This is a genomic window from Agarivorans albus (genome assembly GCF_019670105.1).
GTDB classification, from domain to species: Bacteria; Pseudomonadota; Gammaproteobacteria; order Enterobacterales; family Celerinatantimonadaceae; genus Agarivorans; species Agarivorans albus.
The window spans coordinates 1,244,902-1,302,572 of the sequence record NZ_AP023032.1 but is presented as its reverse complement, the minus strand read 5'-3'; the positions used below and the strand labels follow the sequence as shown (position 1 = coordinate 1,302,572).

At 42.2% G+C, this 57,671-nt stretch carries 48 protein-coding genes (2 of these 48 only partly in view); 21 read left to right on the top strand and 27 right to left on the bottom strand.

What is annotated here, in order from left to right; all coding sequences use genetic code 11:
- The 8 genes from K5620_RS05995 to dnaK all read right to left on the bottom strand — a co-directional run.
- Window positions 1–450 carry the start of an ABC transporter permease gene (locus K5620_RS05995; RefSeq protein WP_016402392.1) on the bottom strand. 573 nt of this gene lie to the left of the window's left edge, so the window shows 450 of its 1,023 coding nt (coding positions 1–450); the start codon lies at window positions 448–450; its stop codon lies beyond the left edge, outside the window.
- A gap of 69 nt (window positions 451–519) precedes the next feature.
- Window positions 520–1,905 carry a CmpA/NrtA family ABC transporter substrate-binding protein gene (locus tag K5620_RS05990; RefSeq protein ID WP_016402393.1) on the bottom strand — a complete coding sequence of 462 codons (1,386 nt, stop codon included), beginning with the start codon at window positions 1,903–1,905 and terminating at the stop codon, window positions 520–522.
- A 243-nt stretch (window positions 1,906–2,148) separates the two neighbouring features.
- Entirely contained in the window at window positions 2,149–2,769 is a 621-nt protein-coding gene (gene bamJ / locus K5620_RS05985) for a BamJ family beta-barrel-assembly machinery protein (protein ID WP_016402394.1), read from the bottom strand.
- A 53-nt stretch (window positions 2,770–2,822) separates the two neighbouring features.
- Entirely contained in the window at window positions 2,823–3,311 is a 489-nt protein-coding gene (locus K5620_RS05980) for a GNAT family N-acetyltransferase (RefSeq protein WP_016402395.1), read from the bottom strand.
- Complete coding sequence (locus K5620_RS05975) at window positions 3,292–4,158, bottom strand: M48 family metallopeptidase (RefSeq protein WP_016402396.1); 867 nt, start codon at window positions 4,156–4,158, stop codon at window positions 3,292–3,294. The genes K5620_RS05980 and K5620_RS05975 overlap by 20 nt, the downstream gene beginning before the upstream one ends.
- A gap of 36 nt (window positions 4,159–4,194) precedes the next feature.
- Window positions 4,195–4,737 carry a bifunctional adenosylcobinamide kinase/adenosylcobinamide-phosphate guanylyltransferase gene (cobU, locus tag K5620_RS05970; RefSeq protein ID WP_040307320.1) on the bottom strand — a complete coding sequence of 181 codons (543 nt, stop codon included), beginning with the start codon at window positions 4,735–4,737 and terminating at the stop codon, window positions 4,195–4,197.
- Window positions 4,738–4,867: 130 nt separating this feature from the next.
- Window positions 4,868–6,010 carry a molecular chaperone DnaJ gene (gene dnaJ, locus K5620_RS05965; protein WP_016402398.1) on the bottom strand — a complete coding sequence of 381 codons (1,143 nt, stop codon included), beginning with the start codon at window positions 6,008–6,010 and terminating at the stop codon, window positions 4,868–4,870.
- Window positions 6,011–6,125: 115 nt separating this feature from the next.
- Window positions 6,126–8,042 (bottom strand): molecular chaperone DnaK, encoded by a 1,917-nt coding sequence (gene dnaK, locus K5620_RS05960; protein ID WP_016402399.1) that lies wholly within the window; start codon window positions 8,040–8,042, stop codon window positions 6,126–6,128.
- Between the two features lie 294 nt (window positions 8,043–8,336).
- On the opposite strand from dnaK, the gene K5620_RS05955 reads away from it, so the two are divergent.
- A complete protein-coding gene (locus tag K5620_RS05955; RefSeq protein WP_040307321.1) occupies window positions 8,337–9,671 on the top strand; it encodes a dicarboxylate/amino acid:cation symporter in 1,335 nt (444 codons plus the stop codon).
- A 64-nt stretch (window positions 9,672–9,735) separates the two neighbouring features.
- On the opposite strand, the gene can is transcribed toward K5620_RS05955, so the two are convergent.
- The 3 genes from can to grpE all read right to left on the bottom strand — a co-directional run bounded on the left by can (window position 9,736) and on the right by grpE (window position 11,483).
- Window positions 9,736–10,338 (bottom strand): carbonate dehydratase, encoded by a 603-nt coding sequence (gene can / locus K5620_RS05950; protein WP_016402401.1) that lies wholly within the window; start codon window positions 10,336–10,338, stop codon window positions 9,736–9,738.
- An 86-nt stretch (window positions 10,339–10,424) separates the two neighbouring features.
- A complete protein-coding gene (locus tag K5620_RS05945) occupies window positions 10,425–10,682 on the bottom strand; it encodes a DUF1289 domain-containing protein (protein ID WP_016402402.1) in 258 nt (85 codons plus the stop codon).
- Window positions 10,683–10,853: 171 nt separating this feature from the next.
- Window positions 10,854–11,483 (bottom strand): nucleotide exchange factor GrpE, encoded by a 630-nt coding sequence (gene grpE / locus K5620_RS05940; RefSeq protein ID WP_016402403.1) that lies wholly within the window; start codon window positions 11,481–11,483, stop codon window positions 10,854–10,856.
- A 153-nt stretch (window positions 11,484–11,636) separates the two neighbouring features.
- Between grpE and nadK the strand changes: the two genes are divergently transcribed.
- Window positions 11,637–12,518 carry an NAD(+) kinase gene (nadK, locus tag K5620_RS05935; RefSeq protein WP_040307335.1) on the top strand — a complete coding sequence of 294 codons (882 nt, stop codon included), beginning with the start codon at window positions 11,637–11,639 and terminating at the stop codon, window positions 12,516–12,518.
- 27 nt (window positions 12,519–12,545) lie between these two features.
- Entirely contained in the window at window positions 12,546–13,250 is a 705-nt protein-coding gene (locus tag K5620_RS05930) for a flagellar brake domain-containing protein (protein WP_016402405.1), read from the top strand.
- Window positions 13,251–13,258: 8 nt separating this feature from the next.
- Here the strand turns inward: K5620_RS05930 and K5620_RS05925 are convergent, their stop codons facing one another.
- The 7 genes from K5620_RS05925 to K5620_RS05895 all read right to left on the bottom strand — a co-directional run bounded on the left by K5620_RS05925 (window position 13,259) and on the right by K5620_RS05895 (window position 20,688).
- On the bottom strand, window positions 13,259–14,491 hold the full coding sequence (locus tag K5620_RS05925; RefSeq protein ID WP_016402406.1) for a cysteine desulfurase-like protein: 1,233 nt from the start codon (window positions 14,489–14,491) through the stop codon (window positions 13,259–13,261).
- Window positions 14,488–15,129, bottom strand: coding sequence for a 2OG-Fe dioxygenase family protein (locus tag K5620_RS05920; RefSeq protein ID WP_016402407.1), 642 nt, complete (start codon window positions 15,127–15,129; stop codon window positions 14,488–14,490). The genes K5620_RS05925 and K5620_RS05920 overlap by 4 nt, the downstream gene beginning before the upstream one ends.
- Window positions 15,130–15,370: 241 nt before the next feature.
- Window positions 15,371–16,591, bottom strand: a complete 1,221-nt coding sequence (locus K5620_RS05915; protein ID WP_016402408.1) for a multidrug effflux MFS transporter — start codon at window positions 16,589–16,591, stop codon at window positions 15,371–15,373.
- Window positions 16,592–16,746: 155 nt separating this feature from the next.
- A complete protein-coding gene (locus K5620_RS05910; RefSeq protein WP_016402409.1) occupies window positions 16,747–17,601 on the bottom strand; it encodes an ABC transporter permease in 855 nt (284 codons plus the stop codon).
- A gap of 9 nt (window positions 17,602–17,610) precedes the next feature.
- Window positions 17,611–18,468, bottom strand: coding sequence for an ABC transporter permease (locus K5620_RS05905; RefSeq protein ID WP_016402410.1), 858 nt, complete (start codon window positions 18,466–18,468; stop codon window positions 17,611–17,613).
- The gene (locus tag K5620_RS05900; protein ID WP_016402411.1) at window positions 18,458–19,573 is read right to left on the bottom strand and encodes an ABC transporter ATP-binding protein; all 1,116 of its coding nucleotides are present in this window, start codon (window positions 19,571–19,573) and stop codon (window positions 18,458–18,460) included. The genes K5620_RS05905 and K5620_RS05900 overlap by 11 nt, the downstream gene beginning before the upstream one ends.
- 44 nt (window positions 19,574–19,617) lie before the next feature.
- Complete coding sequence (locus K5620_RS05895) at window positions 19,618–20,688, bottom strand: extracellular solute-binding protein (protein ID WP_016402412.1); 1,071 nt, start codon at window positions 20,686–20,688, stop codon at window positions 19,618–19,620.
- Between the two features lie 392 nt (window positions 20,689–21,080).
- Here K5620_RS05895 and K5620_RS05890 point away from each other — a divergent pair, with 392 nt between their 5' ends.
- Window positions 21,081–22,295 carry a glycoside hydrolase family 53 protein gene (locus K5620_RS05890; RefSeq protein WP_221077457.1) on the top strand — a complete coding sequence of 405 codons (1,215 nt, stop codon included), beginning with the start codon at window positions 21,081–21,083 and terminating at the stop codon, window positions 22,293–22,295.
- A gap of 417 nt (window positions 22,296–22,712) precedes the next feature.
- Here the strand turns inward: K5620_RS05890 and K5620_RS05885 are convergent, their stop codons facing one another.
- Genes K5620_RS05885 through K5620_RS05870 form a run of 4 tightly spaced genes read right to left on the bottom strand, consistent with a single transcriptional unit; the run spans window position 22,713 to window position 28,161 of the window.
- Window positions 22,713–24,374 (bottom strand): TniQ family protein, encoded by a 1,662-nt coding sequence (locus tag K5620_RS05885; protein ID WP_084681894.1) that lies wholly within the window; start codon window positions 24,372–24,374, stop codon window positions 22,713–22,715.
- Window positions 24,355–25,335, bottom strand: coding sequence for a TniB family NTP-binding protein (locus K5620_RS05880; protein WP_016402417.1), 981 nt, complete (start codon window positions 25,333–25,335; stop codon window positions 24,355–24,357). The genes K5620_RS05885 and K5620_RS05880 overlap by 20 nt, the downstream gene beginning before the upstream one ends.
- A gap of 1 nt (window position 25,336) precedes the next feature.
- Window positions 25,337–27,346 carry a DDE-type integrase/transposase/recombinase gene (locus K5620_RS05875; RefSeq protein WP_016402418.1) on the bottom strand — a complete coding sequence of 670 codons (2,010 nt, stop codon included), beginning with the start codon at window positions 27,344–27,346 and terminating at the stop codon, window positions 25,337–25,339.
- A complete protein-coding gene (locus tag K5620_RS05870; protein ID WP_051147626.1) occupies window positions 27,343–28,161 on the bottom strand; it encodes a TnsA endonuclease N-terminal domain-containing protein in 819 nt (272 codons plus the stop codon). Before K5620_RS05870 ends, K5620_RS05875 begins: the two co-directional genes overlap by 4 nt.
- A gap of 375 nt (window positions 28,162–28,536) precedes the next feature.
- Between K5620_RS05870 and K5620_RS05865 the strand changes: the two genes are divergently transcribed.
- The 3 genes from K5620_RS05865 (at window position 28,537) to K5620_RS05855 (ending at window position 30,043) form a co-directional block, all read left to right on the top strand.
- Window positions 28,537–28,746 (top strand): hypothetical protein, encoded by a 210-nt coding sequence (locus K5620_RS05865; protein ID WP_016402421.1) that lies wholly within the window; start codon window positions 28,537–28,539, stop codon window positions 28,744–28,746.
- Between the two features lie 553 nt (window positions 28,747–29,299).
- Window positions 29,300–29,455, top strand: a complete 156-nt coding sequence (locus K5620_RS05860; RefSeq protein ID WP_194164055.1) for a hypothetical protein — start codon at window positions 29,300–29,302, stop codon at window positions 29,453–29,455.
- A 69-nt stretch (window positions 29,456–29,524) separates the two neighbouring features.
- Complete coding sequence (locus K5620_RS05855) at window positions 29,525–30,043, top strand: AAA family ATPase (protein ID WP_040307322.1); 519 nt, start codon at window positions 29,525–29,527, stop codon at window positions 30,041–30,043.
- A gap of 358 nt (window positions 30,044–30,401) precedes the next feature.
- Here the strand turns inward: K5620_RS05855 and K5620_RS05850 are convergent, their stop codons facing one another.
- The 3 genes from K5620_RS05850 to K5620_RS05840 form a co-directional block, all read right to left on the bottom strand.
- Window positions 30,402–30,839 carry a hypothetical protein gene (locus tag K5620_RS05850; RefSeq protein WP_215426427.1) on the bottom strand — a complete coding sequence of 146 codons (438 nt, stop codon included), beginning with the start codon at window positions 30,837–30,839 and terminating at the stop codon, window positions 30,402–30,404.
- Between the two features lie 393 nt (window positions 30,840–31,232).
- Window positions 31,233–32,720: a hypothetical protein gene (locus K5620_RS05845; RefSeq protein WP_016402425.1), complete on the bottom strand. Its 1,488-nt coding sequence runs from the start codon at window positions 32,718–32,720 to the stop codon at window positions 31,233–31,235.
- Window positions 32,704–33,183 carry a hypothetical protein gene (locus K5620_RS05840; RefSeq protein WP_040307324.1) on the bottom strand — a complete coding sequence of 160 codons (480 nt, stop codon included), beginning with the start codon at window positions 33,181–33,183 and terminating at the stop codon, window positions 32,704–32,706. Before K5620_RS05840 ends, K5620_RS05845 begins: the two co-directional genes overlap by 17 nt.
- A 560-nt stretch (window positions 33,184–33,743) precedes the next feature.
- Between K5620_RS05840 and K5620_RS05835 the strand changes: the two genes are divergently transcribed.
- The 4 genes from K5620_RS05835 (at window position 33,744) to K5620_RS05820 (ending at window position 39,036) form a co-directional block, all read left to right on the top strand.
- Window positions 33,744–34,856, top strand: coding sequence for a DNA/RNA non-specific endonuclease (locus K5620_RS05835; protein WP_016402426.1), 1,113 nt, complete (start codon window positions 33,744–33,746; stop codon window positions 34,854–34,856).
- A gap of 129 nt (window positions 34,857–34,985) precedes the next feature.
- Window positions 34,986–36,002 (top strand): endonuclease/exonuclease/phosphatase family protein, encoded by a 1,017-nt coding sequence (locus K5620_RS05830; RefSeq protein ID WP_016402427.1) that lies wholly within the window; start codon window positions 34,986–34,988, stop codon window positions 36,000–36,002.
- Window positions 36,003–36,221: 219 nt separating this feature from the next.
- Window positions 36,222–37,817, top strand: coding sequence for a GapS1 family protein (gene gapS1, locus K5620_RS05825; protein WP_016402428.1), 1,596 nt, complete (start codon window positions 36,222–36,224; stop codon window positions 37,815–37,817).
- A gap of 346 nt (window positions 37,818–38,163) precedes the next feature.
- The gene (locus tag K5620_RS05820; RefSeq protein WP_016402429.1) at window positions 38,164–39,036 is read left to right on the top strand and encodes an endonuclease I family protein; all 873 of its coding nucleotides are present in this window, start codon (window positions 38,164–38,166) and stop codon (window positions 39,034–39,036) included.
- An 87-nt stretch (window positions 39,037–39,123) separates the two neighbouring features.
- On the opposite strand, the gene K5620_RS05815 is transcribed toward K5620_RS05820, so the two are convergent.
- On the bottom strand, window positions 39,124–39,612 hold the full coding sequence (locus K5620_RS05815; RefSeq protein ID WP_215426429.1) for a hypothetical protein: 489 nt from the start codon (window positions 39,610–39,612) through the stop codon (window positions 39,124–39,126).
- Window positions 39,613–40,445: 833 nt separating this feature from the next.
- On the opposite strand from K5620_RS05815, the gene K5620_RS05810 reads away from it, so the two are divergent.
- From K5620_RS05810 to K5620_RS05765, 10 genes are all read left to right on the top strand, one after another.
- Complete coding sequence (locus tag K5620_RS05810) at window positions 40,446–43,013, top strand: P-loop NTPase fold protein (protein ID WP_016402431.1); 2,568 nt, start codon at window positions 40,446–40,448, stop codon at window positions 43,011–43,013.
- Between the two features lie 8 nt (window positions 43,014–43,021).
- The gene (locus K5620_RS05805; RefSeq protein WP_221077456.1) at window positions 43,022–45,469 is read left to right on the top strand and encodes an amidohydrolase family protein; all 2,448 of its coding nucleotides are present in this window, start codon (window positions 43,022–43,024) and stop codon (window positions 45,467–45,469) included.
- Window positions 45,470–45,516: 47 nt separating this feature from the next.
- A complete protein-coding gene (locus K5620_RS21795; RefSeq protein ID WP_016402433.1) occupies window positions 45,517–45,642 on the top strand; it encodes a hypothetical protein in 126 nt (41 codons plus the stop codon).
- Between the two features lie 9 nt (window positions 45,643–45,651).
- Window positions 45,652–49,107, top strand: a complete 3,456-nt coding sequence (gene hsdR, locus K5620_RS05795; RefSeq protein ID WP_016402434.1) for a type I restriction-modification system endonuclease — start codon at window positions 45,652–45,654, stop codon at window positions 49,105–49,107.
- Window positions 49,108–49,241: 134 nt separating this feature from the next.
- Window positions 49,242–50,750 (top strand): class I SAM-dependent DNA methyltransferase, encoded by a 1,509-nt coding sequence (locus tag K5620_RS05790; protein ID WP_016402435.1) that lies wholly within the window; start codon window positions 49,242–49,244, stop codon window positions 50,748–50,750.
- Window positions 50,747–52,351, top strand: coding sequence for a restriction endonuclease subunit S (locus tag K5620_RS05785; protein ID WP_016402436.1), 1,605 nt, complete (start codon window positions 50,747–50,749; stop codon window positions 52,349–52,351). The genes K5620_RS05790 and K5620_RS05785 overlap by 4 nt, the downstream gene beginning before the upstream one ends.
- On the top strand, window positions 52,348–53,943 hold the full coding sequence (locus K5620_RS05780; protein ID WP_016402437.1) for an AAA family ATPase: 1,596 nt from the start codon (window positions 52,348–52,350) through the stop codon (window positions 53,941–53,943). Before K5620_RS05785 ends, K5620_RS05780 begins: the two co-directional genes overlap by 4 nt.
- Window positions 53,944–54,822 carry an HNH endonuclease family protein gene (locus tag K5620_RS05775; protein ID WP_016402438.1) on the top strand — a complete coding sequence of 293 codons (879 nt, stop codon included), beginning with the start codon at window positions 53,944–53,946 and terminating at the stop codon, window positions 54,820–54,822.
- Window positions 54,823–55,244: 422 nt separating this feature from the next.
- Window positions 55,245–56,909 carry a DNA repair protein RecN gene (recN, locus tag K5620_RS05770; protein ID WP_016402439.1) on the top strand — a complete coding sequence of 555 codons (1,665 nt, stop codon included), beginning with the start codon at window positions 55,245–55,247 and terminating at the stop codon, window positions 56,907–56,909.
- A 76-nt stretch (window positions 56,910–56,985) separates the two neighbouring features.
- Window positions 56,986–57,345, top strand: coding sequence for an outer membrane protein assembly factor BamE (locus K5620_RS05765; RefSeq protein WP_016402440.1), 360 nt, complete (start codon window positions 56,986–56,988; stop codon window positions 57,343–57,345).
- A gap of 50 nt (window positions 57,346–57,395) precedes the next feature.
- On the opposite strand, the gene K5620_RS05760 is transcribed toward K5620_RS05765, so the two are convergent.
- On the bottom strand, window positions 57,396–57,671 hold the 3' portion of the coding sequence (locus K5620_RS05760; protein WP_221077455.1) for an RnfH family protein. 69 nt of this gene lie beyond the right edge of the window; the window shows 276 of its 345 coding nt (coding positions 70–345); its start codon lies off the right edge, out of view; its stop codon occupies window positions 57,396–57,398.

The following is a 57,671-nucleotide window of genomic DNA, read 5'->3' as shown; positions in this document are numbered from 1 at the left end:
TGGGATAGCAATTAAACTGGCAAGTATAAAGCCGGTAAACACCGTATATAAACTGGTTAGTATCTGGTCAAAGAAGGTTTCTTTACCGGTGTAAGGTCGTATTTTTACTTTTGCATCAGGATTTTTAGCCAGTTTCTTTGCATTGCGAGCCTCTTGGCGTTCATAGAAGGCCTCTTCTTTCGCGCGCTCCTCTTTATGCTCAACCACTAAGCCTTGATATTGCTCCCAAACTTGAGCTGGGCCAGGCAAGGTACCTAGGCTAGTTTGTACTTTTGCCGCCGATACACTCCACAACAATAAGAACAAAGCAATGGCCAAAATCGGCAGCCCTATTCGTTCAAATATTTCGGTGCATTGCTGCTTTGGGTTTTCACCGCTGGCCAAGCGAACCACTGGTACCATAGGGCTTAATCCTACAGTTTCTAAAGAGTGAATTAACTTGTCTTTCATCTCTACAACTCCTTTTGCAAATCTCGATGCCGGGCCCTTAAGCCCGGCCGCTCTCAATAACGATTCGGCTTAGATCTTGTCGTCTTTTTTCAGGCCAATCGAAAACTTATCAAGATACGCATTGGGTTTTGAACCATCGTAAACAATGTTATCAATGAAGTGTTTTTGTGGCGGTTTAAAGCCACTCTCGGTAGCAAAATCAGGAAACTCGCTAGCATCAATCACACCATCAGCAATTAACTCTTTAGCGGCAATTGCGTAAATGTCTGGGCGATATACTTTCTTAGCGATATCCATGTACCAAGAGTCTGGTTTGTTGTCAGAAATCTGTCCCCAACGACGCATCTGCGTTAGGTACCAAATTGCATCGCTGTAGTAAGGGTAAGTCGCGTTGTAACGGAAGAATACGTTAAAGTCTGGCACTTCGCGCTTATCGCCTTTTTCGTATTCAAAGGTACCCGTCATACTGTTGGCAATTACGTCGTAATCGGCACCAACATATTGGCTTTTAGAAAGAATCTTAACGGCTTCTGGACGGTTTTTGTTGTTCTCTTCATCCAACCACTTGGCTGCACGAATCATCGCTTTCACTACGCGAATGTGAGTATTTGGGTATTCATCAGCCCAACCTTTACTTACACCAAATACTTTCTCTGGGTTGTTTTTCCAAATCTCATAGTCGGTAACAACTGGAACACCAATGCCCTTAAATACGGCTTGTTGGTTCCAAGGTTCACCCACACAGTAACCGTAGATAGTGCCTGCTTCCATGGTTGATGGCATTTGCGGAGGTGGCGTTACAGACAACAGCGCATCAGCATCAATTTTGCCTGAGGTATCGCCTTTGTGCGGCGCGTAGTAACCAGGGTGAATACCGCCAGCAGCTAACCAGTAACGTAACTCGTAGTTATGCGTAGACACCGGGAACACCATGCCCATGTTAAATGGCTTACCTTGGTCGATGTAACTATCAACTACCGGCTTAAGCGCATCGGCTTTAATTGGGTGAACAGGTTTGCCATCTTTATGTGGCACGTGCGGTTTCATCTGTGCCCAAATATCGTTTGATACGGTAATAGCGTTACCGTTTAAGTCCATGCTAAACGCCGTGATAATGTCGGCCTTAGTACCAAAGCCAATGGTTGCCCCTAGAGGTTGGCCAGCCAACATGTGAGCGCCATCTAGCTCACCAGTAATAACGCGGTCCAATAATACTTTCCAGTTAGCTTGTGCTTCTAACTGAACATACAATCCTTCGTCTTCGAAGTAGCCTTTTTCATACGCCACTGCAAGTGGAGCCATGTCGGTAAGTTTAATAAAACCAAACTTAAGATCTTCCTTCTCTGGCTCTCCCACTTCTGCGTGACTAAAGCCAATAAAACTGGCTGATACCACTGCAGCGGCGATGGTCGTCTTAATGATTTTTTGTAAGCTTAATGGTGCTGATTTCTGCATTCCCTGCTCCTAATACCCATTTGGAAGTAACTAATTTGTGATAACACTTAGGGAGTAGCTAAGGATGTGCCAAGATCTAGATCACATTTTTTTAACACCAAAAATCATTAACTTACAAACACTATTACCCCTAAAGGAGTATTCGTGTTTTTTCATAAAATTCACTAACTTAGAACAGGCACGCACAATATTGGCGCATAAAAAAACCGGCTTAAAGCCGGCTTCTTTTAATTGAGTTTTCTATTAACCAAGAATAGCTAGTAACTCAACTTCAAATACTAGGGCAGCAAAAGGTGGAATTGCTGCACCCGCACCTTGAGAGCCATAAGCAAGCTCTTGAGGAATGTATAGCTTCCATTTGTCGCCCACTTTCATGCGTTGTAGCGCTTCAGTCCAACCTTTAATTACACCATTTACTGGGAATTCTGCAGGTTGACCGCGCTGTACAGAGCTGTCGAATACTTCACCAGAAATTAAAGTACCTTCATAGTGAACTTGTACTTTGCTGCTAGCACTTGGTGATTCGCCTTCACCTTCAACTAATACTTCGTATTGAAGACCAGATTCAGTTTTATTGATTTCTGGGCGTTTGCCGTTATCAGCTAAGAAGTTTTCGCCTTCAGCCATAGCTTCTTTATGTTGCTCAGCTTTTTTTGCTTCAATTTCTTTAGTAATTTCTTGGAAAGCCGCACTAATAACTGCTTCATCAAGCTGTGGTTGCGCGCCTTGCATTACGTCACGAATACCGTCAAGCATTGCATTCACTTCTAAGCCGTCGAATGCTGCACGCTCAATTTGCTCACCAATTTGAAGGCCGTAGCCGTAACTTGCTTGCGCTGCTGCGCCTTGATATTTATCGCTCATTTGAACTCTTAATTCTGATCGTTAAAAAGAGCCAAAAGATTACCACAAAGTGACTAGAAAAACCGTTGGTCTGCGGCTAAATGCGCCTTTTTTTGAACAAAGTAACTGCTGGCAAATTCTACTTGGCGTTGCTCACCAGTAAATTTAAAGCCCATATGGCGATAAAAGCCCTCTGCACGCGGGTTATCTTGCATCACCCAGCAGTACACATCCTTCTGCGCAGTGCTCTGACAAGCTTGTTCCAATAGAGCTCTGCCCCAGCCTTGGCCAATGACATCTGGTTGTAAATACAGTGCTGCCAATTCAACCTCTGGCGTTTGCTCTTCAAGCATTAAAAAACCCTGTATGCCAGTCGTGTTTAATACCCAAATTTGGTTTTCTTCACTGCTAAGACGTTGCAACCACAGTTGCTGATGCAGTTCAAATGGTAGGGCTTGGAACATATCGGAAATGAGTTGCTGAGAGTAGACATGCTGCCAGCTTCGTCGCTGAACCCGGCAGATGTCTTCGGCATCACTTAGGCTAGCTAGTTTTATCGACATCGGACTGTTTAGAGGTCTCTTTAGCATCAAAACTTGCGGGTCGAATACACTGCGGTGATTTACCCTGGGCAATGGCTTGCTTTTCTAGTTGAATGGCACGTGGCATCCGCTCTTCTAAATCAGAGATACGCGTTTGATTTGAAGGGTGAGTTGACAAAAACTCAGGTACTGAACCACCACCCGCTTTAGCCATATTTTGCCAAAGAGCAACACTTGCACGAGGATTAAAGCCGGCACTGGCCATTAAGTCTAAGCCCATTAAATCTGCTTCGCTTTCTTGGGTACGACCATAAGGTAATAGCACGCCGTATTGCACTCCTAAACCAAGTGCAGCCATAGCGGCTCCCTTATGTTTTACATCGTCACTTACGCCAATCGCCACTGCCGCTACTGCGGTGCCTATTCCAGCAATTTGATTTTGTGATAAGCGCTCGTTGCTATGCTCCGCTAATACGTGTGCTATCTCATGGCCTATAACCGTTGCCAACTGGTCTGGGGTTTCGGCCACCTTGATTAGACCGGTATATACGCCCACATGTGCACCGGGCAAGGCAAACGCGTTTACTTGGTCAGAATCAAATACTACTACTTCCCAGTCTTCATCACCGTAGTGACCAGGGATTTCTGCAGTAACCGCGTTTGAAACACAAGCAACATAATCATTAGTGGCTTTGTCGGTATAAATCTTTTCTTGTTTTTTGATCTCCTCAAAAGACTGAGCGCCTAAGGCACTCATTTTTGAGTCATCATAAAGTAACACCCGTTTGCGCCCAGTAGGAGAAGCAGAGCAGCTAAGCAAAGCTGCAATTGAGCTAACAATAATGGCGTTTTTTAAGATCTTATTCATTCATGCATTCCATTTCATTACTGCCTATATCGGCAATCACTCCTTTAATACTAGCGGTAAGCCAGCACTAACAAATACAACTTTATCGGCTTTTGCTGCTAAGGCTTGGTTTAGTCGCCCAAGTTCATCTGCAAACCTACGCCCCATGGCATTGTCTGATACCAAACCCAAACCCACTTCGTTACTCACGATAACTACATCACTATCCAGTTCATCCAAGCTTGCCAGTAGTGCGGCAGACTGCTGTTGAATATCGAGTAACTGCTGGTCTACAGATTTATTGGTGCATAGCCACCACCCTAACCAAGTAGACATGCATTCTACCAATATTGGCTGCTTTTTAGCGGCGTATCTGAGCACTACTAGGCTTAACACTTCTTTAGAATAATCCAATTCATGGGTCTCAAAAGAAGCTTTACGCAATGACCGATGATGAGCAATCCGTTGGCTCATTTCTTCATCACTCGCCTTCGCAGTAGCAATATATACGGGCTTAAGCTCACTGTTGCTTTTAAACTGCTGTTCAGCCCAAGCGCTTTTACCGCTTCTAATGCCACCTAAAACAAGACTTATCATCATGCTACCTAATGATTTTTAACAAAGAATAACATAGTCAAAGGGCTGCTTGGAACGTTGGTAATGAGACAATATGAGTGAGCGATAAGCATAAAAAAAGCGGCTAATAGCCGCTTTTCTTTAAGTTTTTTAATTAACTGGTTAAGTCATCAAAGAACTTTTTAACACCGTCGAAAAAGCCTTCAGCCTTAGGCTTGTGCTTGCTGCTCGCAGAACCACCACAACTTTCTTCAAAATCTTTAAGTAGCTGTTTTTGCGTTTCGTTTAGCTTAACCGGCGTTTCTACAATTACTTTGCAGATTAAATCGCCAATTGGGCCACCACGTACCGATTTAACCCCTTTTCCACGCATTCTGAACATACGACCAGTTTGCGTTTCGTTAGGTACTTTTAGATTAACTCGACCATCTAAGGTTGGTACTTCAATCTCGCCACCTAAAGCAGCTAAGGTAAAGCTAATTGGCACTTCGCAGTAAAGGTTGTTTTCTTCACGTTGGAAGATTGGGTGCTCTTTAACATGTACTTGTACATATAAATCACCGGCTGGAGCACCGCTCTCGCCCGCTTCACCTTCACCCGATAAACGAACGCGGTCACCAGTATCAACGCCAGCTGGGATGCTGACTGATAGTGTTTTTGAGCGTTCGTAACGACCTTCGCCATGACACTTATGGCAAGGATCTGAAATAATTGAGCCTTTACCTTTACAGGTAGGACAGGCTTGCTGAACAGCAAAGAAGCCTTGACGCATCTGTACTTGGCCTTGGCCATGACAGGTACCACAAGTTTTTGGTGTTGAGCCTTTTTTAGCGCCGCTACCATTACACTGCTCACAGTGTACTAAAGTAGGTACGCGGATTTCTTTCTTAACGCCTTTAACCGCTTGCTCTAAGCTCAACTCTAAGTTGTAGCGAAGATCCGAGCCACGTTGAGGCTGACGACGGCCACCGCCGCCACCGCGTCCACCACCAAAAATATCACCAAAGATGTCGCCAAACGCATCGCCAAAGTCGCCATGTCCGCCACCAAAACCACCAGCGCCACGGTTTGGATCAACCCCAGCGTGACCATAGTGATCGTAAGCTTCTTTCTTTTGAGCATCACTCAGTACTTCGTAGGCTTCTTTAACTTCCTTGAATTTCTCTTCAGAAGCTTTATCGCCTTTAGTACGGTCAGGGTGAAACTTCATCGCCAGACGTTTGTAGGCTTTTTTAATTTCTCGCTCGCCGGCATCTTTGCCTAGACCAAGAACTTCGTAATAATCGCGTTTTGACATAATGGGTGTTCTACTTTCTCGCAACTAAACCAGTTGAAAGTAATGGCTTTTGATAGACACACGGGCGTTGTTCACACAACGCCCGTTATTTACTTACTAAAAGTGTTTAGACAAATTATTTTTTGTCGTCTTTCACTTCTTCAAACTCAGCATCAACAACGTCGTCTTGGGCAGGAGCCGCTTGCTCTGCGTCTGCTTCACCGGCATTGGCTTGAGCTTGTTGCTGTGCTACTTCCATTAGTTTTTGAGACGCTTCGATTAAAGCTTGAGTTTTCGCTTCAATTTCTGCTTTATCTTCGCCTTTGCTAGCGGTTTCTAACTCGCTAACTGCAGCTTCGATTTTCTCTTTATCTTCAGCAGGAAGTGCTTCACCAGCTTCTTCAATTTGCTTACGGGTACCGTGTACAAGTGCATCAGCTTGGTTACGAGCCTGAACTAATTCTTCAAACTTCTTATCTTCTTCAGCGTTTGCTTCAGCTTCGTTTACCATCTTGTTGATTTCGTCATCCGACAAACCAGATGATGCTTGAATGGTAATTTTCTGCTCTTTACCGGTATCTTTGTCTTTAGCAGACACGTGTAAAATACCGTCGGCATCCAAATCGAAGGTTACTTCAATTTGTGGTACGCCACGCTGTGCAGGACGAATACCTTCTAGGTTGAATTGACCTAAAGATTTGTTGTCTGCAGCACGCTTACGCTCACCTTGAATTACGTGAACGGTTACCGCACTTTGGTTATCGTCGGCCGTTGAGAATACCTGTGAACCCTTAGTTGGGATGGTGGTGTTCTTTTCTACAACGCGAGTCATTACGCCGCCCATTGTCTCAATACCTAGAGATAGTGGGGTAACGTCTAGTAGTAGTACGTCAGTTTTGTCGCCAGACAATACCGCACCTTGAATAGCAGCACCCATAGCAACTGCTTCATCAGGGTTAACGTCTTTACGTGGTTCTTTACCAAAGAACTCGGTTACAGCGCTTTGTACTAGTGGCATACGAGTTTGACCACCAACAAGAATTACATCGTTGATGTCGCTAACTGAAAGGTCAGCGTCTTGCAGTGCAATACGTAATGGCTCTAGTGAACGTTGAACTAATTCTTCAACCAAAGACTCAAGCTTAGCGCGAGTTACTTTGATGTTTAAGTGCTTAGGACCTGAAGCATCAGCTGTGATGTAAGGTAGATTTACATCAGTTTGTTGCGCTGAAGATAGCTCACACTTAGCTTTTTCTGCCGCTTCTTTTAAGCGCTGCATAGCCAGTGGATCTTGCTTAAGGTCGAAACCTTGGTCTTTCTTAAATTCTTCTACTAAGTAGTTGATTAAGCGGTTATCAAAGTCTTCACCACCTAAGTGAGTATCACCATTGGTTGCTAATACTTCGAAGGTTTTCTCGCCATCAACTTCGTCAATCTCAATGATTGATATATCGAAAGTACCACCACCTAAGTCGTAAACAGCAACTACGTTGTCGCCTTTAGCGTTGTTTACGCCGTAAGCAAATGCTGCAGCAGTAGGCTCGTTGATAATACGTTTAACATCTAGACCAGCAATACGGCCAGCATCTTTAGTTGCTTGACGTTGTGAATCGTTGAAGTAAGCAGGAACAGTAATAACTGCTTCAGTTACCGCTTCACCTAGGTAGTCTTCTGCAGTTTTCTTCATTTTTTTCAAAACTTCTGCAGAGATTTGTGGTGGCGCTTTTTTGTCGCCTTTGGCTTCTACCCAAGCATCACCGTTGTCAGCATTAACAATGTTGAAAGGCATGATTTCGATATCGCGTTGAACTTCGTCATCGGTAAAACGACGGCCGATTAAACGCTTAATAGCGAATACAGTGTTCTTTGGGTTAGTAACCGCTTGGCGCTTAGCAGGTTGGCCTACTAAAGTTTCGCCGTCGTCGGTAAACGCAATAATTGAAGGCGTTGTGCGATCGCCTTCTGCGTTTTCAATTACTTTAGGGGTGTCGCCGTCTAGTACTGCAACACAAGAGTTAGTGGTTCCTAAATCGATACCAATAATTCTACCCATGATGGTGTTCTCCAAATTCTGGTTGTAACTAATATTTCGTTGTTGAGAACTAAGTGGGGGCGGCAAATTGCTTTTCAAGGGAAAAAATAAAAAAAACTCACTAAAAACCTATTCTCGCAAATTATCCAAGACTGCTTAGGTATTGAGCAAGCGATCACACATTTAGCTCATAAAACCAACGAAACAGCCCACTTCAGTGCTAAAAATGGCTATTTTTATAACCTGTGATACTATGCGCGCAACTTTAGGTTATATGCAGAGTTAAATCCTGCATAAAATACAGAGAGAAGGGAAATGAAAAACGATTCAAAACTGAGTCTTACTCATAAAATACTAATAGGTATGATTACCGGTATTGGCTTAGGGGTGTTCTTACAAACCTTTTTTGCTGAGTCTATCTTAGTCAAAGATTACATCGTTGACGGCATCCTCAATATCACTGGCTCGATTTTCGTATCAAGCTTGAAGATGTTAGTGGTTCCATTGGTATTTGTTTCTTTAGTGTGTGGTGTTTCTTCAATGAAAGACACTGCTCGCTTAGGCCGCCTTGGCGGTAAAACAGTACTACTCTATTTGGCCACTACTGCGATAGCCATTTCACTGGCCATGGCAGTTGCACTGCTTATTCGCCCAGGTACTGGCATTGAGTTAACTACCGAAGCAGCCTTTGTAGCGAAAGAAGCGCCAAGCATTAGCCAAGTTATCATTGATATGTTCCCCGATAACCCTATTGCCTCAATGGCTCAAGGCAACATGTTGCAAATCATCGTGTTTGCATTGTTATTTGGTATCGCAATTGCCATTTCTGGTGAGCCAGGCAAGCGCATTGGTAAACACTTTGAAGACTTCAATGTAGTAATCATGAAGTTAGTAACCATTTTAATGAACCTAGCCCCTTACGGCGTATTTGCGTTACTAGCGAAGTTGTTCTTTGAAATTGGTTTTGACGCGATTGCTAGCTTACTCAGTTACTTCATGGTGGTATTGGTTGTATTACTACTGCATGCCTTGTTGGTTTACCCTTCATTGTTAAAGGTACTTACTGGCTTAAACCCGCTTATTTTCATTAAGAAGATGCGTGAAGCTATCGTATTTGCTTTTAGTACTGCCTCTTCAAATGCGACTATTCCAGTCACTATGGAAACAGCTACTCATAAGCTAGGTGTACGTAACTCAACAGCTTCGTTCACTGTACCTTTAGGCGCTACCATCAACATGGACGGCACCTCAATTATGCAGGGTGTAGCCACTATCTTTATTGCAACGGTGTACGGCATTGACCTAACCGCAGGCAATTTCTTAATGGTTATTGTTACTGCAACGCTTGCGTCAGTAGGTACTGCTGGTGTTCCTGGTGTTGGTTTAATTACCTTAGCAATGGTATTGCAACAGGTAGGTTTGCCGGTAGAAGGTATTGCGCTAATTATTGGTGTAGACCGCTTGTTAGATATGGTGCGCACAGCAGTAAACATTACTGGTGATAGCATGGTGACGGTTGCTGTAGCTAAATCGGAAGGCGATTTAAACGTAGAGACTTACAACAATCCTCAAGCAGGTTTATCTGAAGAAGAAGTACATCTTCCTCACGGTGAATCAGATACCAGCTTGGCTTCGGCCGAAAAAGCCTAGGCTTACAAACACACCAACAAAAAACGCGGCCTTGGCCGCGTTTTTTTATCGTTAACAATACAGTCTAACTATTGCCAGATATCGAGATATCCAGATTGTTTAAAATGCCATTCTGAATAGAGTAGATACAACCATGTACCGATAAGTCTTGGCCTTTACTCCAAGCATTTTGCACGATAGAAGTTTGCGATACGTTTTTAACCTGCTCCACCACATTTAACTCACATAAACGGTCGGCACGCTGCTTCTTGTCTTCAATAGCATCAAGCTCAGCTTCATGGTAACGGTAAACATCTTTAAGATGGCGTAGCCAGTTATCAATCAAACCAAACTGTTCGTTTTCCATCGACGCTAACACGCCGCCACAACCATAATGGCCGGTAACGATAATGTGCTTAACTTTAAGTACATCTACTGCATATTGAATAACCGACAAACAATTTAGATCGGTATGCACCACCACATTAGCAATATTGCGGTGAACAAATACTTCGCCAGGGGGTAATCCAGCAATCTGGTTGGCAGGTACTCGGCTGTCACTGCAACCAATCCACAAGAATTCAGGGTTTTGCTGTTCAGACAAATCACAGAAGAAGGTTGGATTCTGTTCTTTTATATTTTTAGCCCAGCTACGATTATTACTTATCAGCTGATTTAAATCACTCATACGACCTCTAGTTAACAACACTTCCCTACTACTAGAGGCATATATTGCCCGATGTGATAGATAACTACCACTATTTAGCGCAGCATTTACTCACCAAATGGCAGTTCATCTTGCACCGAGTTTTGCTGCTGTTGTTCGGCTAACTTCTTACGCTGCATACGAATAAAACGCATCCTGCGCTGCTTGGTTAGCCGTAATATGTTCTGCTGCTGCGCAGGCTCTAAGGTTTGCCAAGCAAAACGTTCATCGCGATTTCGGAAACAGCCCATACACAAACCGCGGCTATTTGTTTGACAAATGCCACGACAAGGATTGGGGATGTCGAAAATCTCTAACTGTTCCATTTGCTGAAATGCTTACCTTTTGAGCAATACGAATAATTTTTATTCATACCTCTACAATGGCATAGCCAAGCAACTTAGGTCAAAGAATTCGCCAAATCGCGATCCAAAAACACGCTGAAATTCAGCCATAAAAAAAGGGCCAAAAGGCCCTTTTTCTCTAAACAAAAATGACTATGCGCTAGTGTCTACCGAGGCAGCTTTAGAAATCATAACCATTGCTGGACGCAATAAGCGGCCATTTAATTCGTAGCCTTTCTGCAGTACTGCAACTACAGTGTTTGGCGCTACACCTTCAACTTCTTGCATGCCCATGGCTTGGTGCTTCTCAGGATCAAAGGTTTCATCCTGCGGTGAAACAACTTCGATACCAAATTTCTTCACGGCATCAATCAAGGTTTTAAGGGTTAACTCAACACCTTCAATCATCGAAGTTAAGGCTTCGTCTTCACGGTTAGCGTGTTGCAAAGCCATTTCCATGTTGTCGATAACCGGTAGCAGTTCATTAGCAAACTTTTCTAAGGCAAACTTACGTGCCTTTTCTACTTCTTGAGCAGAGCGGCGGCGAATGTTGTCTACTTCTGCTCTCGCGCGAATAACACCGTCTTTTTGGTCAGCTACGGTTTGTTCCGCAGTTGCTAAACGCTCAAGTAACTCGGCTACGCTAATTTCTTCACCAGCAGACTCTGCAGCTTCTTCTTCCACTTCACTTTCAAGCTCAGCGTCTATCGCTTCAACCTGTTGCTCTACTTCGTTTTCCGCTACCACTTCTTCGGCTTGTGGTTTGTTTTGCTCACTGCTCATGCAGGGTCTCCGTAATTCTTCACAAATAACTTAAATCTGTTGCATATTATGGGGATCAAACCGCCGCTTTCAAGTGATAGTCACGATAAAACTGGCTGAGTAGTAAAACCACACGTTATAATCACTAGCAACACAATGTTAAATCAACAAGTTATGACTCAAACCTTCAACACTATTGGTTTAATTGGCAAACCCCACCACGAGGGAGCCAATAATACCTTAACAGCGCTCTACCATTGGTTGATTGAACAATCATACAGCGTATTGGTAGAAGAGCAGACTGGCCAGCAACTCAGCATTGATGGGCTTAATCTGGTTAGCATCAACCAAGTAGGCGAACAAGCTGATTTAGCGATTGTGGTTGGTGGTGACGGCAATATGTTGGGAGCCGCACGAGTATTGTCGCGCTACGACATAGCAGTGCTTGGTGTTAACCGCGGCAACCTGGGTTTTTTAACCGATCTAGACCCTTTCAACTTTGAACATCCTTTAAAGGAAGTGTTGCAAGGTGAGTTTATTACCGAGAAACGCTGCTTATTAGAAGCCAAAGTGCTGCGCCATAACGCAGTAAAAAGCCGCAATAGTGCTGTGAACGAAGTGGTGCTTCACCTCGACAAAGTGGCCACAATGTTAGAGTTTGAAGTATATATTGATGACCATTTCATGCTTAGCCAGCGCGCCGACGGCCTAATTGTTACCACGCCAACAGGTTCTACCGCTTACTCTTTATCTGCTGGCGGGCCGATCCTTACTCCTAATTTGGATGCCATCGCACTGGTACCGATGTTTCCACACACTCTTAGTTCACGGCCAATAGTTGTAGACAGCGACAGCGAAATTAAGCTCAAGCTGTCTCACGACAATAGCGACCATATGAACATTAGCTGTGATAGTCACGTATCACTACCGGTAATGCCTGGGGACGAGGTTATTATTCGTAAGCAAAATCACCCGTTGCGCCTGGTTCATCCTAAAAGCTATGATTACTTTAAAATATTACGGACTAAGCTTGGCTGGGGAAGCCGCCTTTTTTAAGCAAATATGTAATAAGGAAGTTTTATTTTGCCAGCTACACCAAGCCCTCGCGTTAACCAACGCCAAGAAGTTGTAGAAATAATGCGACAACTGCGTTTTGGCGACGTTCTAGATGTGCAGTTTGTAAAAGTAGGTAATGTACGAATTAAATGTAAGCTTATTGGCTTAGATGACGCTAACTTTCTTATCTTTGCTGTGCCTAAATATGCTCAACAAGGCCATGGTGATGTATTAGTGGAAGGCATGGCTTGCGTAATCCGTTCAATCATTGAAGGAGAAGCCGGTCAATGTATTGCATTTCGCAGCATCATTACCGACATTATCAAATCCCCTAAGCACTTATTGTTTGTTAAATACCCATCTGAAGTAGAGCGTTTTAGCCTACGCAAACAGCAACGTGCGAGCACGCGCATTCCAGCAACCGTAACTCACCGCTCCTCTGTAAGTGACCAGCAAATCGAAAACGATTTAAGCTTTGACGGCATTATTCTCGATTTGTCAGCCGGTGGTTGCCGCTTCAAGATGGCGTGGCCAGAAAGCAATGGCAAACTGTTACTTGATAGCGTATTTGTGTACATTCGAATTCCTGGCAAACCAGAGAATGACACAGTAATCGAAGGCAATATTAAAAGCCAAAGCCGAGATGGTCATAACCATATTGCAGTGGGGATAAAGTTTGAAGGTGCTACCGACCTAGATGAGCTATTTGCTCACCTAGCCTTAGACGTATAAAAAGGTTACTAGGCACAGTAACTATCTAAAAGGTCCCACAAGCGGTCGACTTCTTGGTGAGTATTGTAATGCATACAACCTACGCGTAGCACCCCGCCTTTATCCATTAATCCCAATTGCTCCATCATGCCTTGCGCATAAAAATGCCCATGCCACGTAGCAATATTATGCTCGCCCAACATAGCGGCAATTTGCTGCGGCTGAATATTTGGCCAGCGCAACGAGAACGTTGCAGTGCGCATATGGGTACTCTGCAAGCTACTCTCACCATAAAGCGTGGCTTGCGGATGGGCAGCCAAGCGCTCCAAAAAATGCTCGCTTAAAGCTTGTTCATGCGCGGCAAACTGCTCAAAACTGGCGGTTAACGCTGCTCGCTTATTTTGCTGAGGGTTCCAATCAGCCAAGTAGTCAACTGCTGCACTCATGCCTGCAATCGCCGCAAAGCTTTGGGTTCCGGTTTCAAAGCGACCTGGGCCGATATTGGTTGCAGGCTCAACTTTATAAGGTTTGAGCAGCTCCAGCCAAGGATCGGACACATAAGCAATACCCAGGTGAGGGCCAAAAAACTTGTAAGCCGAACAGAGCAAGAAGTCGCAGCCCAGTTGTTGCACATCCACTAAACGGTGCGGCACATAATGCACCGCATCCACATAAACCATTGCACCAACGCTTTTCGCTTTTTGGATAACTCTTTGTAAATCAACAATGCTACCACTGGTATTAGAGGCATAAGTAAGCGCAATAAGGCGGGTATTAGAATTGATCAGTGACTCTAGGTGCGCATAGTCCAAATTACAGTTAACTGGGTCAACTCTCACTTGATGCACCTTAGCCCCTTTGTCGGCAGCTGCGTGCTGCCAGCTCGACACATTGGAATAATGATCAAGTGCGGTCACCAGTATTTCATCATTAGCTTGCCAATCTCGGCTTATTGCCCTACTTAACTTAAAGGTTAAGGATGTCATATTGGCATCAAACACAATGTTATTAGCGCTAGCGGCATTCAATAAGGTTTTAGCCTGCTGCCTCCCTTTTTCTACAACCTGTTCAGTATGCTTGCTACTAGCAAAAGCGCCGCCTAGATTGGAATTGCCTTTTATAAAATAATCGTTCATGGCTTGCAGCACCGAAGCGGGCAGTTGCGCCCCCCCAGGCCCATCCAGATAAATAAAGGGCTCTTCGTCGCCCCTAGCATTTAAGGCAGGAAACAGCTTGCGTGCAGCCTCTACAGAAAAACTCATGCTTCATCCTTTGCTGTTAATACAAATACATCCATAAAGCCCGGTTCACTGGGGCGATGAGCACGAATGGGCCTTGCATAGTGCCAAAGTTTACTGTCATCAAGTAAGGCTACCTCGCCACTGTCTAGTGCCAAGGTCATAATCGGTGCTTGATGTTTATCTTTAAACACCATGAAGTCTCCACCATCAATATTATGACGACGAATGCCCACTACGGCGATATGGCTAAATCCATCTTGATGCACTCCTTCAGGGGCAACTGGTGTATCGGAAGCTTGTGCGGCAATTCTAATTTGATGAATTTCAATCTCTTGCTGTTCACTTAAGCTATTTGCTTCCAAGAAAAGGGCACACATTTCATACATGCCTTTGGAAGCAATAATGCTCTGCTCAATATCCTCAAACTGACGAATAACATCGCCTTGAAAGTGATTCACCTGTTCACTTTGCACAAAGCTCCGTCCTGGCAGAGCTTGCACTTTTCCTTCATTAATACGAACAACAGAATAGCGACGTAAACGGTATTGCCCATCGGCATGCTTAGTATGAGGAAGATTATCAAATGAAGAGGATAAATCGTGCACTGCGGCACCGCTTAAATGGTTTAGCTGTAATAAACAATCTGCATGAGTGTTCATGGCTCAATCTCTGGTTAACAAAGTGATAACATCAAGACTAATAACAAACAGCTGCCAGCGCCATACCAAACAGTATTAAGAATCACAAATAACTATAAATTCAACATTTAGAACCAACATATCTTTCCAGAGCTTAGTTAAAACACCAAACCGTAACAACTAATCAGCGAATTAAAGAAAAACTCTCCAGCTTTTCCTTAAGCCGCTGATTTAATGTAGATTTAAAACGATATTTTATGCTTTAAGAAACCGATGATTGCTTGTTTTCAACATCTGGATTATCGAAGCACTTGATTAGCAACAAGCTACTCGCTGCCACTAACCCAAATCCGATAACCACTGGATAACAGGTTTGGTTGAAGCTAAGGCCGATAAGGCTACCAATGGGAATAGCCACCAACGTAGAAATACTCGCGACAAACGCCGAGCCCATTCCTGCAATTGCTCCTAAAGGCTCCATGGCTAAAGAATTTAAATTACCAAACAAAATACCAATGCAGAAAAATGCTGGGATTAAATAAGCCATTAACCACCAAAGAGGAGGCACTCCGCTGCTAGCTATTAGTAATAAACAAAATACGCTCGTAAGGGCAAGTAAGCCCCACAACGCAGCCTTAATCATTAAGCGCATGCCTAACTTAAGTACAAAGCGACCATTCACTAACGATGCAACACCTACGGCAATTGCCGCTAAAGCAAAAAGCAGCGCAAAGTTGTCTGCTTGATTGTAGAGTTGAATAAACAACAATGGCGCGCTATTTAAATACCCCATAAAAGCGCCAAAAATAAAACCAGATACAATGGTGTAAACCAGCGCACTGCGCTTTTGCAGTAAATACTTAAGTCCTTCTACAAAACTTTGTAATGTTAGAGGGCGACGTTTATCCAAGGTTAAGGTTTCTTCTTGTCCCCGCCAAAACCCAAGACCAGTAGCAATAGCCATTAGCAATAACATGCCGAAGATCCAACGCCAGTGGGCCAAACCTAAAATAACTTGCCCCACCGCGGGGGCCAAAATCGGCACTACAATAAATACCGAAAACACCACAGACATAATGCGCGCCATTTCAGCGCCTTTTAACTTGTCGCGCACTAAGGCCATGGTAATAATTCTTGGCGCAGCTGCGCCCATACCTTGCAGTACTCGCCCGGCGATAAGCCAAGCAAACGAGCTAGACAATACACAGATAATGCTACCCACAATAAACAATAGGTAACCAACATAGATAGGAGGTTTTCGGCCAACCGCATCTGACCATGGCCCATAAACAAGTTGGCCAATCGAAAGGCCTATAAACAGTGATGTGATGGTCCATTGGGCATGCGCGGGATTAGCCAGTTCGAAATCTTCGGCAATGGCTACCAGGGCCGGTAGCATTGCATCAACCGACAAGGCTACCAACGACATCATGCCTGCAAGTAAGATAATAAAGGCTTTAGAGTGGGTACTGCTGTGTTTCACCAACTACTCCCTAATACAACAGTGAGCTGTTGGTTATATCACGCTCAAATCGCAATAGCGATAAACAATAATAGCGCAGCTAATTTTTAACTTTTATCGTCAACTTAAGTGCATAAGCCACAACAAAACGTTGTTATTTTTTAAACACTAAGAACTTAATTCTGTTTACTTTTGCCATCAAATAACATCGATACCAAAGCAATAAAAGCAGAGCCAAGCATCAATAATAATGACACAGCATTGAGCACTGGTGTTGACCCCTCGCGTAAACGGTCATACATAGCAATAGTCAGCGGCGCGTCGGAACCCACCAGCATTAAGGTAGTATTAAAGTTTTCAAAAGACATTAAAAAGCTAACCACCGCAGCTCCAACTAATGCAGGGCTAAGAAACGGCAATACCACGGTAACAAAAGCGACCCAAGAATTAGCCCCTAGGTTTAGCGCCGCCTCTTCCAAGCTAAAATCGAACTTACGTAAGCGAGCTAACACCACCAAGGTAGCAATAGTGGTAATAAACGCTACTTGTCCAATCACCACCAACACAAACCCCGGCCTTAACCACTCTAACTCCCAAGCAAAACTGTTCTCAATGCTGTTCGCCAAGCTGCTACTGGCTACCAAAATCGCCACCCCTAAGATCACTCCAGGTATCACTAAAGGCAACAATAAACCAATGTATAACCAGTTTTTCCCTGGGAAATCAAAACGAATGAACAGCCAAGCATTAGCCGTGGCAAGCAGTAAGGAAAACAAGGTAACAAAACACGCTATCGAAGCACTCACCGCAATGCTAGACAACAAACCATCATCGTAAAGAATGCCCAGCTTAGGTTCGGTTTGACCAATAAACCAATCCAAGGTGAAACCTTGCCAAGGTAGTGCTGCAAACAAACTATCATTAAAAGCAAACACCGCCACAATGCTTAATGGCAGTGCCAAAAAGACTAAGAACCCCACCATATAAAACTGATAAAGGGATTTAGCAGGGCCACGTAATTGATGCAACATAAGGCTCCCCTAGCGTCCCAAAGTACGGCTGAATGATTGGCCACTTAGCTTTAAACCCAGCGCCACAACTAAAGACGAAACCAGCAATAAAATCACCCCAAAGGCAGCGCCTAGTTCCCAATTAAAACGCGTAATAAACTGAGTAAAAATCTGCTCGGTAAACCAAAGGCTATCTTTTCCACCTAATAAACGCGGTGTTAAATAATTTCCTAGGCAAAGCATAAACACCATAATGCAACCCGATACAATGCCGGGCATAGCATAGGGGACAATTATTGAGGTAGTAACGTTCCATCCATTGCCGCCCAAATCGTAACCGGCTTCTATTAAGCTTTGATCCAAGCCTTCTAAAGTGCTTACCAATGGCACCACCATGAACAACATTGAGGTATACACCAACCCTACCAACATGCTCACATCGTTATACAAAAACTCAATCGGTTGCTCGGTTAAACCCAGAGCCATTAAACCTTGGCTAATCACCCCCGACTCACGTAGCAATATCATCCAACCGTAAGTGCGCACTAACTCACTTACCCAGAAAGGCAGCAAGCAACTTAACAACAGCAAACGTTTAATTTTACCTTGAGCCACTTTTGCAATGAAAAATGCCACTGGAAAGCTCACTAACAAGGTTATAAAAGTGGCTAACAACGACATCCACACTGTACGCAATAAGGTTCGCCAATAGAGCGGTTCGCCCAAAAACTGTTGGTATTGGTACCAACCAACGCTGTCCCCTGCCATATAATCCCGTTTGATGAAAGACAGCTCTAGCATCTGCAAATGTGGCAATACAATAAGCAGAACAAACCACAGTACAAAAGGAAGCAGCAATAAGTAAAACCCCAGCCCTTTAGCTTTCACCCTTCACCTCTTGGCTGATACAAATTGCTTGTTTAGCATCCCAGAAAATTCGTAACTTACTGCCCGGAACTATGTGCTGCAAAGAAAAGCTCGCACCTGGAGCCACTCGATAACTGTCTTGATGGTGAGTATCTTTAACTACCAAGGTGGAACTTGCGCCATCAAACAAGCATTCTTCAACTTCTACATCAAACTGGTTATCGGCTTGAACTTCCCTTCCCGCTTCACAAATTCCAATGGCTTCTGGCCGCACAAATACATCCACCACCGACTTTTCCGCTTGATCAATAGTAGTCGCTACAATCAGGTGGCGACCTCGAGCGGTTTTAAGTAAAGCAACACCTTGTCGTTGTTCACACACCACTGCTGAATGCGCATTGGTTTGGCCAACGAATTTGGCCACAAACGCCGTATTCGGTTGATAATACAGCTCCTGCGGACTGGCTACCTGTTCAAAGCGGCCATTGTTCATTACCGCCACCTTATCTGACATCACCAAGGCTTCAGATTGATCGTGAGTTATGTAGATAAAGGTTGTACCAAATTCTCGCTGCAAGTGTTTTAGCTCAACTTTCATTTTTTCACGCAATTTTAAATCTAGTGCACCTAATGGCTCGTCAAGCAGCAGTAATCGAGGCTCCAGTACTAAACTACGCGCAATCGCAATGCGTTGTTTTTGCCCGCCCGATAACTGAGTAATTTGCTTGTTTTGACTACCATCTAAGCCCACTCGCTCTAACACATCTTTAATCTTATGCTGTCGCTCGTTGGCTTTAATACCACGGCGCTTTAAGCCGTAAGCAATGTTCTCCGACACATTCATGTTCGGAAAAAGAGCCAAGTGCTGAAACACCATATTCACTGGGCGCTTATTTGGCGCTAGCTCGTTAACCCGCTTTTGATGGATCTGAATCTCACCTTCACTGGGTGATTCAAAGCCTGCCAACATTCTTAATAAGGTGGTTTTACCGCAGCCAGAAGGGCCTAAAATAGAGAAAAACGAGCCAGCTTCAACCGAGAAATTAAGCTTATCTACTGCTGTAAATTCTGAGAAATGCTTGGAAAGGTGTTTACATTCAAGATCATATTTAGCGTTTGCCGCCATAGTACTTCCAAATAAAGCAGAGGGGCGCGAGCGCCCCAATAAAACTAGTTGGCCGCTTGTACGCGATCCAGTACTTTGCCTTCCATTGCTTCTAAACCAGCAGGAACAGCGGGGTACCACTTAATGTTGTCGATGTCGTCGCTACTAAAGCTGGCGTTAAACTGCGACTTTGCCAGTTCGTTTACGTAAGCATCTGAACCTTTAGAAGCGGTGAAGTTACCTGCAGCTTCGGTAATTTTGGCTGCTACTTCAGGGCGCATAACAAAGTTAATCCACTTGTACGCAGCATCTACTGCTTTAGATTTTTTAGGAATGGCAAAAGTATCAATCCAACCCAAAGCTCCAGATTTAGGCGCTACAAACTGGATATTCTGTTGATCGCGATTTAGCTTCCAACCGCCAGCATCCCAAGCCATAGCGGCAACTACTTCATTAGAGCGCATCAAGTTCATTAACTCGTCGCCGCCAGACCAGTAAGTCTTAACCAAAGGCTTACATTCAACCAGAGTCTTTTCAACTTTGTTCAATATTTCTTGGTACTTAACGGGATCAGCGTAAGCAGCAAACGGATCTTCACCCAACGCAAAAGCAAAACCGATTAAGGTTGGGCGTTTTAAGCGATAAGAAATTTTACCTTGGTACTGCTGCTGACATAGGTCGGTGTAATCGGCCACATCTTTTGCCATTTCACCATTTACTACCAAGCCGCTGGTTCCCCACACATGAGGAACACCAAACACTTGCTCACCTACCGCGGTATTCTTTTTAGTAGCATCTAACATTGAGGTAATTATTTGGGCCTGCTCAATACGGGCTAAATCAATAGGCTGATAAATGCCAAACTGCTGTTGCACACCGGTGATACGGTCTTGGCTAGGTTGGGCTAAATCAAACCCCGAGCCGCCAGTTGCGCGAAGTTTAGAGATCATGTCTTCGTTGTTTGATTTAGTCACTTTTACTTCAATGCCGGTTTCTTTCTCAAACATTTCGATAACTTCTTGTGGTGCATAGCCGCCCCAAGTAAGCAAACGTAAAGTTTCAGCATTGGCCTGCGCACTTACCATTGCGCCCATGCTAAGTGCCAAGGCACTTAATGATAAACGTTTATTCAACATAATCTCTTCCATGTAGTTCTACGGTTAAATGGTTTACCGACAAAAGCGGCTTATTTACAACAAGTATTTGATAAACATGCACCAATTTAATGACACTAATGTGACAAGCAAAAGCGTAGTCGCTAAATTTTTAAACAGCAAAGAACTTGAAAGAAAAAATTAACCACAGCAAATTAAGGTAAATTAAATAGCGCCCTGGAGGTAACAAACAGTTTTTGTGAAAAGTCTTTTCCAGCTCGCAATCTCACTTAAAAACAGTAGCTATATTGATGTTAAACCGCTCCAATGCATCTTTCACAAACAAAACTCTGTGTTTTACTTATTTAGCTGCAAAACAGAGCACAAATACCCACGGTAATCGCCAAACAATTGGCCATAAAACGAGGCAAACAATGAACTCGAGAGTAAATACAGCGCTATTGTTTATGGTGTTTATTGTTGCCGGCTGCCAGTCTGCGAACCAACCTACTAGCAGTGATAACAATGCCAGCATCACCGCTCCTGATCTTAGAGATAATTTCATTCGTGGAATGGATATCTCGATGCTGCCTGAGATTGAAGCGCTGGGTGGAAAGTACTACCAAAACAGTATCGAGCAAGACCTAGTGACCATCCTAAAAAACCATGGCGTAAATTCTATTCGGGCAAGATTATGGGTTGACCCTAGCTCTAGTAACGGTGAACCATTTGGGGGTGGCAACAATGACCTTGCGCGCTCCATTGAGCTCGGTAAACGAGCTCATCAGAACGGTATGTCATTCCTAGTAGATATTCATTACAGCGACTTTTGGGCAGATCCTAAAATACAAAGTAAACCCAAGGACTGGGAAACCCTTACCTTTGACAATCTAAAACAGAAAGTTTACGACTATACCGCCGAGATAATGCAAGCTCACCAAGCTGCTGGCATTGTGCCAGAGATGGTGCAAATTGGTAACGAAATCAATGGAGGAATGCTCTGGCCCGATGGAAAAAGCTGGGGACAAGATGGCAAAGAGTTTGAGCGCTTATCACAACTACTTAAAGCGGGAATTCAAGCGGTACATGACAACAACAGTGGCAAAGAAATTCAAATCATATTGCACCTAGCAGAAGCAGGTAACAATCAAACGTTTCGGTGGTGGTTTGATGAAATAAGTGCGCAAGGTGTCGACTTCGACATTATAGGCATGTCTTACTACCCATGGTGGCATGGCCCAATAGAACAAGTAAAAGCCAACATGGAAGATCTAATTGCTCGTTATAACAAGCCAGTGTTACTTGTTGAAACAGCCTTCCCTTTCACACATGAAAATGGCGACTCACTAGCCAATAGTTACTCGAGTGCAAATCCAATAGAAGGCTATCAAATAAGCGTAAATGGGCAGGCACAATTTCTAGTCGACATAATGTCGTTAGTTAACGAGCTTCCAAATAACATGGGCTTAGGTATCTACTACTGGGAGCCCGCGTGGCTACCGATTCAAGGGGCCACTTGGTCAACAAACGCAGGTATGGAATACAGCGGCGATCAATGGGGTCTAGGGAACTCATGGGAAAACCAAGCCTTGTTTGATTTTGAAGGCAATGCCTTACCCTCTTTAGAGGTTTTTAAACAACAAGAGTAAGTGTTCAAATCTGTTAGAAGAAAAATGATACGCAGTATCTCTTCAAGGTAATGCCGAACAACATTTAAGCTTTGATGTGTAGGTTCATACCTAAAAGTGAAATTTACAGAAAAGATGTAATTGTTATTTTTCAGTCAGTTAGGGAGTGAATATACAATTAAGGTTGGGCATATTTTCCAATTAAACCTGTCATTAGAAATAGGATTTCCAGGCTAGAGTGTCATTTTTCTAGCAGAAAAACACACCTTCATAATTGGTGTGTAATGAGCCCTAAACAGCAAAAACCAGCCGTGAAGCTGGTGTACTGATAATCATAGGAAAGGTTAGTTTTTTTGCAAGGAAGTGATGCCGATATTTCGGCATCCCGCAAGAGCGAGATTAGTCTTGCGTGAGAAGGTTAGGAATGGGGCTTTTCAGTTAGCTGTCGTTTTTTACTACTTCAGAAAGAGAACGCTCAAGCAGATCAGATTTTCTAAAAACATAGAATCCTCGACCAGCCATTTCTGAAAACTCAGTAACGATACCTTGCTTCATTAGATAGCGAAAAATGCTTGGAATAGATAGTTTTCGAAGTCGACACCATTGGTTTAGCACGACATAGTGATCGGTGAAGAACAGCAAACTGTTCAGCTCCCCTGGAAGTTTCGCTTTTTCCGACCGAACAAAATCGTAAAAACGCTCTCGTACCTCAGGAGGAACATAGAAGTCTCTCGCCAGTGTATGTTCATTGTAGTCATTTTGTTTGCCCAGCCTTTTATTCAATGCATCGAACAACTGCTCACGATTAACCGCCAAATTCGAAAAATTTAACTCGCTAGCCTTTAGGAACGAATCGCACTGCTTAGATATCAGCAATACGAGAATATCTGCGACTGACCAGTTAAAACGGCGCAAGACTATTTGCGCTTCGAAAACAGTTATTAGCTCCCCTGAGGTATAGCAAGCACTCATCGGTTTCGTACATGCCATCAAACGCGCAAGAAGCTGGTCGATATCACGCACGTCATACCAAGAGTAACGCAAAGATGTTGAGTCATAGCTCGGGCTCAACAGGCCAGCCTTCACCATAGAAGTCACGTCCGAAGTTGCAACACTCAAACAATCAGCTAAGGTTCGGCGATCTACAAGGAAATGAGTGCCAACATCACGGAAATTAAGGTGAGCATGTGGATTTGAAACCCGCTTAGACTGAAAGCTCATCACATGAAAAGGCTTCACCGGCCAAATAAGAGGACGAGGCAAAAACCCCAGCTCCTCAATATAGTTGGCATGTAAATGAATAAAGAAGCTATGAGGGATATGCTCTAGTAGACCCTTTTTCTTCCAGTAGTCGACACGGCTTTGAAACTGTCTAAGACGAAACTTTTCATCGACTAGGCAACGGTAGCTAAATTCGAATAGCGATGAAACATTTTGAACATCATCTGGAAACACTGCGTATGCAGCTGCTTGAAAGTCGTAGAATCGCATTGCCATTCCTGCCATGCGATAAAGATGGCGACGATAATGCTGTTGTTGGACCAGACTTAGCCCTTGCTCAGCCACTTGATACAGCGGCAGAGAATCCACTTTAGACTCGTTCTCCCTCCACTCCACTTGGCAATTCTCACACTTGGAGTATATTTGCGGAGTCCACTTTAATGGCGTTTGGCACTCGGGGCAGCAGCTCACCAACGGCTGGCAATGCTCCTCACAATGAGTCACATGCGTCAAACGCCACTTTGCTTGAATCGGTTTGATTTCTGCAATGCACGCTATGCAAACCTTCGGTGACTTAACCACAATACTTTTGATAACTCGACCATCGTCGAACGCCCCATCGAGCTCGTTTTCAAAATGAACTACAAGCGTTTCTGGGGACAAACGAAGACGTCTGGACATGCTAGACGCCACTCTATCTAGATGCCGGTTGTCGCAGGTGATACTAGGGAGTGGCATCCCTTCCAAGCCAAACAAATCACGCATTGTTTGAACCTGGCGGTAGCCATTCGTATGGCTGACCCGCAACAAATAGCCCAACAGTGTCTCATTAGCCATTGGTCTTGGGCGCAACGGCAGTTCAGAAGGCATCGCTGTCATACAACCCCCGACGTTCTGCTTCTTCTGAAACTTTAGCAATAGACTCGCTAGACTCGCTATCAAGAAGCGGATTAAAGCTCAGCGGTATTTCCAGGTTGCTCGCTGTGTAGAAAGCGTCCGCAAAGTGCTTAAGTTCTACAACTGTATCCGAAGTGGTACGTTCAATAACCGCTTTGAACAAGAACCTAATACTACGAGGGCAGCCATCAGTGGCGAGTATTAACCGAATCAAAGTACTGATGTCTTTCTTAAGTACTGGTTTCCCATCATCTAACACACTGAAAAAATTGAACCCTTTCACCTTACGAGGAAAGAACCCTATCAGGCCTTGGATATAGTCGGCAAAGTCGAAAGCTCCAGCTCTCGTCATACACGAGAAATAACTGAGTGATAACTTACAGCGGGTACGAGAACGTATGGCATCGTCTGCGGCCATCAGCGCAAGTAAGTCTTCCTTACCAGCCAGCAAAATGGGGATTTTCAGATCATTCATCAGCTCAAGCAGCAGTTTAACGTTTGCGGTTTTAGCGTCCGCTCCAGAGCGAGGAATAACTGACTGAGACTCATCTAATGTAATCATCCGAGTTTGCTGTTGAGTAATTAAGCTCTTAAGCCGCATACGACGCTCAACAACCAAGCCGCGCCACGGTAAAGGATCTCCCATTGCTTCAAGCAGATTTCCGAGTAAGCCCGCGTAAGTGTTTTCAGGTGGTATGCGGGCATACAAGATAGGTCTGAACGTTTGCTCATCGGTGTCCCTAATCGGGTAATCGAGCATCAGTTGCTCAATCATATGACTCTTACCCGCCCCGACAGGTCCTATCAACACCACCAGTTCAGCATCGCGACCGCCAAATTTGTAGATATGAGTCAACGTGTCGTAAGCAACCTTGAACTTAGGGTAAAAAATCGTACGTGCCAAAAAGGCATCAAGCTCTTGGTTATGGTTATGCTCATCCATGCTATCGCCCTCCAGACAATTCTCGGGAGTAGTCCGGGATAGGAGGCTCTAGCACTGAAGTGCTGGGTTGCACATACGTCAGTTTAGAGTTGTCTCTCGCAAAGCGATTCACCCCCTCCTCAAGCGTTGTTTGAGGGCAATAGCTGCCGCTCTCTAACGCTTTAGACTTCGGCGCAGACGACGAAGGCTTACGTTTCTTAGGTTTACCGTGCTCACCATGTTTTGATGGATAAGTCTTAGTCTCAGCGTTTTGCGCTCCTTTTTTGGCGGCTTGATTTTGCGCCCGATAGGCTTCAAGGCTGGTTCCTGGAGCGACTGTTTTATCGCGCAGAGGTACAATCATCATCTCCATCTCGCCCGGCACAATGACAGTGACGGATGAAATGTCCTTTTTGTTAAATATGACCTCGACTTTTACTTTGTCACTCCTCGACTTGGTGTCTTTCGATTTGCTATTTGTCGAATTGCGCTTCTGCATGAGCTTGAACCGCAAGTGTTTCAACTCAGTCGAGTTGTAGTACAAGTTTTCAATCTGTACTCCTTGCGTTTCCTGTATGGTGCGCGTATAAGTCGCGCCAACCAGGGTATCTAGCATCGCTAAATCCGCTGCGGGCCTTGGGTAAAAATCGCCTACACACTGAGCCAGCTTTTGTGCCGGACTTAAGCCATCTAACCCTTTATGCGCATTTTGGTGGTAGTAATCGACGATGTATTCTTCCAAGTACCGAATAAACTCGGACAGGGTAATTACTGCCGCCGCTTCTACCGTTTTATTGAAATCTTTCGCATCGACGCGCTTACCTAAATACCCCGGAATTTTCGTCATCAGTTGCTCACGAATAGTGCGATTAAAACGTTCGACAAATGGACGCCGTTGTGACTTTCCGGACTCAGCGCGATGGATACTGCTATGAAGGAGAGCATAAAAGTGAGTCACCGTTTCTGATATAAACCCTGCGCCATTATCAGAATGAAATGCTTCCGGTGTTCCAATCGTATGCCAATCATGTTGAAAATTGCCGTTTTTCAACTTCGGCGAGAGTACATGTCGCAGCAAGTTCATAGCAGCTTCAGCAGATTCTGCCGGTTTAGTGCCGTAGACAATCGAGTATCCTAGGATGTACCTGGTATGCACATCGATAGCGAGGAACAAAATAATACGCCCCAAATACTCTCCCGTTTCATCACAAAGCACCCCTAAATTTAAGTGAACAGCATCGATTTCCACGCGTTGCCCTGGGTGCTTGGTGATGATTTTCTCGTTGCTGTCTCTGAATAGAGCGCGGGCAGCTTTGAGCCCTTTCTGGGCAACCGAAACCTGGAAGGGGTCCAGCTCATCTAATAGGTTGTCCAACGAGGTTTTGGACATGGGTTTACCGCAGAGTTCATATTTTTCTTGGTTAATATCCAGATAAAAAGCTTCTTTGTATGTGCGATATAGTGCAGAACGGTTACCGCCATGCGGTACCAGATAATGTTCATCAATAACGGCCATCGCAAAGTCATACTGAGCTTCGGTGACCGGTTTAGTGCGCGTCAGCTTAGTGTTGAGTAAGGCATAAATATTCCTGCCTTTCCGCCCCCACTTTTTATGCATACGATAAAGCTTCATCTGATGCGGTGGGTTGGGGTCACTAACCCGTTTGGAAACACTGTCGATGACCTTAAGCCTCGTTTCCATCGAGCCCGGTGAACCAGAAATGTCTAACTCGTTCAGGTAGGCTAACCAACGCTCGGCTTCGGCTAACTTTTCAGCATCAGTAATAGGATGGATGGCAACCGTATTTTCTCTTTCGGTAACCTTCAGAAAGCCTTCGTGATAAGCAAGAGACCATACATCCGTCTTCAGCATTTTGGGCTCGTGGGTCAGTGTATTCTCCAGCACCATATAATCCGGCTCAACAGTGCGAACAACGTGCTCCTCCTTGTCGTAACTTAACAGCATGCCTTTGACAAACTGGGTTGGGCGGTCTTGATAGGTAGAGGGTGATTTAGCTGTCTGCGGATTCATGCTGCCACCTCCACAAGAGTGTGACGTCTAATAACCTCTGGAAACACGCAACGTATCACTTGATGAGCAAGCATGACCATAGGATAGGAAACCCAAGCCTCGTGCTCCACACAGATGTGATCAATCTCAGAGAGCACTACCTGACCACCGTTATCTTTAATGAACTGCACCACTTGTTTGTTGAGTGACGGTATCGCCTCATAGCGATGAAAAGCCTTGAGCTGACGCAGTTGGACTAAGCGATCAGGGTGAACCTTTGGCTCAGTGAAAAGCTTTAGCTCTGTGCCAGTTTGTTCCTTCACAATACTTTCGTGCAATGCATGCTTTTTCTGGAATTCATCCGAATAGGTTTTCGCTTCGGGCTTAACTTCTCCGTGGTCAAAATGCCGAGAGTATTGAATCAGCAGGTCAGGGGTATACTGACGCCAGTTTCCCTCCTTCGAGTGGTTCATGAAACTGTCAGGTTGGGTGGTGTAACTGACAACCTCATCGTCAAAGTCCAGCAATAAGCAGACATCGCTTTCGAGCATGGACTCCATGTACTGTAAGGTTCCTGTCTTTATGCTGTAATCGAAGCGAGCGATTTTCATCATTGACGCTTTTCCGATTTTTCTATTTAGGCTCACCTTCTTTCTCCTTAAGTGTTGAGGGTAAGCGAAGAAAGATAGTCGAGAGCTTACAAAATAACCATATTCAAATGCTAATAATTCTTTATTTTTCAACAACTTATTATTAGCAATAATTAATAAAATGTCAGTACAGAGCTTGTGTTTTTTGCTAAACACCTGAAAATTAAGAAGTTTGATTTTTGGCATTTTTCATGGAGTGAAGAGCTAGTGCATCAAGTTTTTTTAGAACTTTTTGCTATAAGCGAAGATTAGTCCGTGGCGTAAACTCATTGCACGACTCGTTACGCTATATTCTCAGATTCATGCATTTACAGAACCGATATGAAGAAGAAAATGTCCCGGCGGTTATCCCCAATCCTTTTCTAAAACCTGGATTTGTTAATCCTGGGGTCTCATTCGCACAAGCTAGTGAAAACCTCAAGGCGAAACTCGTTCGGCGAAGAGGGATTGCTAACACCGCGAAGCGATAGGCAAGAGGTTGGTTGCTCACCCCTTCCTCTAATTGCCCAGAAATAGTGTGTGTTTTGTAATTTTCTGAAAACTGGTATTGGAGTAGAACTGATGACCAAAGATACGAAGGGGAAGATAAACCCGCCCCCCGAGGACGCAGAAGCGCTCTATGACGATGCCTTTCAAGACTTACTGAAATGCTCAGTACCGCTTACTCAAGAGATGCGAGAATCGGTAGATAAGCTCATCGACGGTGTTGAAATAGATTTGAATGAGAAGCTCAATGATGAAGATGACGAGCCTAAGGGTGCTGAATTCTAAAGCGAGCAATAATAGGTTGACTACGGATCTAATATACCAGTGAAGTGACCTGCTATAGCCAATTGCCTAAGACCTTGTTAATGATCCAAAGAGAGTCCGCTAGATTAGGCTCGCTGAACTGCAAGGATAAAAGCAAATCAAGACGTAGTTAGCGGAGCATCACTCCGATGATTATCGTGCTTAATTTGGGTCTTCAATACCCCAAAATAAACAGATATTTTAAGTTGACAACTTAACTTACGACAGTAAATCGCATATCAAATACTGTTCATCTACATAGTAAGTATCACTTCGAAACTAACTGAATATATTAGAAAAACAGGTTTTTCTGCCATGCGAATTATATAGATGTGAATTAGAATTAACTAAAGAGTTTGGAGTGACTGGTGAGTAAATCTGAATCAATAGCGTGTTTTGCTAAGACGTTCTACCCATGCCTCATCGCGTTGTCAGAGACTGAAATTGAGTAAGAGTGAAGCGTACCTTGTTACGGAGACGAAGGAACAGCCTCGACGGGAGCAGTGGTCACTTCACAGATATAGGCGCTAACTGTATGAAGAAGCGACACTTTGTAGCGCGTCGGGTAATTCCCAACCCTTTTGACGGTGATGAGTTTGTAAACCCTGGCGTATCGATGACTCAAGCACGAGAAAACCTAAGAGAAAAACTCTTACGGCGTGGGCTTAAGCTCAAGCGGAGAAGTCGTTAGGAAATTGCCCGCGACCTACTCCGAGTATTGGTTATTTGTTCAAATGTAACGGTCTAAACGGGAGTTGTTTTGCAACATTCAAGCAGCCTTAAGTGCCTTTACAAACAGCTCTCTAAGCCAGGTGAGCGCCCAAAGGTCAACGTTATAAGGAAGCAGCAAAGTATCAACTCGGACTACTTAATACGGGCAATCTCTGAGTATTTGGGTGTGCCGGTATATAGAGTTGTGGGTAGAGGACGAAACCTTAAGCTTGCTGATGAGTTGTTAGATTTAGCGAACCAACTCTCTGAGGTGTTTGCTATCCCTCCCCCGAATTTAACCGATTGGGAGCAAGCTATCGCTGAAACTTGCAAATTGGTACGGAAGGGAGACTGCGTATTGTTTATCGACGACATCGAAATTTTGGCGGGTAAGCATGATGACATTGCAGATGCATTATGGACCTGGTGGGAGCAGTGGCTTAAAAACGCTACCGGATTCACGCTGATTTTTGCTAGTGCTGATAACACATGGTTAGACGAACATATAACCTTTTCGCCAGGATGGTACGGACGATTAAGTTTTGCCGGTGCGATTACCGAAGGGTGAAAAAATAATACTATCTTGAGCCAACTAGGAGTGTCGAATAAAAACTAGGTGCAGGACAAAATCGACTATGCCATAAGAAAACTGAGTTATTGTATGGGCTGATAGAATTGCTAAGCGAGTTTGTCCGATGTTGATATTTAAAAGCTTTCACCATGTGCAGAGATTGCATGAGTTCGTAAGTATCAGTTCCTACAGTGATAGATGTTAGGAATGTATCAAAATACACCTAGCTTTAAAGATTACCATTTTAGTGACATAGTGAATTGTAGTGGTCAAGTTAAATTGGCCACGGTTTTGTATTCAAGCCAATAGCGTTTGGGTTGTCCCTGCGACCAACAGGAGCGATTGCTGCGGCTTATTAAAGGCTTTTAAGGTTTGGATTATCATCTCGTTTGATTGTTGGCTCAATTCGCTCATGAAGCGGAGGTTTTCGTTTCTCTGAAATTACAGCACGGATGACTTTAAAAGTTAATTTCTTAGTTTTATACGTTATAGTTCTTACATCATTCAGCAGCAAAAGAATACTTTGTCTAAGAGACTTATAGTCTTTTAGTGCTACATAAGTGCCCGCAGCGGTTACACCAGTTACGACTGCATCTGCATTTGTAACCAAGAGAGAAATATGCTCAAGAACACATCCTTTTTTCCATGAGGCCTCTATCGAGAAGCCTTCCCGAAAACCATGCTTTTCAGCTAGCGCAGAAAATTCATTAAGGATAAAAATCGCAATATCCTTCTCAGTTCCATCTTCAACTGGCCCTGTTTGAATTTCGAATGTAATTATATGATGTGTCAAAGTCATTGCCCTGTAACGATAAGCTAAGTGGCTGTAAACACCACTACACCCAAATTAACCACCTCAATCACACTAACCGACTTGAACCAAAACCGCCACAGGTTTGCAGTCCACCTTAAGCGCCTTGATACTCATTAAGCCTTCTCCCTCAGCCACTACAGTTTACTGACAAGCGGCCAAACTTTCAGTTAAGTCTTCAATTTCTTTATGTGATAAAAGCTCAGGAGAGCCCTTAAACATCCACTTTGGGGCGCTATTTTGATGTTCAACATATTTTGATACTTTTTGGAAGGTTTCAGATTGGTAAGGCCTGAGAACACTCGACACTTTTTATGGCAAAAAATGTAACTTAACTATAAAAGGTAAAACCATGGCTAAAAAGAGAAAATAGCCTCAAAGTCTATCGGTCGTTTGAATTTCGATTATTAGGCTTCCCTTGATAGGGTTAGGTTCATCATCGCAAAACTGAGTAAATGATAAAGATAAAGAACTCGGTATGCCATTTAAGTAATTGACAGATTCAATATTAAAGTCACCAGATATGTCGTTACAACCTCGACCTGCACCAGAAATATCCAATCCTGCATTCTCCCCTTCTTGGAAAGGATGCCGACTAATATTTTCATAATACTTGGGCTGGAAAGGTTCTCCCTCAGGAACCGCAATAGAAAAGAACCAGTTTTCACCATCTAATTCCATTTGCAGTATAAGTTCGTTTTCAGTCAAAGTATCTATGCTCATTTTTTCTAATCCCGAGGTAAAAACGTAATCCTTACCGTCGGATATGTACTCGTTAGGCTTTCCTATTATGGCAATAGTCGCGAAAGTAATTTCGAATGTATCTTTAACCTGATCATTAGTTGGTTCATATTCATCTGATATCGCCCCTTGTAATAACAGCAAATCACTTGTCGTTGCCGAGCCCCAAAATCTATCAACCTTGACACGAGCCCCCCCCTGAGTTTTGAGAAAAGCATATTGTTGTCCAAAGCTTGCGAAAGACACCGCAGGTAGTGTTTCTGAGTCCAATTTTGGAGACATTATGGAGTGAATGACGTCCTCCAGCTTTACATAGCCTTTTGTTATTGCCCAATGCTTCGAACTGAGTTCTAGTCGACGCGCAAGTGGACCTATGTTATAGGAGAGATTAAGATTCAGCGGCGGTGTTACAGTGCGGACATAGCTTCCCGGATGCGTGGAGAAAACAACTGGATTATCACCATGAAATTGGTTCATAAACTTTAATACATCAGAAACATCTTCTAGATTTTGTTTAGCTGTATCTGATAGAAGCGGTGTAGCAAATAGATCTACAGCACTTCCTTCATAACAAGCATCAATAAGTAATGTGTAAGGAAGGCCAAGCTCTATCAATTTTTCGTTCAAATCTCCCACGTAAATAAGTTGACTTGCTAATGTTTCAACATCTAAGGAATTTAGAGCATTAGGAAATTCTACATTTCCCGGTTGAAGAAAGTAGTTCCAAGCGATCCCTTCTCCGAAGCCGTGGCCTACATAGTAAACAATTAGATAGCTTTTCTCGGTTGCCGTGTTAATTTTTCTTTTTAAAGAATCCAGGATGTTGAATACATCATCCTTACTCACTATTTGATGCTCATCTGAACGGAGCAAGGTTGATGAAGCTAAACCGAAGTGTTTATCTAGCACTGAATTTACGACCATTGCAGACACGTGAGCACCATTAAAATCTACTATAGAGCCCGACCCATCTCGGTTTCTGTCCTTTATTTTATCTACATAGTGACCGTTGCTGATAAGGAGTAAGTGAACATTATCAATTTGTGTGCTTTGTGCCAAATTTGAAAAAAAACTAAAATGAATACATATCAACAAGGTGAATACCTTAGAAGCTGGAAGCATCAACCACCTCATCTATATGATTTTTACTCAAAGATATTATTCGTTGTATACGTAACTTAATCTTATTAGCGGATATCCTATTTTGTTCTAAGTCCCGTAAGTCATCTTTCAATTTAGTCAACTCAGATTTCACAGACTCATTTTCAACCATAATTAACAAACCCCAATAAGCCTTTGAAAACGACTTTAAAGATTCCGATGATATTTTTTTATCAATCTCAATTTCTGCGGCAATACCACCGAGTATGGTTGCCAATAACTTATAACTTTCACGTCGTTCATCCCACAAGCTACGGTGATACTCTACCTGAGAGCGCTGGTCGATAAGAGCTTGCTCCTTCTCTATAGATTCATCTAACCCGTGGATATAGATCACCACACTAGATATCACGCTAAGCCCAGCAATGATTGTGCTGACTAAGCTAATCCAAAGCTTTTTTCGTTCCAGTTTCTCTGTTTCCATCAAGGAATATGAACCATAATGATGTCTTCAGTAGCCACCTGCTTAGACCCATCCATTCGTATAATTAACTCTTCTTCCTCTAAACCTAAATCATTTATTCTCCAAGAGTAAATTAGCCGATATATTTGCTTATCGTAACGAATGAACGTATCTATTCCGTCACTTTCAATGCGAAACGGGAGTTGAATAGTTTTAACATTTGAATTTATGCAAGAACGTATTGTCAAGCTGCGGCTTGAGTTGAAAATATACTGAATACCCTTTGTACAATCACTCGAAGTACCTAAGTTGATATCAAATGCTTCGACTTGCCATATTTTCTCAGAGTTCCCAGCTAGCCTTTTTATCGTGGCAGAATCGCTAGCGTACCCAGAAATTGATATCACCAAAGCGGTAGCGAAAAGAACACTATTCTTGATAAGTATTTCAATTTGCCTACTTCTCAAGAAAACTCTACCTAGCCCCTGCATATGCGAACCTAATTATCTAGCGCTTAATTGATAAATAGCATAGTCGATTTTGGAGCTTTAAGTAACGAGCCCTGAGGAAATATTACTGAGATGTCACTAATTGGATTAGTGTTGATGATTGAGCAGTTCTACTTGCAAAGATTTATTCGCGTACTCATTAAGCCTTCAACCAAAGCTAATGTATCGAAACAAACGAATGATATTTCCGCTTCTTTGTTGCGCAAAAACAAAATATTCAACCATTTAGTTCTGATCTTCCAAATTGCTGAAATAGGTGACTATACTCAGCGATATATTAACAAGGAAGTTATTATGAAGATTCGAATGCTGACTCTAGCGATAGCCGTTTTGACTTCGCATTTAACTCATTCAGACACGCAAGATCCATACTCCCACGACAAATGGGTTACTCAGCCTCAAGATACCATCAAAGAATTTATCGCGTTTACTGCCAGTATGGATTCCAAAGACGATAACAATGACTTACCGGGTGATGATGTAACTGGAACCCCTGAATGGGTTGCATACGAAATTAGAGAGTATTTAGGTGAGTGTATTCCCACGAAAGGTGGCCATAGTTGGAAGGCTGAAAAGAAGTTTGAAGATAATGGGATTGCCCCCAAAGATAATAGCTATGCCTACTCCAATAAGTTCCGAAGTGCGAACCCGGATTGGTATGTGCGAGGCCACCTCCAAATGAAGTTAATAGCGGAGAGGATAAGCAATGAAGCAGCAGCACAAACATTTACATTTTTGAACGCAGTACCTCAGAGAAAAAAATTCAACAGCGGGATTTGGTTGGATTTAGAGTACATAACTTCTGCTTGGGCACAAGAATACGGAAAGCTCTGGGTTATAACAGGGCCCATATACATTGATGGAATGCCTTCAGGATACATAGGTGAAGGTGAAGAGTTCAAAGTCGCTATACCCGATGCCTTATTCAAAATCGTAGTCCGAGAGAGCAATCTGGAGAATCCGGACGTTCTCGCATTCATCTATCCGCAACTAGGTGCTGGTTATTACTCAAAGAATTATGATCATTCTCGCTACCTGACCTCAATTGCTGAAATTGAAGAAATAACAGGATTATCGTTTTTAAATAGTATCAGTGAAATAAAGAGAAAAAAGCTTAAAGCACAAACTGCTTCTGATATATGGCCATACAAGAAAGAAATGATCACAAGAGCTTGTAGAGGGTAAACCACTAGACGACTTACAAATCAGCCCTAGCGTTCATGTTACGAAGAAAAAGAAGTAACAAATATGAGCTCTACTTATAAGTAAAAGGCTTTAAATACAATTATTTAAATAGCATAAAGGAAATACACAATGAAAGTAGCAACCTTTAACCTTTACCAATACTTAGAACCAGGTAATTACTGGTACCAGAAAAAAAGTAAGAATAAATATAGTCCTGAAAAGTGGGAAAAAAAGCGAGAGTGGATTAAGAGTACCTTGAATGATATCGCTGCTGATATTGTTGGTTTTCAGGAGGTCTTTAGTAAGAAATCCCTAAAGCAGCTTTGTTCAGAAGCTGGCTACACAAATTTTGCCTCTGTTGGCTCAGTTGGTCGCGACGAAACAGACCCCACGATCTACAATCACCCGGTTGTTGCAATAGCATCCAAATACCCAATCCGTTCAGTTTCTGAGGTTGGCACTAGTGGAGAACTAGTAGGAACACTGGGTTTAAAAGAAGGATTTAGCTTTAGTCGAACACCTATCAAAGCACTCATTGAAACTGAAAATTTTGGCTTAGTGAGAGTTTATGTTTTGCACCTTAAAAGTAAAAGGCCCTTATACTCGAGGGCTTACGATGTAGAAGATGAATTAGAAGATCGTGTACTTCAAGAAATGATTGGGCAATCAAAGGGTAAAATCGCCTCCTTATTACAACGAGGTACTGAGGCCGCTTGCGTTGCTTCGGACGTAATGACTGAGCAACGTTCCTCAGCGTTACCAACTATTGTTTTAGGCGACATTAACTGTGATTTCAACAGCGTTGAATATGACTCAATGTGCCCAACAGGCTATTTTGTACCTAAAATCGAAGGTCCTTCAGAATATGAAGACTCTTCTAGCGTTAAGCCAGTTTACAACAAATTAAAACTTTACAGTGGATATAGTGTCGCAGACACAAAAAGTAATGCTCCAACACATTACTTCGGCGGGAAAGGTAGCACCCTTGATTATGCCTTTGTCACTCAAGAATTAGAAAACAGCGTAACAGAACACAAGGTCTGGAACGAGCATATCGCAGATACAGAAACGCTAAAGGAGCTCCCCGGCGCAGACAAACAAGCAACTAGCGATCATGCTGTAGTCTCTTTAGAAATAAACCCGTAGCATCAATTTCGGATGAAAAGCAAGCTATTAAAAATGTGAAATAAAAATACACAAAATGCCAAGCCGCTCGCTTAGCATGCGGAAAAGCAAAAGCAACATAAAGGGAAAGTGAAGGTTTTCCCTTTTTTCATTGTAACGACTGTTTTTCTAATAGAAATCAAAGACAGTTGATTAAGTTAATCATACTGTAACTTACAATCTCTAGTTTAGAGGAATTGTATGAGTTACGATCAGGCAGCAAGTAAGATACGCCAAAAGATCCGATATTTTACCACTGAAAGCTTTGTGCTTCGTATCTTATCTCGGCTTCACAAAGAGCATGATATGGGCGAAGCGTTTAAGAGACCTTGGATCTTATGCTTGGCGATTGACTGGGCATTAGAACTAGATCCCATCGCAGGCGCTAGGGAAGCAACGCAAAAAGATGTTCAACCAATTTTGCAAAGCATGTGGGAATTGCAAGGCAAAGCAATGGGTATCGAAAAAGAGAAAGATATTTGGCTGTCTCTAAGGGCATTTCTACTATCTCAACTTCGGTTTCAAGTACCTCAAATAACTCATAGCTTCTTCTTGCTTAGACTATACACAATCATGTCTCAGCTCGGTTTCAAGCAGTCATTCACAGAAGACTTCAAGAAAGCTACGGGTGTTGATTTAGAAGATTTTTTCCTCTTTGCTATTTGGATTGTTAACTACTTTAGTGATACGAAAAATAAGAATCTAACGCTAGGCCAGATATTGGTAAATTTCCATCCTGCACTTTCCATAGAATCTATCTCCAAGATACTAAAATTAGTCGGAAGCACAATCCCAGGATTGAAAGCGCTCGCTCAGCCGTTGCAATTACCTTTACGACCAGAGACTTATTTCTACGAACCTTTATTGATAAAGAAGCCTCTAATTTTACTAGATATACATATATCTCATGCCCACCCTTACATCGTGAGTATTGGAATTAGTGAGTTTGTCCTACGAACGCTTAAAGCTGTTGACACTCAGCGTTTCCAAAAAAAGTTTACCAAGAGTTTTGAGTCATATGTTGGTACTACACTGGGAGAGTTCAATTTCACTTACATAACAGAAGATGATATCAATGACACCTATAAGCAGCATAAACGTCAGGGAAAAGTAATTGACTTTCTGCATCAAAACAATGGCTCTTCTGTGTTTATTGATGCGAAAGGAGTTGAGCCAAAAGAAAAGTTGCTAGTAACCGACTCAACACGAATGCTCAAAGATAAGCTGAGAGACAATCTATTGAGTGGCGTTACGCAAGGCAGTCGCTGTGCTCAAATATTGGGCGATATAGCCTATGAAGATCTAGCGCCTTATGAAAACAGATACTCAATAGTTGTTACACATCAAGATTTTTACTGTGGAAGTGGCTCTAAGTTAGTTCAATATCTCGGTGAAGAACTATCACATAAAGTAACTGAAGCTAGTAATGGGCAATTTCCTATTGAAAACATTCATTTTTTCAGCATCGCTGATTTTGAAGGAATGGTAGCGGTATGCTTTGAGGCGGGAAAAGACATTGCGGAATTTCTTGATTTTTGTACTGAGCAGGAAAAAGAACCAGCAACTCAAACTTTCGATATGCGGCAACGGATAGAAGCATTTGCAAGCATACATAATCTTCAAAATGCATCACCTATTGGTACTCAACTACTTCAATCTAATGTAGAAAAATTACTGAGCACGTTAAACAAAAAATTCACGCACTCAAGGAAGAATTGGGGCACTGAACCTAAAAAGATTCGCCAATTCTATCAAGCTGTTGCGCAGTTAGAACAAGCGCTAAAATCTAGACTTTAGCGCAACAGTTAGAACGCCTATATGAAGCGCTTTTCTTCCTTGGCGAAATCATGGGTTGTCTATCAAAGTAGAGAGTATCTTCATAATCGACCTAGTATGGCCTGAGACTTGTCGACAGACTTATGATGAAAACTATACCTGAACGACTTACTTCTTAGTCATTATCGATAGTTTTGCCTCAAACTAAATGGGGAAAAACCTTGTTAGTCTATCGACCGGCGTAACACACTTCTGGACACTTTCGAATTATTGATAGAAACAACATTACTTTAAAAGCTTAGAAAGTATCTAGGATTATCAGGCCCTACCAGTCTATACTCAGCCCTATACTGACAAGGAAGTTATTATGAGAAGGTTACTATTTGGCTGCATTTTAGCTGTGTATTCACTTGCGTCTTTTTGCGCACCTAAAGACGGATACTACGAAAGTGCACTTGGAAAAACAGGGACAGATCTAAAAGCCGCTCTACATACAATTATTGACGGTCATTTGGCTTTACCCTACACAAAATCAGGCAATGATGACTGGACTGATGGGGAAAATATAGATGTCTGGGAAGCACTTGCCTACACTGATTCAGCTTGTGCTGATGAAGTTCCTGACTGTGATTTAGTGGTAACACTTTATCTAGGAGAAATTCGCTCAACCGATTTAGCTTATCGAGGTGGAACAGCGGCTATACATGCTTGGGAACGCGAGCATGTTTGGCCAAAGTCCCGATCTTTTCCCAAACCGAATCAAGATGGATATACCGACCTGCATCACCTGCGCCCCGCCGATCGAGACCTGAATAACAAGCACTCTAACTATGGGTATGACAATGGTGGTCAGCCCATCCTTGATAAACTTGAAGATAGCCAGACACGAGAAACTACGGCAAAACTCGATAAGGAAAATAAGTCATTTGAGCCCCCCAACCGCGCTAAAGGCCAGGTAGCCAGAATGCTATTCTACATGGCTGTTCGCTACGAACCACAGGACAATACCGATGAAGAGAAAATGAGTGATTTAAGAATTGTCGACGATAACTTTGTAACTAAAGATCCGCTTATTGGCGATCTTTGTACTCTCCTCACTTGGCATAACATGTACTCGCCTAGCGACTTCGAAAGACGCCGGAACGATAGAGTCGAAGAAATACAAGGAAATAGGAATCCGTTCATTGATCAGCCAGGATGGGCTAATCTGATATGGGGAGAACAATGCTCCTCCCTCTAATAAATCATGTGGTGTATTTTTAAAGCTCAGGACTAGGGAGAAGTTTGCTAGACCTGAGCTTTAACTCGAGTGTGGAATAGTGCTGAGTTAGTTAAAATAACCATCAGGGCATCTTCCCTCGAATTGGTATACCCTACCGCTAAAATCTCCATACTTTCTACAGTCTTGAATAACAGGCCTCGCATTATTAGCCTTTCTTAATTCTTCAGCCATTTCCTTCTGGACCTTGAGTTGTTCTAATTGGATAGCGTATTGAGCGTCATCACTAAAGCCAGGTACATTTGGCCGCTGTTGGGTAAGCCGAACTCCGTTGGGAAACTCTTGCACGTTAACGGGTTGATAGTTAGTTTTAGCTCCACTCACCCACTGCACACTACAGTTGCTTAAATCGAGAACTTCTCGCTCTTTTACGGATGGGTCATAATTTAAAGTTATTGGGGTATGTCCCCAGTTCTTATTCCCACAAACTACAGAAGCGCCTTGAGGATATGAATCGAATGTCACGGGATATTGAGATGAACATCCACTAATTGAGATGGTGAATAAAGCCATGAAGGCGTATTTATATGTAGTCAAATTTACCTCTAAAACAGTTATCAGCGCTTTGATGTGCTTAACTCGTTCCGTGATAAAAGATCTTATACGCTTTGTGGTAGATACTTTGGATTAAGCGCCAGATTATACAGGGCAAAAAAAACATTGTCCTACGTTGCAATTGACCCAAAACAACTAGAGCACACTAATTTAAATAAATTTGTACCAGTTAAACAGCCGGTGCGTCTTTAAAGTGTTCTGATGAAAAATACGTGTCGCGATGATTTCCCTTCACACGACTATGGACAGAAGTTAATTTGAAACAAATACATATCACTGATATAAATATCTGTAGCGCCATATCAAGATGGCACTCAAGGAGGTTACTTTGGCCAAATTTTTGAAAAAAAGCGCCCTACAATGATACTTTTTTGTGGAGTATCAACTGTGCTGGAGTTTACTAATTTTTGCTAGATTAAGTGATAGTCTTGGCGAGGTGATTGAGAGTATCTACCGTGTACACCTTATGATCTGACCCCCATTCGCGCTGTGAAGCTTAACTGAGGTATTACGAGGTAAGTATAACTGCCGATTCTTTTGAGATGGGAAGTATTGGTGACGCAATAGTAGTTATTTGTAGGGTGTAATACCGACCCTAGTTTGAAGGTCGTACATACGTGCGACCTTTTTCACTTTTGACTATGGTGATCTATCGCGAGCTGAATACAAACACAACTCGTTTAAAGAAGCTAACGCCGGTAGACCGGATTACCGAGACGCCTAACTCTACTCCTCTGTCTGAAGAGTTGTACTGGAAAAACTATAAAACCGTGGCCAGTTTTACTTGACCACTACATCAAAATAAGAGTAATTCAATGTCTGATATCACTATTGACCTAAGCACACTTGTTGGCGGAGTCAGAATCAAAAAAGAGCAGTTGTTACAACAAGACGCAAATAAACAAATGGATAGGCTACTACTCTCTATGCAGGAAGGCGCTAAAGAGGAGAGCAGAGAAGGCGAGAGTTATAACTATTTAAAGCCTCTTAGAAGGTGTAATAACACCATCTTTATCCATGGTGAACGTGGGGCAGGTAAAACCACTTACTTGCATTCTTTGATAGAGCGCTACCAAAGAAAAGAGGATACGAAAGCAATAAATGCTATTCCGTTGCCTTTAATCGATCCTACACTTGTTTCCACACAGCAGCACATACTAGTCGATATAATTGCCAAGTTCACATCGCTAGTGAAAACCAGCTTAAGTCATTGCTGTGACTCAGACAAGTTTGAAAGGTTTCGTTCGAAACTTGATGCTCTAGCTGAAGGTGTGCAACTTCTCAGTGGAAAAGTGACATCTTCTCAATATGATTCTTCTTGGTTTCTGAGTAAAGCTATCGACCAGTCTAGCAGCGGTATCCAATTAGAACATAGCATTCATGCTTTAGTGGATGTTATGGCAGATATCCTTGATTCAGAGTTATTCTTCATAGCTATTGATGATGTTGACACTGACACTAAGAAAGCTCACGAAGTGCTAGAAGTAATTCGTTGTTATCTTACTCACCCTCGATTAGTAGTGGTATTGACTGGGGATCTAAAGCTCTATAGCCATATCGTAAGAAGAGCTAAATATCAGGAGTTAAGTTTAAAAGACTCTGGAGGTGACGATGGTACAACGAAGCAACATGTAGATCACTTAGAACAGCAATACTTGGCTAAGGTTCTACCTGTTGAACAACGGGTCAATTTGAAAAAAATAAGTGAAGTTGCGGAGTTACACACCGTGAACATTACTTATTCTTCTTCAACCTCATTTGAAAAAGTAGAAGTAAAAGAGCTTTGCAAAAAGATCTTTAGTGAAGCCTTAAATACTCCGGCAGACTACCTTAAATCACACTTGGATTTTGTATTGAGTCTGCCAGTAAGAACGGTTTTTCAATTGCTTAAAACGATGATTGAGTTTGACATGATTGGCCCAGAGAAGAAGATTATGTATTCTCCTGTAACACTAAAATCAGCTCTTTATCATAGCTTTGTAGGGTCCTTAGTTAAACTAGAAATTGACACCGAAAGCCTTAGTCAGACTACGACCGATGGCCATACTATCAGCTATGAAATGTTTAAATTGCTTCATAGGCATGGAGAGCTGGAAACGGGGTTCTATGTCAGACCTGATAGTGGTTATGCACAAAATGATTACAACACCGCAAAACTCTATCTATCGGCTTGCATCGCCTCTCAGTTTACTTCTTCTATTGATTCGAGCATCTCAGAAGCTATTAAAACGATGCTTTTATGTGGAGCTAGCTCAAACATATACATGAACTTTGTATCTGATCGCCTCGCTACTGAGGCTTCTGAGCAAGATTATATAGATTATATAGGTCTAAATCGCTTCGAGAACATTTCTAGTTTTGCTGCCCATTTAGGCCCTTTAGTTATTCCTGAAGAACAAGGTAAGAAAGCAATTGCCTCAGGGATCGTTCGCACGGTAAGAGGAAAGCCTTCGAAGTTTAATGAGAATTTTTTTGTCGAAGTAATCGCTCCTAACGAAAGATTAACAAAGTTGGAGCGATTGATTTCTGACCATCATACCTTTGAGGACTTATCAGATTACGTAGCTGCTAAGATGTTATTGGTGGCTTCTCATCGAGCTCAAATTGGGAGTGAAGGGCGAGACTATATCTCTGCATATCGCCTTTTAGCCGGGATTGCTGAGCTACTTACTCAAGAACATACTGATGTTGATAAGTTATGTACTATTCCTACTTACTCTTACCCCAGCTTTTTCGATAAGGGTAAAAAAGGCGATGAATATAATGTAGATGAAATCGATTCTGTTTCAGCCCTAGACCAAAACCAAAACCAAAACCAGAGTAATGACAAAATACTAAGTAATGCGTTGCAACGTTGGGTATCTAAATATAGCGGTCAACACAGGCTATCTTCGTTACTATTAGGCAAAATTTGGACTCGTTTACATTATTGCTTGAACCAAGTATCGGAGTCAGCTCGTAACAAAGTTGAGTACAGCGTTGGTCGTGGAGATGTTGTATTAGGGATTGTTTTATCACGATACGTATGGGCAATTATCAATGCATCCCTCATTGAAGAGTCGAGATACGGCTACGATTACAATCAAGCCGTTTATAAGGCAATGAGTAAAGCCCGTAATGTTGACACCTCTTCGAGAGAGCTAGCAAAGAACCTTAACGAGTTCGTAAGCTATAAATCTGATGATTCTAAAATGCCAGTTACTATGACACTTATATCTTGTCCTCTACTTTGGCCATTTTTGGGAGACGATGAGCTTAAAGCTATAGTAGGCAAACTTCTTGCTCCGGAAGAAGTGGAATCATTCAAGCAATTTACTTCTGTTTCAAAACCAGAACGCCTGAAAATATCAGGATTGCCTATCGTTGGCTTCTTTGTAAATTAAGGCCTGTGATGTTTATTAATCCTTATCTTCTTTCAGAACCTCGGCTATACAAATGGCTTGTTGAGCAACTTCCACTATTGCTTAAAGGTCAGGCAGACCTAGATCGTAATGAAATAAAAAAAATTGCGTATGCGGGGTGGCATCGCAGATATCTACAGCACGGAGATCAATTGTTTAATACACATTGGCTCCAACTAGATAAAAGACAACAAGAATCAGGTTCTTTAACTAGAGCATTACTTGGTCAAGTTGCAAGATATCATTTTGAACCATCTGGAAAATTAGCGGTTAAGCTCAAAAAGTTTGATGAATGGCAAACATGGATTGCTAATCAATCAGGGTTACCAGTGATTGCATATCAATTAGCAAAAGCGGTAGACGGAAGTTATAGTTCTGTTGAACGCTATCAATGGTTAGAATCTCAACTAGGATATAGATGCCTGCTGTCGCCATTTCATCCAAGTGTTGAGGACTATATTGAGCAAAATGGATTAAACGATACGCACATTCACTTAAATGGCACTAGCTCTCTTGAAAGTATGTGGAATTTCGCTATGTCCAATCCTCAAAAGGTCATATCTGATTTGGCGGAAGAGTACGTTAAGCCCCGGGTACAGTTGCTCTATAGTTGCTGCCCAGAGCTCGATGATCCTTACAAGTACGGAAAGCTATTGTTGACTGCACGATATGTTAGAAGGCTCCTTATTGCTTGGGTTAGAGGCAGCACACAACTTTCCGAGTTCAAGCAATCTTTAGCTGATTTCTTAGATCACGATAGAGCCGATGTCGATACATCTGGCTGGTTACTAGAAGAAAAACAATTTAACTGTCGCTGGACTCATCTTGCAGAGATAGAGTTGCATATCGCTGTGCAAAGAGAGTTGAAAGAAAACTCAAACATTTGCTTAGATTACTGTTATTTAACCTATTTGCTTTGTATGAATAACTTTCAAAGGCTCATGGTACAACGTGATGATCAGTTTGGTTTTGAACAATTTCAGAAATTTGCTGACAATGGCGTTAGGGAAAGTTATGAAAAAAGCTACATGCAGAGGTTTTATCAACTTCATGGTCCTAATTTAGCAGGAAGACCTGATTTATTAGTTTTAGAGGGTAGGTTCGCACCCAAAAAATCACTAGAAAAAAATGAAGCTTTGGTAGGTGCTGTTTTACGTGGTTTCATTACCTATGCAAATGGGGAAACTGAAGCTGATAGCGTCAAATATGGCAGAGACCTTAATAGCCTTGCTTTGGAAGTGTCGAAATATCAAAGACCTTCCTTAAAATTAGTCGCTCACTTCATAAAACTACCCTCTGATCCAAAAAAAGAGTCCCACTATAGCTTTTTGAGGCAAACACTTAGCAACAATAGTGAGGTTTTGTTTGATCTACTGAATAAATTCACTAGCTTAAGAGAGATTATTACGGGAATCGATGCAGCAGCGAATGAGTTGGAAGCCCCTCCCGAAGTTTTTGCTCCACTTTATCGTAGATGTAGGTCACAGGGTTTGTCCAATGCTACTTATCATGTAGGAGAAGACTTTGAACATTTGCTGAGTGGCATTCGAGCAATATATGAAGCAATTACTTTCTTAGAGTTGACAGCAGGAGATAGGCTCGGTCATGCAACAGCGATAGGTATTGATCCCCAGTATTGGTTAGATTTGATGCCAGAACAATTATTTTTGCCACGAGGTCAGTACCTTGAAGATTTATTGTTCCTAAGAAAGATAGCTCTATCCGACCCTACCAGTGCTCTTCCTCTAGCTAAATTGGAAGCTCGAATTCTTGCTACAGCATCGGATATTTTTGTTGATAACTTCACTCTATCTGATCTAAATAGTTTTTTTGACTACCGTAACTTGGAGCCTTCAATTGTTAAGGCTATTCGAGAAAATCAGGACTCTTTTACTAATCTCTTTGGTTACCAGCAAAAGGAATACTTATTAGCTCAGAGAGTGAGTAGCTCAGTGCAGAATCTTCTTTATAAGCGTTGGTTCGATTACAGAGTGCTAGACAAATACAGCGAACGAGTTGAAATTCCTCTATCGATGTTCTCTTATAAAGAGCTCTTAGAGGCGCAGCAATATGTACAGAAAGTTGTTACAGAGAAACATATTGTTCTTGAAACTTTACCTACCAGCAACGTCAGGATTAGTCATTACAACTCTATTAAGGAACACCATCTTTTTAGGTGGCTCGGGGTTCCAGCTAGAGTAATTAAAGATGATTCTCCGATGTTGATTGCTTTGGGATCTGATGATCCAGGAATTTTTGCTACAGATATGCGAAATGAGTTTTATCACATATTTGGTACTCTTGTTGAGCATTTCGAATATTCTGTAAATGATGCTCTACAGCTTACATCTCGGTTGAATGAAAACGGGCGTGTCTATCACTTTAAACCAAAAATTGCCAACTTTCATAGTAAACGTAGGCCTTTAGCTGAAATGTAATTTTGTTTTCGAATGTTATTTGTCTAGAATTCTCAGGCCTTACCAGTATGCGTATAGTGCTTATCAACGGTAAAGAGTTAGCAAAACTGATGCTGCGCTACAACATTGGTAGCCGAGATGAGCAAGTTCTAAAGCTCAAGAAAATTGATGAAGAGTTCTTCGAAGCATACTAAGGAAAGGTTATGGAACAAGTAAGTAATTTCGATTTTTTAAAAAAACATCAAGATTGGTTATTTAAATTGGCCGAAAGTGCTGAACTCAACTTTTCTTCCGATCCTAATACTTCGCTTATAAAGATACGACAACTAGGTGAGGCTATAGCGCAATCAATCGCTGCTCGTATAGGTGTTGAGGCAGGTAGTAACGTAAAACAAGTCGACCTTCTTCGAGACCTCGATTACAACTTACGTTTAGATGATAACGTTCGAGATGCTTTTCACACAATTCGAAAGCTAGGTAACACCGCCACCCATAATTTTGACAGTACTAGTCACCGTGATGCGTTAAAAGCAATAATGGTCGGGCATGCTTTGTCAATGTGGTTCCATATAACTTTTGGTGGCAATGCAGCCAAAGGTTTTAAGATAAAGAAATTTGTAAAACCACAAGATCCTTCAGAATATGTACGTTTGCTAGAAGAACAAGTAGAACAATTAAAAACAGAATCTCAACGTAGCTCTGAACGTATAAAAACAGCCGAAGAACTGAGACACATTGAGTCTGAAAAGGCTGTTGCTGAGCGAGAGCGTGCAGAGCAAATGGCCGAAGATAAAGCCGTTTGGGAGCAAATAGCGCTAGAAAATGAAAAAGAAGCCGCACAGTACAAATCCGCAGCAGAGGCTGCAAATAAAGAATACATAAAGTCGTTCCAAGCTAAGCCGAAAGAAGAACAAGCCGCAGAACTTAAACGTATTGAAAAATCTCTATTTGAGATGGATGAAGCGGAAACTCGTGTCATCATAGATCAACAACTAGTTGATGCTGGTTGGGAAGCCGATACTGTAAATATCAGGCATGCTGACAGAATTGTTAATGGAAAAAGAATCCCTGGTTCAAAACCAGAGCCAAATAAAAACAAAGCAATCTCTGAATGGCCAACAGCATCAGGTCCAGCCGACTATGCACTATTTATCGGTATGACTCTCGTAGGGGTTATAGAAGCAAAGAAGAATGCTAAAAATGTCTACGGTGCTATCGACCAAGCGAAGCGTTATGCAAAAGGGATTGAAGACCTACCAGTAAATGTAGAAGTCACACAATACGGTGAATTTAATGCCCCCCTTACTTTTGCCACTAATGGTCGGGCTTACTTAAAGCAATTAGAGCAAGAAAGTGGTATCTGGTTTTTAGATGTGCGTGACAAGTCCAACCGCCGTAAAGCACTTAAAGGCTGGTATTCGCCTCAAGAAATTAGAACCTATTTACGTCAAACACCTCAACAAGCAAATGCTGAACTCGATGACATGGGATTTGATTACGAGTTAAAACTTCGTGATTACCAAAAAAAAGCGATTCTAAGTGTTGAGAAGTCTATTAAAGATGGCAAAGAAAGAGCAATGGTTGCTATGGCAACGGGTACAGGTAAAACTAAAACCTGTATAGCGCTTGTTTACCGCTTACTAAAAGCCGAAAGATTTCGCCGCATCCTATTTCTCGTTGACCGAAGTGCATTAGGTGAGCAAGCGACTGTCGATTTTGGCGAAGTGAAAATGGAAAGCATTACCAACTCATTTGCTGATACATTTGAAGTATTGGGCATTGAGCCAGATAAATCAGCGGTACCATTCCCAGAAGATGATACGAAAGTTCATATAGCAACCGTTCAAGGATTGGTAAAGCGTATCATGTACCCATCAGATAATGGCGCTAAGCCGGGTGTAGGGCAGTATGACTGTATTGTTGTAGATGAATGCCATAGAGGCTATTTACTTGACCGAGAACTAAGTGAAACAGAAGTTAAGTTCCGCGATCAAAAAGACTATATGTCAAAATATCGAGCCGTAATTGAATATTTTGATGCATTCAAAGTTGGATTAACGGCAACCCCAGCACTACACACGAAAGATATCTTTGGTGATCCTGTTTTTACTTACACATATACAGAAGCCGTTATCGATGGGCACCTAGTGGACCATCTTCCACCAACACGAATCCATACCAAGCTCAATACGGATGGGATTAAATATCAGGTTAACGAAGAAGTTCAAGTGTATGACCCTCAAACCCATCAACTTGACTTAATCAATACACCTGATGAATTAAACTTTGATGTTGCACAGTTTAACCGTAAGGTCATAGCACCTGAGTTCACGAAAGAAATATGTCGCTGGTTGATCGAAAGTGATTCTTTAAATCCATATTCTGAAGAGAAATCCTTAATATTTTGTGTTACCGATAAACACGCAGATGACGTAGTTGAAGCGTTGAAAGAAGCGTGTGAAAACTACCTAGGTGAAGTCGATGATGATGCCATTCAAAAAATCACAGGTGCATCAGACAAGCCACTCGAAAAAATCCGTCGATACAAAAACGATAGGCTCCCTAATATAGCGGTTACAGTAGATTTGCTCACAACAGGGGTCGATGTCCCACGTATATGTAATCTAGTATTTTTACGCCGAGTGAACAGCCGTATCTTGTTTGAACAAATGCTTGGTCGTGCAACTCGTCGTTGTGATGAGATTTCTAAAGAACGTTTCCGTATTTTTGATGCTGTAGATATCTACAAGCAGCTTGAAAAAGTTAATAGCATGAAACCCGTTGTTACCAAGGTTGATATTACCTTTACTGAACTTGAAAGTGAGATAAAAGACAGCCCAGATCCTAAATTGCAGCAACTCGCTAAAGATCAGTTTCTTGCCAAACTTCAAAGTAAAAAGAATTACCTTTCACATAACCAGCACTCACATTTTGAGCGCATAGTTGGTAAGCCACCGAAAGAGTTCGCTCAAGAAATTAAAAAAATGAAACTCCAAGACGTTGCAGATTGGTTTGTTAATAACCCTGGCTTAGGCGAGCTACTTGATATGAGAGTTAAAGGTACAGGTGGCAACAATAAAGTGGTTATTTCCACTCATGGTGATGAAGTAACGGGCACATCTACAGGTTACGGTAGTGGCCAGAAACCTGAAGATTATCTGTCCTCTTTCAACAAATTTGTTAATGCGAATAGTAACCGCATGGTCGCTATTCAAACGGTTATTCAACGTCCTTGGGAGTTAACCCGTGATAGCCTAAAACAATTGGCGCTAGAGTTGGAGAAAAATGAGTTCCGCGAAGAAGACTTAAAAGTGGCTTGGAAGGAAGTAAAAAATGAAGACATTGCCGCTCGCATTATCGGCTTTATTCGCCAAGCAGCGTTAGGTGAGGCGCTGGTTCCTTATGAGCAACGTGTAGATAACGCGCTAGTTAAAATACTTAATAGCAAGCCTTGGAAAACTCCACAACGCGAATGGCTTGAAACCATTGCAGAGCAAATAAAAGCTAATGTCATTGTTGATGAAAGCAACCTTAATGAAGGTATATTCAAACAAATTGGCGGTACGAAACGCGCTAGTAAGTTATTTGACCAGCCGATTGTAGATATCTTGAGCCATTTCAACAAATCGATTTGGCTTGAGCAGCAACAGTCAGCCTAATCCTGTACAATAGCGTCATATATTTTAGCTCAAGTTGGCGAAGCCCACTCAAGGCCACAGCGTAAACTTGATAGCCTATTTTTGAAGGCGATCTAAGCTAGATACAGAAGACTTAACTTAAAAAGTAGAAACCAATGAGCACACAAGATCTGATTAACAAACTCTGGAATTTATGTAACCTGTTGCGAGATGACGGCGTTACTTATCATGAATACCTAAACGAATTAACCTACCTTATATTTTTGAAAATGATAGAAGAAACAGGGCAAGAAGAGCTCATCCCTGAGGGGTTTCGTTGGTCTGATATTGAAGAGTTCAACGCTGTGACTCGTTTAGAAGAATATAAAAAGTTACTTATTCATCTAGGCTCTCACGGTTCACTAATAACAAAAGCTATTTTTGCTGATGCCTCAACTTGTATTCGTAAACCAGCTACCTTAAACAAGCTTGTCACTGAAATTGATAATCTTGACTGGTACTCGGCTAAAGAGGAAGGTTTAGGCGATATGTACGAAGGCTTGCTAGAAATAAATGCAAGTGAGAAAAAGTCAGGTGCAGGTCAGTACTTTACCCCTCGTGTACTTATCGAAGCGATGGTCGAGCTCATGAAGCCAAACTTGGATGACGTAATAGTAGATCCAACTGCTGGTACGGGAGGCTTCTTAATTGCGGCGCATCATGAGCTTAAAAAGAGCAATAACATCAAAGCCCTTGATGAAACAGCGTACGAGAAATACCAACACGGTACATTCTTTGGTATGGAGTTAGTGCCTGATACTCGTCGGCTAGCGATGATGAACTTAATGCTTCACGACTTAGCAATCGACGATGACAACGCGGGTGTGTTGTACGGCGATACCTTATCAAACGAAGGTAAAGCATTACCTAAAGCAAGTTTAATACTTGCCAATCCACCTTTTGGTACCAAGCAAGGTGGAGGTGTACCTACTCGTGATGACTTAGTGCATTACACGTCTAATAAACAATTAGCCTTTTTACATGCAATGTATCACAGCATGTTAAAACCAGGAGGTCGAGCAGCAGTAGTATTGCCAGACAACGTTTTATTTGAAGGTTCTACAGGCCGTAAAATCCGTAACGACCTAATGGAAAAATGTAACCTGCATACCATTTTAAGATTACCTACTGGCATCTTCTACGCAGCAGGTGTGAAAACGAACGTACTATTTTTTGATAAACCTAAAAATGTAAATAAAGACAAGGGCAACACCAAAAAAGTTTGGGTGTATGACCTTCGTGCCAATATGCCGCAATTTGGTAAGCGTACAGTCTTAACAAAAACACACTTTAATGAGTTTTATAAAGCAGTTGGCAGTGACTTAACTCAAGTAGATGACGCTAAACGCCAAGCCTTTATCGATAATCATAAAGACGGTAGTGAAGTAGGTAACGTTGACACTTGCCGATTAAGAGCCTTTACCCGTGAAGAAATTGCAGCTAAAGAAGACTCCCTAGATCTAGCATGGATACGTGATGACAGTATTGAAGATGCTGCCAACCTACCAGAGCCTGATATTTTGATAAACGAAGCTATAGAAGAGTTGGCGGGTGCCATAACAGATCTACAATCAATTTTAGTTGAGCTGGATGCAACCGAAGCAATTGATGAGGTTGTGGTATGAGCCAATTGCCGGAAGGTTGGGTAGAAAAAACATTTGATGAAATCGGGGAATATACTGATTTTGTCGCAAATGGAAGTTTTGCTAGTTTAAAAGAAAACGTCACACAGACTGACAAAGAAGACTATGCTATTTTGCTTCGGCTGAAAGATCACTCGAAAGGATTCAAAGGCCCGTTTAAATATGTAACTAAGCCTTCTTACGAATTTTTAAAAAAGAGTGAGTTACAAGCTGGTGATTTGTTCTTAGCTAATGTAGGCGCTCCAGGCAGAACCTTCCTAGTACCTGAGCTAGGTAAGCCTATGACTATTGCTCCAAATGGTATTAGGGTGCGAGCTAATGACTTAACTTCTAATAGGTTTATCGACTATTTCATTCGCTCAAGGCAAGGGCAAGATTTAGTTTTGTCGATTACAGGAGGTAATGCGCAACAAAAGTTCAACAAAACAGCTTTGAAAAAAAGTAAGTTCCCATTACCGCCTCTGGACGAACAAAAACGCATTGCAGATAAACTAGATTCAGTATTAGCTAAAGTAGAAACAGCGCAAGCACATCTCGACAAAATCCCCACGATTTTAAAACGTTTCCGCCAATCGGTCTTAGCTGCCGCGACATCTGGTGAACTTACCAAGGACTGGCGAGGGAGTAATGGAGTAGAAGGCTGGGAAAAGGTTAGGCTTAAGGATGTTGGTAAAGGTTTTAATTATGGCTCTTCTTCGAAGTCACAACCTGAGGGTAAGATTCCTGTATTAAGAATGGGGAACTTACAGGGTGGAAAACTAGACTGGGAAAAGTTAGTTTTTACATCTGATGATGCAGAAATTGAAAAATATAAACTTCACCCAGGTGACGTCTTGTTTAACAGAACTAACAGCCCTGAATTGGTTGGCAAAACCTCTATTTATCGTGGTGAAAGAGAAGCTATTTTTGCTGGTTATCTAATAAAAGTTCAAGGAACTAACAGACTAAATACGGAGTATTTAAACATTCAGCTTAATAGCCCTCATGCTAGAGATTATTGCTGGGCAGTAAAGACAGATGGTGTTAGCCAATCAAATATCAATGCTAAAAAATTACAGGCTTATGAGTTTGAACTTCCTTCAATAGAAGAGCAAATAGAAATTATTCGTGTTGTAACAGAACTGCTTTCAAGTGCAGATCTTGTAGAAAAGCAATACAAAGCTACAAAGCTTCGCGTCGATAAAATGACTCAATCAATACTAGCAAGAGCATTTAGCGGTAAGCTTTTCTCTCCAATCTCTGAAGAAGATAGAACAGCTGTTACAGTCAAAGCACATAACTCTGAGTCGCAGCAGACTAAGCATAAGCAACCTAAGGCTATAGCTAAAGAACCAGAACGGCAGACTGAAGTAGTTTCGGCAACAGTAAATGAAAGCAGTAATGAGCAAGCTAGTGAGGTATTTCAGCTATTAAAAATGAATAGCAAAGGCATGTCTGCACAAGCATTATTTGATGCTCAATCCGAAAATACCTTCAACGCAATTGATGATCTGTTTACTGAATTGAAAAAACTTATTGAACAAAAAGTCGTTATTCAAGCTAGTGAAGGTGAAAACAGCACTTTTAAGGTGACTAAAAAGTGAAGGTGGATTTTTTAAAAATCAGGGATGGCTTTAAGAATATCCACAATTTAGAAATTGATTTTGATGATAAAGAATTATTAACAGTTCTTATTGGTAGAAATGGCTCTGGTAAATCGAATGTTATTGAAGCATTAGTACGTATTTTCAGAGCCTTAGACCTTGGTGATGAACAAGCGCCCTTTAGCTATAAATTGATATATTTATTGGGTGCTGATAATGAAAAGATGATTGAAGTTGATGCCTCACCTGACTATGGCAGCACGCCTCATCAGCAGCATAAAATTAAGGTTGCGATTAAACAGGAAGATAATACCTATTCGAAACTTGAACCAGTAGCCTTGTCAAAGGTTAGGCGTGATACCAAAGGGGGTTCAGAATATTTACCTCAACATCTATTCGCCTATTACTCAGGCCCAAGTGATCGACTGGAAGACTTGTTTAAGCCGCATAGAATCAAGTTTTATAATCAACTGTTGAAAAATAAAGTCAAAATTGAAGATGAGGTTCGCCCTTTATTTTACGCAAAACCGTTCCATAGCCAATTTGTACTTCTCGCTTTCTTTTTAAACCAGCAACATGGTGTAGGCCGTGAGTTTCTGGCTGAGCAGCTGGGTATAAAAGACTTTCATTCCGTGCATTTTGTATTTCGTCGGCCGGACTGGGGTAAAAACAATAAGAGAGATACGTTCTGGGGCGCACGAGGTGTAGTTCGCGAGTTTTTAGATAGGTTGCTTCCCTATAGCTATGGGCCTGTAAAATCAACAAGAGAAGAAGCGACCTCGTTAACGGGCAAAGGCGTTGATAATGAGTTCGTACACTTGTTTCTACCAGACATACACGGATTAAAAAAAGTAGCCAAGGGGTTAAAACCTAAAGACTTCTTTAAAATGCTAGAAAGTACATTGTTGTCTGAGCTTATTGATAGCGTAAATATTAAAGTTAAATTGCACAACGATGAGATTGTTAGCTTTAGTGAGCTAAGCGAAGGAGAGCAACAGCTACTAACTGTCCTGGGCCTTTTAGAGTTTACAGTAGAAGATGATTCGTTATTTCTATTGGATGAGCCCGATACTCATTTAAATCCTGCATGGGCAGCTAAATACCATACCTTTCTTAAACGGTTCATACCTAATCAAAAATTCTGTCATATCTTGATGGTAACTCATCACCCACTAGCGATAGCTGAATTGGATAAACAGCAAATACAAGTTATACGCAATAACCAAGAAGGCCAGTCGATAGCTGAGGTGCCCGCTGAAAGCCCAATAGGTATGGGGGTCAATGGAATATTGACCAGTGATATGTTTGGCATGGCGACAACACTAGATAGGCATACAAGCGGTGTAATAGAGAAACGTAGAACGTTACTTGAAAAAGAATCTTTAAGTGAGAATGAAACCAAGAAATTAAGGAAGTTAAACGGCTCTTTAGAACGACTCGGCTATGGCTATACCCACCCAGATGAAGACTATCGACAGTTCTTAATTTCTCGAAAAAGAGCTATGGACGCTATGGACTCGAAAGGTATAGATGACACTCAGTATCGGTTGAAGATAATTGAAAATATTTTGAAGACAAAAGGGCTGGTCTAGTTGCGATATATAGATATTAACTTAATTGATGCATGTAAACCCGCCAACTGGGATGTTAATGCTACGCAGTGGTTAACTGATATTCAGAATGCACAGGATAGATCAGCTGAGTTTAAGCGACTTGGTAGTAAGTGGTCACCATTCAAGGATAACTTTATCAACCAATTTGGTGATAAATGCTGGTATTCAGAAGTTAAAAGAAGCAACACTGATTTTAATATTGATCACTTTCGCCCAAAAGGGGCTGTTAAGAGAACTAAAGGGGCTTATGCCACTAGATTTTTTGGTGGAAAACCACAAAAGCACTCAGGTTACTGGTGGTTAGCATTTGAACCAAAAAATTATCGATATTCCTGCCAGTATGCGAACCAACCGAGAGATAATGGTGGAAAACATGACTACTTTCCTCTTCAAAATGAAACCGCTAGAGTCTGGGGTCGATGTTCGCTAACAAACCATAACGTTGAAGCGCCTGTTTTGCTCGACCCATGCGAACTTGCCGATGTTCAATTGTTATCATTTGAAAAGTCCCCTGGTATGGTACATTCTCGGTACGACCTAGCCACAGATAAAGCTAAATATGAAAGAGTAAAGACGAGTGCTAAGTGCTACAACCTAAACCACAAGACCGTTAAAGGTGACAGGCTTAAAGTAATCACCTCCGTTCAGCAAGACCTAGTGCTACTAGAAAGTATTCATGGATTACCACTGGCTAGTAAACAAGTTATGCAGGTCAATGTAAATAACGCTGAAAATCGACTAGTTGATGCTTGTAACAGAAAATCACCATTCTCAGCCGCCGCAGTAGCTTTTGTTAAACCAAAGAAAGCAGAGCCTTGGTTGGCTAATATTTTACCTAGATTAGACCTTACAGATTGAATATCACAACGATTCTAAACCTAACTCGACTAGAGCTAATCGTTTATCAAAAGGGCGAATCAGTGACTATTCGCCCTTTGATATTTAAACGTGTTAACCAACTTCATTAAGATAACCATCTTCATTAAATCGTTAACCAACTTAATTAATGATCCCCAGTCACAACTACCAAACAATTTAGAAAACCAAGATTAGACAGGAGCACATCAAGTTTCAGTTACCAAGAACATCGAGTTCCAAATTGGTAACGTAAGTTGCTTGAATCCGCTGATCACAACCCATCTGCCACTTAAGCCTTTGATATATAATAATTACATCCAAATGTAAAAAATCACACTGTAAGTAAAACCTACAGATGCTTGCATGTTTAAAAATAGAACTATATATTTATACAGTTACTGTATAAATAGTCAGGTAAGGATATGCTCACTCAATTAAGCGTACAAAATTTTGCGATTGTTCGGTTTCTTGAACTCGACTTACACCAAGGTATGACCACCATCACTGGTGAAACCGGTGCTGGTAAATCTATTGCCATTGATGCCCTAGGCCTATGTTTAGGCAATCGCGCCGAAGCCTCTGTAGTTAGGCAAGGCGCAGATAAAGCCGAAATTAGTGCTCAATTTGATTTAAGCAATAACCAAGGTGCCCAGCTTTGGCTGCAACAAAATGAACTGCTAAGTGATGATGAGTGTATTCTACGCCGAGTGATCACCAAAGAGGGACGCTCGAAAGCCTATATTAATGGAACAGCGGTACCCGCTGCGCAATTAAAAAGCTTGGGCCAATACCTTGTCAGTATTCATGGCCAGCACGCCCATCAACTATTATTAAAACCAAGTCAGCAGTTAAGCATTGTTGACCAATATGCAGCTCACCCTCAACTTATCCAAGATGTAAAACAAGCCTACCAAGCTTGGAAAAGTTTATGTAACGAGAAAGAGCTAGCAGAACAACAGCAAAATGAATTGGCTGCACAACGTCAGTTACTTGAATACCAAGTCAAAGAGTTAGATGAATTCGCCCTACAGCCGGGCGAATACCAAACTATTGAGCAGCAGCATCAATGTTTGTCTCATAGCACCGAGCTACAACAATCTAGCTATCAACTTACTCAGCTACTTGGCCACGATGAGCAAGTAAACGTATTAGATATGCTAGGCCAAGCCTGCAAAACAACCAGCCAACTGCTCGAATTAGACCCTAAACTAGATGCAATCAATAACCTATTGCACGAAGCTCAAATCCAAGTAGAAGAAGCCACTCAGCAGTTAAGTAGTTACAGTGAGCAATTGGATTACGACCCAGAGTTATTTGCAGAATTAGAAGAGCGTTTAAGCCAAGCCTTAGAGCTTGCAAGGAAACACCAAACAAACCCAGAACAACTGCCAGAGCTGCATCAACAGTTACAACATCAACTAGAACAACTAAGCCAACAAACAGAACGCTTTGAACACCTTGCCGAAGATATTGATAAGGCATGGCAACAATATTTGGCTAATGCTAACAAGCTGTCTAAAAGTCGTGAGCGCGCCGCGAATAGCTTAAGCAAACAAATCACCAAAGAAATTCACAAACTAAGCATGGCAAAAGCCCAGTGTGAGTTTTCTTTACAAAGTGATGAGCAATTTACCAACGCCAACGGTATTGATCGAATTGAACTGCTGGTGCGCACTAACCCAGGCCAACCGATGCAGGCCATCGAAAAAGTCGCATCCGGCGGCGAGCTCTCACGCATAGGCTTAGCAATTCAGGTGATTTGTTCTGCCAGTATCTTAACCCCAACGCTAATTTTTGATGAAGTGGATGTAGGCATTAGCGGCCCAACTGCTGCAGTAGTTGGCGGCATGTTGCGCCAGCTAGGTAAACAATGCCAAGTATTGTGTGTCACTCACTTACCGCAAGTTGCAGGCCACGGTCATCAACAAATGCTGGTAAGCAAACAGCAAAAGAAAAACGAAACGATAACAAACATGCAAGCCTTGGATACAGAACAACGCCTTGGAGAACTAGCCCGCTTACTTGCAGGTGATGAAATTACCGCTTCAGCGCTAGCAAACGCGCAAGAATTATTGATTAAGGATTGAATTCTTAGCATTCCAAGCTTCTTTTTATGGCAAGGCTTAGTTATGATGCTTGCCTTAACAAGGAGCTTCGATTCACATGCGTTTTACTGCCAAAATTTTTGTTCTACTAGCCAGCATTGGCCTAAGTGGCTGTTCTGCCTTCGACTGGATGGTATATAAAATTGATATTCCACAAGGCAACTACATTGATGATGCCAAAGTAGAACAGCTCCGCATTAACATGACTAAGGAGCAAGTACGTTTTGTACTAGGTACTCCAATGTTAATTGACGCCTTCGATAAAGAACGTTGGTATTACTTATACAGCTATCAAAGTGGCAACGGTGATTTTGAGAAGCGCGATTTAGTGATTCAGTTTGTGAATGACCACTTAGCCTTCATCGAAGGTGACTACCAAGTCAGCGAAGACTTTATGCAACCGCTCGACGCCGGTTAAAAACAAAACATCATTAAAAAAGCCAGATTAATCATCTGGCTTTTTTGTTTCTAGCTATCTGCTTTTTTCGTTTTTGGCCTGCCGCCAGTTACCTTACTGGCTCGCCCTTCTGCTTTGGCCCTCTCAGCACGAATTTTTCGCAACTCTTTAGGGTCAGCTATCAATGGGCGATATATTTCAACTCTATCACCATCTCTTAACTCCTGAGCGAGTTTTGCTGCTCGGCTAAATATGCCAACCGAGGCCTTCTCAGGCTCAATTTCAGGAAAATGCTGCACAATGCCAGATTGATGAATGGCCTCCAAAATACTGCATCCCTGCTCAAC

Coding starts and splice junctions, on each gene's coding strand:
- K5620_RS05990 (WP_016402393.1), bottom strand. CDS start 1,905: ATGCAGAAATCAGCACCATTAAGCTTACAAAAAATCATTAAGACGACC.
- bamJ (WP_016402394.1), bottom strand. CDS start 2,769: ATGAGCGATAAATATCAAGGCGCAGCAGCGCAAGCAAGTTACGGCTAC.
- K5620_RS05980 (WP_016402395.1), bottom strand. CDS start 3,311: ATGTCGATAAAACTAGCTAGCCTAAGTGATGCCGAAGACATCTGCCGG.
- K5620_RS05975 (WP_016402396.1), bottom strand. CDS start 4,158: ATGAATAAGATCTTAAAAAACGCCATTATTGTTAGCTCAATTGCAGCT.
- cobU (WP_040307320.1), bottom strand. CDS start 4,737: ATGATGATAAGTCTTGTTTTAGGTGGCATTAGAAGCGGTAAAAGCGCT.
- dnaJ (WP_016402398.1), bottom strand. CDS start 6,010: ATGTCAAAACGCGATTATTACGAAGTTCTTGGTCTAGGCAAAGATGCC.
- dnaK (WP_016402399.1), bottom strand. CDS start 8,042: ATGGGTAGAATTATTGGTATCGATTTAGGAACCACTAACTCTTGTGTT.
- K5620_RS05955 (WP_040307321.1), top strand. CDS start 8,337: ATGAAAAACGATTCAAAACTGAGTCTTACTCATAAAATACTAATAGGT.
- can (WP_016402401.1), bottom strand. CDS start 10,338: ATGAGTGATTTAAATCAGCTGATAAGTAATAATCGTAGCTGGGCTAAA.
- K5620_RS05945 (WP_016402402.1), bottom strand. CDS start 10,682: ATGGAACAGTTAGAGATTTTCGACATCCCCAATCCTTGTCGTGGCATT.
- grpE (WP_016402403.1), bottom strand. CDS start 11,483: ATGAGCAGTGAGCAAAACAAACCACAAGCCGAAGAAGTGGTAGCGGAA.
- nadK (WP_040307335.1), top strand. CDS start 11,637: ATGACTCAAACCTTCAACACTATTGGTTTAATTGGCAAACCCCACCAC.
- K5620_RS05925 (WP_016402406.1), bottom strand. CDS start 14,491: ATGAGTTTTTCTGTAGAGGCTGCACGCAAGCTGTTTCCTGCCTTAAAT.
- K5620_RS05920 (WP_016402407.1), bottom strand. CDS start 15,129: ATGAACACTCATGCAGATTGTTTATTACAGCTAAACCATTTAAGCGGT.
- K5620_RS05910 (WP_016402409.1), bottom strand. CDS start 17,601: ATGTTGCATCAATTACGTGGCCCTGCTAAATCCCTTTATCAGTTTTAT.
- K5620_RS05900 (WP_016402411.1), bottom strand. CDS start 19,573: ATGGCGGCAAACGCTAAATATGATCTTGAATGTAAACACCTTTCCAAG.
- K5620_RS05895 (WP_016402412.1), bottom strand. CDS start 20,688: ATGTTGAATAAACGTTTATCATTAAGTGCCTTGGCACTTAGCATGGGC.
- K5620_RS05890 (WP_221077457.1), top strand. CDS start 21,081: ATGAACTCGAGAGTAAATACAGCGCTATTGTTTATGGTGTTTATTGTT.
- K5620_RS05885 (WP_084681894.1), bottom strand. CDS start 24,374: ATGACAGCGATGCCTTCTGAACTGCCGTTGCGCCCAAGACCAATGGCT.
- K5620_RS05880 (WP_016402417.1), bottom strand. CDS start 25,335: ATGGATGAGCATAACCATAACCAAGAGCTTGATGCCTTTTTGGCACGT.
- K5620_RS05875 (WP_016402418.1), bottom strand. CDS start 27,346: ATGAATCCGCAGACAGCTAAATCACCCTCTACCTATCAAGACCGCCCA.
- K5620_RS05870 (WP_051147626.1), bottom strand. CDS start 28,161: ATGCCAAAAATCAAACTTCTTAATTTTCAGGTGTTTAGCAAAAAACAC.
- K5620_RS05865 (WP_016402421.1), top strand. CDS start 28,537: ATGACCAAAGATACGAAGGGGAAGATAAACCCGCCCCCCGAGGACGCA.
- K5620_RS05860 (WP_194164055.1), top strand. CDS start 29,300: ATGAAGAAGCGACACTTTGTAGCGCGTCGGGTAATTCCCAACCCTTTT.
- K5620_RS05845 (WP_016402425.1), bottom strand. CDS start 32,720: ATGCTTCCAGCTTCTAAGGTATTCACCTTGTTGATATGTATTCATTTT.
- K5620_RS05840 (WP_040307324.1), bottom strand. CDS start 33,183: ATGGAAACAGAGAAACTGGAACGAAAAAAGCTTTGGATTAGCTTAGTC.
- K5620_RS05835 (WP_016402426.1), top strand. CDS start 33,744: ATGTCACTAATTGGATTAGTGTTGATGATTGAGCAGTTCTACTTGCAA.
- K5620_RS05830 (WP_016402427.1), top strand. CDS start 34,986: ATGAAAGTAGCAACCTTTAACCTTTACCAATACTTAGAACCAGGTAAT.
- gapS1 (WP_016402428.1), top strand. CDS start 36,222: ATGAGTTACGATCAGGCAGCAAGTAAGATACGCCAAAAGATCCGATAT.
- K5620_RS05820 (WP_016402429.1), top strand. CDS start 38,164: ATGAGAAGGTTACTATTTGGCTGCATTTTAGCTGTGTATTCACTTGCG.
- K5620_RS05810 (WP_016402431.1), top strand. CDS start 40,446: ATGTCTGATATCACTATTGACCTAAGCACACTTGTTGGCGGAGTCAGA.
- K5620_RS05805 (WP_221077456.1), top strand. CDS start 43,022: ATGTTTATTAATCCTTATCTTCTTTCAGAACCTCGGCTATACAAATGG.
- K5620_RS21795 (WP_016402433.1), top strand. CDS start 45,517: ATGCGTATAGTGCTTATCAACGGTAAAGAGTTAGCAAAACTGATGCTG.
- hsdR (WP_016402434.1), top strand. CDS start 45,652: ATGGAACAAGTAAGTAATTTCGATTTTTTAAAAAAACATCAAGATTGG.
- K5620_RS05790 (WP_016402435.1), top strand. CDS start 49,242: ATGAGCACACAAGATCTGATTAACAAACTCTGGAATTTATGTAACCTG.
- K5620_RS05785 (WP_016402436.1), top strand. CDS start 50,747: ATGAGCCAATTGCCGGAAGGTTGGGTAGAAAAAACATTTGATGAAATC.
- recN (WP_016402439.1), top strand. CDS start 55,245: ATGCTCACTCAATTAAGCGTACAAAATTTTGCGATTGTTCGGTTTCTT.
- K5620_RS05765 (WP_016402440.1), top strand. CDS start 56,986: ATGCGTTTTACTGCCAAAATTTTTGTTCTACTAGCCAGCATTGGCCTA.